The 57671-nt window shown below is 44.5% G+C and carries 44 protein-coding genes (1 of these 44 running past the window's edge); 24 read left to right on the top strand and 20 right to left on the bottom strand.

What is annotated here, in order from left to right; genetic code table 11:
* Positions 1–1051, bottom strand: the 5' portion of a protein-coding gene (yiaY, locus tag OCT63_RS11885) for an L-threonine dehydrogenase (RefSeq protein WP_060469541.1). The gene continues 98 nt to the left of window position 1, outside the view; only the first 1051 of its 1149 coding nucleotides appear in the window; it begins with the start codon at positions 1049–1051; its stop codon lies off the left edge, out of view.
* Positions 1052–1676: 625 nt separating this feature from the next.
* Here yiaY and yjjG point away from each other — a divergent pair.
* Positions 1677–2351 carry a pyrimidine 5'-nucleotidase gene (gene yjjG / locus OCT63_RS11880; protein ID WP_060469542.1) on the top strand — a complete coding sequence of 225 codons (675 nt, stop codon included), beginning with the start codon at positions 1677–1679 and terminating at the stop codon, positions 2349–2351.
* Between the two features lie 174 nt (positions 2352–2525).
* A complete protein-coding gene (yddG, locus tag OCT63_RS11875; protein ID WP_161674028.1) occupies positions 2526–3455 on the top strand; it encodes an aromatic amino acid DMT transporter YddG in 930 nt (309 codons plus the stop codon).
* A 51-nt stretch (positions 3456–3506) separates the two neighbouring features.
* Here the strand turns inward: yddG and OCT63_RS11870 are convergent, their stop codons facing one another.
* The gene (locus OCT63_RS11870; RefSeq protein WP_161674025.1) at positions 3507–4403 is read right to left on the bottom strand and encodes a cation diffusion facilitator family transporter; all 897 of its coding nucleotides are present in this window, start codon (positions 4401–4403) and stop codon (positions 3507–3509) included.
* 348 nt (positions 4404–4751) lie between these two features.
* On the opposite strand from OCT63_RS11870, the gene OCT63_RS11865 reads away from it, so the two are divergent.
* Positions 4752–5102: a hypothetical protein gene (locus OCT63_RS11865; protein WP_017058537.1), complete on the top strand. Its 351-nt coding sequence runs from the start codon at positions 4752–4754 to the stop codon at positions 5100–5102.
* 60 nt (positions 5103–5162) lie between these two features.
* Here OCT63_RS11865 and OCT63_RS11860 read toward each other — a convergent pair whose 3' ends face one another.
* Positions 5163–6041, bottom strand: a complete 879-nt coding sequence (locus OCT63_RS11860; protein WP_060469544.1) for a LysR family transcriptional regulator — start codon at positions 6039–6041, stop codon at positions 5163–5165.
* A gap of 161 nt (positions 6042–6202) precedes the next feature.
* On the opposite strand from OCT63_RS11860, the gene OCT63_RS11855 reads away from it, so the two are divergent.
* The 3 genes from OCT63_RS11855 (at position 6203) to OCT63_RS11845 (ending at position 9616) form a co-directional block, all read left to right on the top strand.
* Positions 6203–6802: a class I SAM-dependent DNA methyltransferase gene (locus OCT63_RS11855; protein ID WP_161674023.1), complete on the top strand. Its 600-nt coding sequence runs from the start codon at positions 6203–6205 to the stop codon at positions 6800–6802.
* Positions 6803–7094: 292 nt separating this feature from the next.
* Positions 7095–8660, top strand: a complete 1566-nt coding sequence (locus OCT63_RS11850) for a YjjI family glycine radical enzyme (RefSeq protein WP_161686949.1) — start codon at positions 7095–7097, stop codon at positions 8658–8660.
* A gap of 41 nt (positions 8661–8701) precedes the next feature.
* A complete protein-coding gene (locus OCT63_RS11845; protein ID WP_269983815.1) occupies positions 8702–9616 on the top strand; it encodes a YjjW family glycine radical enzyme activase in 915 nt (304 codons plus the stop codon).
* A gap of 67 nt (positions 9617–9683) precedes the next feature.
* Here the strand turns inward: OCT63_RS11845 and OCT63_RS11840 are convergent, their stop codons facing one another.
* The 5 genes from OCT63_RS11840 to yccS all read right to left on the bottom strand — a co-directional run bounded on the left by OCT63_RS11840 (position 9684) and on the right by yccS (position 15230).
* Positions 9684–10595, bottom strand: coding sequence for a LysR family transcriptional regulator (locus OCT63_RS11840; RefSeq protein ID WP_161686951.1), 912 nt, complete (start codon positions 10593–10595; stop codon positions 9684–9686).
* A gap of 53 nt (positions 10596–10648) precedes the next feature.
* A complete protein-coding gene (locus tag OCT63_RS11835; protein WP_161686953.1) occupies positions 10649–11908 on the bottom strand; it encodes a hydroxymethylglutaryl-CoA reductase in 1260 nt (419 codons plus the stop codon).
* Positions 11909–12091: 183 nt separating this feature from the next.
* Positions 12092–12412: a hypothetical protein gene (locus OCT63_RS11830; protein WP_161686955.1), complete on the bottom strand. Its 321-nt coding sequence runs from the start codon at positions 12410–12412 to the stop codon at positions 12092–12094.
* A gap of 121 nt (positions 12413–12533) precedes the next feature.
* Positions 12534–12719, bottom strand: coding sequence for a hypothetical protein (locus OCT63_RS11825; RefSeq protein WP_161686957.1), 186 nt, complete (start codon positions 12717–12719; stop codon positions 12534–12536).
* A 327-nt stretch (positions 12720–13046) separates the two neighbouring features.
* Positions 13047–15230: a YccS family putative transporter gene (gene yccS, locus OCT63_RS11820; protein WP_269983784.1), complete on the bottom strand. Its 2184-nt coding sequence runs from the start codon at positions 15228–15230 to the stop codon at positions 13047–13049.
* Between the two features lie 177 nt (positions 15231–15407).
* Here yccS and helD point away from each other — a divergent pair, with 177 nt between their 5' ends.
* Together helD and OCT63_RS11810 are read left to right on the top strand one after the other, a co-directional pair.
* Entirely contained in the window at positions 15408–17483 is a 2076-nt protein-coding gene (gene helD / locus OCT63_RS11815) for a DNA helicase IV (protein ID WP_161674011.1), read from the top strand.
* 60 nt (positions 17484–17543) lie between these two features.
* Positions 17544–17894 (top strand): VOC family protein, encoded by a 351-nt coding sequence (locus OCT63_RS11810; RefSeq protein WP_161674009.1) that lies wholly within the window; start codon positions 17544–17546, stop codon positions 17892–17894.
* A 120-nt stretch (positions 17895–18014) separates the two neighbouring features.
* Here the strand turns inward: OCT63_RS11810 and OCT63_RS11805 are convergent, their stop codons facing one another.
* Both OCT63_RS11805 and torT read right to left on the bottom strand, forming a co-directional pair.
* Positions 18015–18470: a methylglyoxal synthase gene (locus tag OCT63_RS11805; RefSeq protein WP_060469554.1), complete on the bottom strand. Its 456-nt coding sequence runs from the start codon at positions 18468–18470 to the stop codon at positions 18015–18017.
* Positions 18471–18531: 61 nt separating this feature from the next.
* Positions 18532–19560: a TMAO reductase system periplasmic protein TorT gene (gene torT / locus OCT63_RS11800; RefSeq protein ID WP_161678451.1), complete on the bottom strand. Its 1029-nt coding sequence runs from the start codon at positions 19558–19560 to the stop codon at positions 18532–18534.
* Between the two features lie 92 nt (positions 19561–19652).
* On the opposite strand from torT, the gene torS reads away from it, so the two are divergent.
* Positions 19653–22685, top strand: coding sequence for a TMAO reductase system sensor histidine kinase/response regulator TorS (gene torS, locus OCT63_RS11795; RefSeq protein ID WP_269983783.1), 3033 nt, complete (start codon positions 19653–19655; stop codon positions 22683–22685).
* Positions 22686–22848: 163 nt separating this feature from the next.
* Here torS and OCT63_RS11790 read toward each other — a convergent pair whose 3' ends face one another.
* Positions 22849–25203, bottom strand: a complete 2355-nt coding sequence (locus tag OCT63_RS11790) for a fatty acid cis/trans isomerase (RefSeq protein ID WP_269983782.1) — start codon at positions 25201–25203, stop codon at positions 22849–22851.
* 193 nt (positions 25204–25396) lie between these two features.
* Complete coding sequence (locus OCT63_RS11785; RefSeq protein ID WP_269983781.1) at positions 25397–26635, bottom strand: L-lactate MFS transporter; 1239 nt, start codon at positions 26633–26635, stop codon at positions 25397–25399.
* A 594-nt stretch (positions 26636–27229) separates the two neighbouring features.
* On the opposite strand from OCT63_RS11785, the gene OCT63_RS11780 reads away from it, so the two are divergent.
* The gene (locus OCT63_RS11780) at positions 27230–27634 is read left to right on the top strand and encodes an NADH:ubiquinone oxidoreductase (protein WP_269983780.1); all 405 of its coding nucleotides are present in this window, start codon (positions 27230–27232) and stop codon (positions 27632–27634) included.
* A gap of 149 nt (positions 27635–27783) precedes the next feature.
* Here OCT63_RS11780 and OCT63_RS11775 read toward each other — a convergent pair whose 3' ends face one another.
* The gene (locus OCT63_RS11775; RefSeq protein ID WP_004730279.1) at positions 27784–28128 is read right to left on the bottom strand and encodes a YajD family HNH nuclease; all 345 of its coding nucleotides are present in this window, start codon (positions 28126–28128) and stop codon (positions 27784–27786) included.
* Between the two features lie 286 nt (positions 28129–28414).
* Between OCT63_RS11775 and yghU the strand changes: the two genes are divergently transcribed.
* The 9 genes from yghU to OCT63_RS11730 all read left to right on the top strand — a co-directional run bounded on the left by yghU (position 28415) and on the right by OCT63_RS11730 (position 39568).
* Positions 28415–29272 carry a glutathione-dependent disulfide-bond oxidoreductase gene (yghU, locus tag OCT63_RS11770; protein WP_161673995.1) on the top strand — a complete coding sequence of 286 codons (858 nt, stop codon included), beginning with the start codon at positions 28415–28417 and terminating at the stop codon, positions 29270–29272.
* A 349-nt stretch (positions 29273–29621) separates the two neighbouring features.
* Positions 29622–30758 (top strand): hypothetical protein, encoded by a 1137-nt coding sequence (locus OCT63_RS11765; protein ID WP_269983779.1) that lies wholly within the window; start codon positions 29622–29624, stop codon positions 30756–30758.
* A 16-nt stretch (positions 30759–30774) separates the two neighbouring features.
* Complete coding sequence (locus OCT63_RS11760; protein WP_269983778.1) at positions 30775–31680, top strand: metal ABC transporter solute-binding protein, Zn/Mn family; 906 nt, start codon at positions 30775–30777, stop codon at positions 31678–31680.
* A 2-nt stretch (positions 31681–31682) separates the two neighbouring features.
* Positions 31683–32480: a metal ABC transporter permease gene (locus OCT63_RS11755; RefSeq protein WP_269983814.1), complete on the top strand. Its 798-nt coding sequence runs from the start codon at positions 31683–31685 to the stop codon at positions 32478–32480.
* Positions 32481–32636: 156 nt separating this feature from the next.
* Positions 32637–32960, top strand: coding sequence for a DOPA 4,5-dioxygenase family protein (locus tag OCT63_RS11750; RefSeq protein WP_269983777.1), 324 nt, complete (start codon positions 32637–32639; stop codon positions 32958–32960).
* A 369-nt stretch (positions 32961–33329) separates the two neighbouring features.
* Positions 33330–34217, top strand: a complete 888-nt coding sequence (locus tag OCT63_RS11745) for an ABC transporter six-transmembrane domain-containing protein (protein ID WP_269983776.1) — start codon at positions 33330–33332, stop codon at positions 34215–34217.
* The gene (locus tag OCT63_RS11740; protein ID WP_269983775.1) at positions 34207–35382 is read left to right on the top strand and encodes an efflux RND transporter periplasmic adaptor subunit; all 1176 of its coding nucleotides are present in this window, start codon (positions 34207–34209) and stop codon (positions 35380–35382) included. Before OCT63_RS11745 ends, OCT63_RS11740 begins: the two co-directional genes overlap by 11 nt.
* Positions 35379–38558: an efflux RND transporter permease subunit gene (locus OCT63_RS11735; protein WP_269983774.1), complete on the top strand. Its 3180-nt coding sequence runs from the start codon at positions 35379–35381 to the stop codon at positions 38556–38558. The genes OCT63_RS11740 and OCT63_RS11735 overlap by 4 nt, the downstream gene beginning before the upstream one ends.
* Complete coding sequence (locus OCT63_RS11730) at positions 38555–39568, top strand: helix-turn-helix transcriptional regulator (RefSeq protein ID WP_046223939.1); 1014 nt, start codon at positions 38555–38557, stop codon at positions 39566–39568. Before OCT63_RS11735 ends, OCT63_RS11730 begins: the two co-directional genes overlap by 4 nt.
* A gap of 142 nt (positions 39569–39710) precedes the next feature.
* Here OCT63_RS11730 and fruA read toward each other — a convergent pair whose 3' ends face one another.
* Genes fruA through fruB form a run of 3 tightly spaced genes read right to left on the bottom strand, consistent with a single transcriptional unit; the run spans position 39711 to position 43598 of the window.
* A complete protein-coding gene (gene fruA / locus OCT63_RS11725; protein WP_146450151.1) occupies positions 39711–41462 on the bottom strand; it encodes a PTS fructose transporter subunit IIBC in 1752 nt (583 codons plus the stop codon).
* 15 nt (positions 41463–41477) lie between these two features.
* Complete coding sequence (gene pfkB, locus OCT63_RS11720) at positions 41478–42455, bottom strand: 1-phosphofructokinase (protein ID WP_269983773.1); 978 nt, start codon at positions 42453–42455, stop codon at positions 41478–41480.
* Positions 42456–42464: 9 nt separating this feature from the next.
* Positions 42465–43598 (bottom strand): fused PTS fructose transporter subunit IIA/HPr protein, encoded by a 1134-nt coding sequence (fruB, locus tag OCT63_RS11715; RefSeq protein ID WP_046223936.1) that lies wholly within the window; start codon positions 43596–43598, stop codon positions 42465–42467.
* A gap of 375 nt (positions 43599–43973) precedes the next feature.
* Between fruB and cra the strand changes: the two genes are divergently transcribed.
* Positions 43974–44978 carry a catabolite repressor/activator gene (gene cra / locus OCT63_RS11710; RefSeq protein WP_017058510.1) on the top strand — a complete coding sequence of 335 codons (1005 nt, stop codon included), beginning with the start codon at positions 43974–43976 and terminating at the stop codon, positions 44976–44978.
* 86 nt (positions 44979–45064) lie between these two features.
* Here the strand turns inward: cra and OCT63_RS11705 are convergent, their stop codons facing one another.
* The 4 genes from OCT63_RS11705 to nirB all read right to left on the bottom strand — a co-directional run bounded on the left by OCT63_RS11705 (position 45065) and on the right by nirB (position 51711).
* Complete coding sequence (locus OCT63_RS11705; protein ID WP_269983772.1) at positions 45065–46855, bottom strand: bifunctional protein-serine/threonine kinase/phosphatase; 1791 nt, start codon at positions 46853–46855, stop codon at positions 45065–45067.
* A gap of 167 nt (positions 46856–47022) precedes the next feature.
* A complete protein-coding gene (locus OCT63_RS11700) occupies positions 47023–48492 on the bottom strand; it encodes a NarK family nitrate/nitrite MFS transporter (protein WP_102518059.1) in 1470 nt (489 codons plus the stop codon).
* A 151-nt stretch (positions 48493–48643) separates the two neighbouring features.
* The gene (gene nirD / locus OCT63_RS11695) at positions 48644–48988 is read right to left on the bottom strand and encodes a nitrite reductase small subunit NirD (protein ID WP_017096320.1); all 345 of its coding nucleotides are present in this window, start codon (positions 48986–48988) and stop codon (positions 48644–48646) included.
* A gap of 140 nt (positions 48989–49128) precedes the next feature.
* On the bottom strand, positions 49129–51711 hold the full coding sequence (gene nirB, locus OCT63_RS11690) for a nitrite reductase large subunit NirB (protein ID WP_269983771.1): 2583 nt from the start codon (positions 51709–51711) through the stop codon (positions 49129–49131).
* A gap of 487 nt (positions 51712–52198) precedes the next feature.
* Between nirB and OCT63_RS11685 the strand changes: the two genes are divergently transcribed.
* From OCT63_RS11685 to OCT63_RS11665, 4 genes are all read left to right on the top strand, one after another.
* Positions 52199–54754, top strand: a complete 2556-nt coding sequence (locus tag OCT63_RS11685; protein WP_161688539.1) for a molybdopterin oxidoreductase family protein — start codon at positions 52199–52201, stop codon at positions 54752–54754.
* Between the two features lie 437 nt (positions 54755–55191).
* A complete protein-coding gene (locus tag OCT63_RS11680) occupies positions 55192–55449 on the top strand; it encodes a type II toxin-antitoxin system Phd/YefM family antitoxin (RefSeq protein WP_269983770.1) in 258 nt (85 codons plus the stop codon).
* Complete coding sequence (locus tag OCT63_RS11675) at positions 55437–55739, top strand: type II toxin-antitoxin system RelE/ParE family toxin (RefSeq protein ID WP_261889232.1); 303 nt, start codon at positions 55437–55439, stop codon at positions 55737–55739. Before OCT63_RS11680 ends, OCT63_RS11675 begins: the two co-directional genes overlap by 13 nt.
* Positions 55740–56452: 713 nt before the next feature.
* On the top strand, positions 56453–56926 hold the full coding sequence (locus OCT63_RS11665; RefSeq protein WP_161675326.1) for a hypothetical protein: 474 nt from the start codon (positions 56453–56455) through the stop codon (positions 56924–56926).
* The last annotated feature ends 745 nt before the right edge of the window (positions 56927–57671 follow it).

Here is a 57671-nt window from a genome sequence, read left to right as displayed (position 1 = left end):
TTGGAATATCTTCTAGTTTGGCGCCTAACTGTGCGATGCCTGTTGGGATATTTACATCATTCGCTAATTGAACAATTGCGTTAATTGCTGCGTCTGCGCCTTGCTCCGGTGACATCCCCTCAACATTTACGCCCATTGCTTTCGCAACGTCACGTAGACGCTCTGGACAAACTTGCGCGTTGTAGCGTTGAACGTGTGGAAGCAAGATAGCGTTACATACACCGTGTGGAAGGTCATAGAACCCACCCAGTTGATGCGCCATTGCGTGAACATAACCAAGAGAAGCGTTGTTGAATGCCATTCCTGCCATAAACTGTGCGTAAGCCATTTGCTCACGAGCTTCAATGTCTTCGCCGTGCGTTACGGCTGTTCTTAGGTTCGCTTGCACAAGCTCAATAGCTTTAATGGCTACTGCGTCTGTGATTGGCGTTGCTGCGATAGAAACGTAGGCTTCGATTGCGTGTGTTAACGCGTCCATACCTGTTGCAGCCGTTAGTGATGCAGGTTTAGCAAGCATCAGTTCAGGATCGTTTACAGAGATAAGCGGCGTTGTGTGCTTATCTACGATAGCCATCTTAATGTGACGCTCTTCATCAGTGATGATGCAGAAACGTGTCATTTCAGATGCAGTACCCGCTGTGGTATTGATAGCAATTAATGGCATCATTGGTTTTTCAGACTGATCAACACCTTCGTAATCTGAGATTTTGCCACCATTAGATGCGACAAGAGCAATACCTTTTGCGCAATCATGAGGAGAACCACCTCCTAGAGAAACAACAAAGTCACAATCATTATCTGTAAGTAGCTCAAGGCCGTCATTAACGTTAGTAATGGTTGGGTTTGGCTGGGTGCCATCGAAGACAACAGCGTCAACGCTACGTTGGCTAAGAAGGTCTTGTACCTGCTTTACCACGCCAATTTGGTTAAGAATCTTATCCGTAACGATCAGACCTTTTTTGAAGCCTTGAGACTGAATGCTATCAGCAGCATCTTTCAAACAGCCGGTACCCATGAAGTTTATTGTAGGGATGTAAAACGCGCTAGACATTGGGAAACTCCGTTAATTATAGTTTTTGATTTGTTCTATGTTGTTGGTAATATTAGGAAAACCTTCGATCCTAGATAAGCTTTAACCCAAACTACCACTTTGTGATTATGTATTAAGTTTGATGCATATGACAATCGTTTTTATGGTTTTATGTGAGTTTACTATCAGCAGAAAAAACCAAATTAAGAAGAATATGTTGAGGTGATGGTCAATTGAGTGGCTAACAAATGAGTATTATTAGTTTGACTCGTCTGCTTTAGAAGATGCCAAACTCGTTTTACATTGGTTTGAACTGCTCTCATGTTCTGTTTCTGAATTTTCATTTTTATTCGGTTCTTCATCGTAGTGTTTGACCACAAAAGGAGTAAGTATTACGGATGATGGCAAGAAGTGCTTCATAGTACCTCCCGGTACTTAAATGGATTTTTATTGTATGGTATTGGTTTAATATGTGGCAGAATTTGCGATATATCATGACTTGCGACTTGTTTTCTATAAATTATTAGATTTATATACAGGCTCACAAAATTGAGAGTAAAGTGATGACCCGCCCTTTGAGGCAACGATAAAAACAACGACAAAACAGCGCATGCACTGCTCAACAGCGCGAGTAAGAGGACATAAAATGAAGTACGATTGGATATTCTTTGATGCGGATGAAACCTTGTTTCATTTTGATGCTTTTCAAGGGATGAAGTTGATGTTTTCCCGTTTTGGTGTTGACTTTAGCGAACAGGATTATTCATTTTATCAAGAGGTTAATTTACCATTATGGGTAGATTACCAAGATGGTCGTATCACGGCAGCTCAACTGAAGCATGCGCGTTTTGAAAGCTGGGCGGCAAAGTTAGAGACAACAACGGCAGCATTAAACAGTGCATTTTTAGCCGCAATGGCGGACATTTGTTCTCTGCTTCCTGGTGCCAAAGAGTTGATGGAGTCGTTAAAAGGCAAAGTGAATATGGGCATCATCACTAATGGCTTCACAGAGCTACAATCGATCCGTTTAGAGCGAACAGGAATGACAGGCTATTTTGACCATGTGATCATTTCTGAAGAAGTCGGTGTCGCAAAACCAGACGCCGAAATTTTTGAATATGCACATAAGCTGATCGGATTGCCATCGAAGCAACGGGTATTGATGGTAGGGGACAATCCGCACTCTGATATATTGGGAGGCTTGGATTTTGGTATTGAGACTTGTTGGCTGAATAGCCAAGAGAAAGCGACACCTGCGGGGATTAACCCTCACTATCAGGTTCGATCTCTGGCTGACCTACAAGATCTTCTACTGGCATAATCGCCTGCTAGTTTTGACTTTATAAGTTAATTATCGACAACCGAGTACCAGCATGTGCTCGGTTGATTTTTCTACTGGTTTATCATCTAGCTTAAAACATAGATTGCAGCGTTGAAGCACAGTCGGCCTGATGCTTGGCACTGAAGACCAAGACAATGAATATAAGGAAGAGGCGTGCTGAAATCTCATCGCCATAGCTGCTACGGTATTACTGCCATTTTACTTTGGAGCTGCTTAATTGCACTGTCTCGTAGCGTTTCAGAACAACTGGGGCCCATTGGTGGCGCAGCCAGTCTTTATACGGTGAGCTCACTGTTGTTGGTTTGTGTTATGGGGCTACCTAAGCCGTCGCGCTTCTCTAAGTCATACTTGTTGATCGGCGGTGCTTTATTTGTTTGCTACGAGATTTTCTTGGCTTTGGCTTTGGGAATGGCAAACAATCGACATCAAGCCTTAGAAATGGCGGTGATCAATTATCTCTGGCCAGCACTGACAGTGTTGTTTGCGGTATTGTTGAGCGATAAAAAGATCAACTGGTTAGTTTATCCAAGTATCTTCTTGGCATTTTTTGGCGTGGCTTGGAGCATCAGTGGCGAGCAGGGGCTTTCTGTCGACCAAATAGCGGCTAATATTGCGACGAATCCTAAAACCTATTCGATGGCATTTTTCGGAGCAATTATTTGGGCTGTGTATTGCAATTACACCCAACGGGTTGCTAAAGGCCAAAATGCGATTGTGTTTTTCTTTATCGCTACCGCGGTCACCCTGTGGATTAAATATGCACTGAGTGATGAAACCGGCATGGTAATGACAACGAGTGCGGCGATTGACTTAGTGCTTGCTGGGGCTTGTATGGGAGCAGGTTACGCACTTTGGAATACAGCAATATTAGGTGGCAATATGATGTTTCTGGCGACCATGTCGTATTTTACGCCAATCTTCTCTACCTTACTGTCTTCCGTGATTCTCGGTTTGTCATTGAGCATCACGTTTTGGCAGGGCGTGTGTATGGTGACGATTGGTTCGCTCGCTTGCTGGTGGGTAACTAGAGAAAAGCCGACATCAAAGGTGTCGGCTTCTAAAGAGGTTCAATCTTCCCCTTAATCTGATGTTATCTTGTCGCGTGAGGTTTTTCCTCATTTGTTAGGTAAAAGCTTAACTCGCGACATTGAGGTTCAATTGAAGCTCATAAGGCATCTTAGATAAGCGTCGCTTAAGTTGGCGGCGCGTTCGTTCAATATCATTGAACGCAATTGCTTGTTGGTCGTTGGTATGAATATCAACGTTAATTCTGAGTTCTGGGCCAACTTTAGTCACCCCCATCAGTTCTAAATTTTGATCCGCTTCTTTGTTTACCTCGACAACATTCTTATCCACCGCGTCACAAATGTCTTTGGTTGCCGACATCATTAGAAGTTCACGCATTGCTTCGCGCAACATGTCAAATGGGACTTTGATGAAGTAGAAAGACATAATCAACATCATCACTGGGTCAGCATAAACCGCATATGCTGATAGTGGAGAAAAAGTCACTAGCCAAGCAACTACGAACCCCGCGGTCACTGCCACACTCAATAACGTATCCATTTGCCATTGTTTTGACTCGGCTTGAATCAGGCCTGAAGAGATACTTTTGCTCTTATTGGCGATGTACCACCAAGCGTAACCACAACCTAATACGTTGATAATACCGAACAGAGTTGCGATAGAAGTATCAACTTCACGGCCGCCAGTCATAAGGGCACCAATCGCAGAGTAAAGTGAGTAACCAACCACAAGCAGAATGACTAGGGCTTTTATCGCAATAACAATCGGTTCTATGATAGCTCGACCAAACGGGAACTCTCTATCTGAAGGGCGATTAATGTATTTTGAAGCAGCTAGTGACAATAAAGTTAACAGTAAGCTGATAAGAGAATAGACACCGTCAAATACTATGACCAGAGAGCCAACGATAAGACCCAACACCAATCCGCCAATAGCGAAGCCTGATGCTAAAAGGGCTGAGAACAATAGTACTCGATTTTCGTTTTGGCTTTTCCTGTCGCACATAAAATTTTCCAGATGTTTTTAATAGCCTCATTGTTCTGATATTGAGCTAACTTTACAAACCTTATATAGTGAAGTTGGCCGTTTTGATCTAACATTTAACTATAAAGCATTAAAATTCAAATAGTTAATATTAGTTTATGGTGCCAATTATATTGACATTGAGTGTTTGTTGATGATTCAGAACAACTGAAATGAGAGAATTTATGATTAATAAAACATATCGTTGGCAAATGTTGTATAGCTCTAGAAAATTAAGCGATACTCCAATAAAGGCTCAGGGTTAGAGCGCGATCAATAAATTGTTCAAGCTTTAACGAAATGGTATGAATTTCAAAGGAATGGGTAAATATGAAGTTTGACAATCTCAGCGATAGTGAATTATGGGGCATTGCTAAACCAATTATGGATAACCTGATGGAGGGCTCAACAAAAATTGATCATGCACAGCACAGCCGAGACTTTACGCAGAGGATGAAGGATATTGTTACGCCTGAATATCTGGAAAAGGTGTGTCGCTATTATCAGCACAGCAACGGATTTTTTGCTGAACGTGAGCCAGTTGCGCTATTCAGACGATCTGATTCAATCGCCTTTGTTTGGAAGCAAGCGTATACCATTGCTAAAGGCGAGTTTGTCGCTGAAATGGTACTGGTTGAAGAAGATGGACGTTACATGGTTGATCACGTTATGGTTTTCTAAGGAGAGGGCGTGTTAGCTGTCGTATAATTTTACGTATTGATATAGAAAAAACCGGGTAGTCTAGAAATCAAATAGATAATCACTTATTTGATCCGCTAACCAACTCATACCTGGATGCTCAGCCATTCCCGCAGCTGTAAACATACAGTAATCTTCTTGCGTTAGTCCGTAAGTATGCTTAATAACAGCCAACTCTTGTTCACGAAGTAAGTGGCGAATCAATGGTTCAGGCAATACGCCCCAAGCGTTTTCACGTAGAATAGTATCCAACATAAAGTCGAAGCTAGAAAAGCCGATGTGGCGACGCGAGAAGGGCTCAAGCTCTGGGTTATCTTTTTCATTGAGATAAACCATCGTTACTTGCATCGAATTTCTCAACACTTCATCAGATACACGTCGCATCACACTCAGATCGTGTCCTTTTTTACATACAGACATCATTCTAATCTTACCAAGTGGGTTGTAGATTATTCTTGGATCATCAACACGCTCGTAATCGACACCAAACGCGAAATCGACTTGCTGGGTTTCGACTAGGTTGGCTAAGTCACCACTCGATGCAAGAACGAAGTTGAATGAGGTGGAAGGATACTTCTTGTTGAGTGCATGAGATAAGTCCTGCCACATTTCGTCGGGTAATGAATCGTCGCGAGCGATCCATATCTCCGCATTGAATTCACCTGATACATAGAGACAAGTCTGCTTAATGCGAGCTACCGTCACCAACATGCCTTCGCAATCTTTATAGATGGCTTTGCCTGCTTCAGAAAGCTCAACGTGGTTTCCGCTGCGCACAAACAGTTCTATATCTAACTCTTTCTCTAAGGCTTTAATCGACATGCTGAGTTTAGTTCGGTTGCATTCTAACTGACGTGCAGCTTCAGAGACGGATCCTAAATCAGCAACAGAACAAAAGGCTTGGACTTGAGAAAGGTTCATTTCATTTCCATATTGAGCGGGAGTAGGCACATATTATCTGAATATTGTGCTGACTATCTTAGAAATAGTCCATCTTTGCATGATAACTCTATGACGAATTGGCTAATTTGGTTTATTCTGTGCGTGTTCCGAACCTACAAGAAGTAAAGATGGAGGCCATGATGGCGAAACAATGGGACGAGTACGCACCTGACTGGGATAACGATCCCGCAACTGTAGTATTCGCACAGTCCGTATTTGACCAGTTAACACAGCTCGTTGATTTGAACGGAACCCGTGTCCTTGATTTTGGTTGTGGTACAGGACTACTCAGCCAAAAAATATCTCCTTTTGCAAAAGAGGTCATCGCGCTTGATATCTCTGAAGGGATGATCGAAGAGCTAGATAAAAAAGAGCTAACCAATGTTGAAGCCGTTGTCGATATTCTATCGCGCGGGCTTGCGGCGCAGCATCCAGCCTTCAGAAATCAATTTGATGTAGTGGTAGCGTCTTCGGTATGTGGTTTTATTCCGAATTTACAAGACACGGTCAGTTTGATTTATACGTTGCTCGAAAACGATGGCATTTTTGTTCACTGGGATTGGCACCTTGAAAACGACGATGAAGATTATGGCATCAGTCTAGAGCGTTCAAAAAATGTTCTAGGTGCTGCTGGTTTCTCTGTTGTTGAAGTATCAACACCGTTCTCAATTGACACTCCGCAAGGACCTTTAAAGGTATTGATGGGGGTTGGTCGTAAACAAGTGCTCCCTCACCTTTAACAGATACTGTCGCTCGTCTCTTTCTCTATAGCGTGAACTATAAATAATAAACTCACATTAACGGTCCCATGACCAGTTATGTGGGTTTTTTTGTTTTTACCCGTTTGTGTTTCAAGATAAATGACTAGACTAGTACTTACAGAACTCTGTTATTTATTCGTTTAGCTTTCATTATTTGCTATTCAGTAATACCGAATTTCCATTTTGGAAATATAGTCTTTCATACCTTTCATTAGTGGAAACTCAAAACATAGGTGTAGAATAAACCCATAGTAAAATAGAGGGTTTAATCATGAGCCACCAATCTGCGTCATCTACTTCTTCACCACTTTCAGAGCAACAACAACGCTTTAGCAATATCATTTCAGATGCCAACCTGTCTCCAAAACAGAAGTCGCACTATCTTGCCTTAGCAGCTGAAGCGAGCCTACCGTATATGCCGGTAAGCAATGAAGTAGAGCAAGCCTTACAAGAAGGTGTGCTATGTGACATGTTTGAAGGTCACGCCCCATTTAAGCCGCGCTATGTACTTCCAGACTACTCTAAATACTTACATCAAGGCTCAAAGTATTTAGAGCTTAGCGCGGCAACTAATTTCGACGAAGCATTGAACATGCTGACCATCCTTTATCATCACGTTCCATCAGTGACTTCCATCCCGGTTTACTTAGGTCAACTGGACGATGTATTGATGCCTTTCGTTGGCGACTTAACGGAAGAGCAGGTTTATCAAAAGCTTAAGCTATTCTGGATCATGCTGGATCGCACACTGCCAGATGCCTTTATGCATGTGAATATCGGCCCGACAGACAACATTATTTGCCGTACGATTTTGCGTGTAGACGCTGAACTGAAGCAGATCGCACCAAACTTAACCTTTATGTACGACCCTGCTGTGACACCTGATGATCTACTTCGTCATGCGGCAAGCAATATCTGTGAGTGCAGTAAACCACATATCGCAAACTATCCAGCGCATGCCGAGGCTTACGGCGACAAGCGTTTTGGTATTGTGAGCTGCTATAACTCTTTGCCTTTAGCGGGTGGTTCAAACACCTTGGTGCGTATGAACCTAAGGCAAGTGGCGTTGAAGTCTGAGGACAGTGCAGATTTCTTACAACAAGTATTGCCGAATTACAGTGGCATCATGGTTGAATTGATGAACGCTCGTAGCCGCTTCTTGCATGAAGAGTCTCACTTTTTTAACGGCTTCCTGACCAAAGAAGGCCTTATTGAAGAAGATCGCTTTGCGCCAATGTTTGGTATTTACGGCATGGCGGAAGCGGTTAACATCTTGATGGAGAAAGAGAGCCAAGCAGGGCGCTATGGTCACGATGAACAGGCGAATCAACTCGGTTACAGTATCTCTGAAAAGCTGGCTGAGATCGTCGAAAGCTCTGAAGTGAAATATGGGCTGGAAGGTAAGGCACTGTTGCACGCTCAAGGCGGTATCAGCTTAGATGAAGATGTAACACCAGGTGTGCGTATTCCTTATGGTACAGAGCCAGATCCTGTCGCTTATGTTCGTGCTACAGCAGATCACCACAAGTTTTACACCTCGGGTATCAGTGACATTCTGACCATCGACGAAACAGTGAAATCTAACCCTGAAGCGATGTTCAACCTGTGTAAAGGCGCGATTCAAGCGGGCTACCGTGAATTCACCGCTAACGTGGCATCAAATGACTTGGTTCGTGTGACGGGTTACATGATTAAGCTTTCAGACATTGCTAAATATGACGAGCAAGGCTCTCGCACTAACACGACTTTCTTAGGCGCTGAAGCTGCGAAGAACACGGGTATCTTAGAGCGTAAACCACGCGTGGCGAGCTTAGAGATGTCGCCGATGTACGAATAGAACTTTAATCTAACTATATCCATAACCAAACAATATCAATGATGAAAATTTCTGATCTAACAACTCAAATGGCTAGGGTTAATAACAATAAGACAGAAAAACAAGCGAAGGTCAGCCGTGTGCTGACCTTTTCTTGTGTTGATGGGCCGGGAAATCGTCTAGTACTGTTTCTACAAGGCTGTAATTTTGATTGTATTACTTGTCATAACCCACATACCATCAATCACTGTAACCATTGTGGGGACTGTGTCAGCGGGTGTCCAAGCGGTGCACTAAGCGTTGTTGATGGCAAAGTGAAGTGGGATCTGTCTGCCTGTACCAATTGCGATCAGTGCATTGATATCTGTAATCATAAATCGAGTCCGAAAATTACCTCGATGACGGTCTCGGAGGTACTTGAACTCGTTAGGCACAATCAATTTTTCTTGAGTGGTATTACCGTTTCGGGCGGTGAAGCGACCATACAACTGCCGTTTATTATCGAATTGTTTCAAGTAATCAAAAGCGATTCGCAGTTGGCACACTTAACGTGTTTTATTGATAGTAATGGTTCGCTGCCACAACAAGGGTGGGACAAAGTGTTGCCTTTCCTTGATGGCGCGATGATTGACTTAAAGTCATGGCAATCGGAAACCCATCTATGGTTAGTTGGCAGAGGGAATCATAGGGTGTTTGAAACCATTAACTACCTTGCAGATAAAGGAAAACTACACGAAGTTAGGTTGCTGCATATTCCCAATAAAAGTGATCTCGATATTGAGGTAGAGCAGGTCGGTTATTACTTAAAAGGCTTGCCAAGTGATGTTCGTATTCGATTGAATGCCTTTCAACATCATGGCGTAATTGGTGAAGCATTAGAGTGGTCTAAATGTACAGAGCAACAAATGCAGAGCTTTCACGACAAGCTCTACGCTATCGTTCAAAGGCCGATGCAAACACCTGAGGTTTATACCTAATCTTTTATCAACATCGAGTCTTTTATAAACACTAGTCTCGTTAGTTAAATCGGCTTCTAGCACAATCCTAGGCTTCTAAGAATAAGTCACACAGCCATTTGATCGCTTGGTCATTCATGTTTGGCTTATTCCATACTAGGCTGTACGCCACTTTACCGTAATCGAAAGGAAGTGGCTTACTCACTAAACCTTGTGCTTGTTTTGCATGCTCAGCCCATTGTTTTGAACAGGTGAACAAGAAAGGCGTGTGATGACAAAGTACGGCTGCAGCACCAAAGTCCGCTACCGATATCGCCATTTTTCGCGGCTGGTGGCATTGAACTAGGTTTTGTTCAAAGTAAGGCTGAGACAGTTCGTTATCTAGGATCCCAATATGTTTATGGTTTAAGTAATCTTCAACAGTCAGTTCTTGTCGGGCAAGTGGATGGTGTGCGCCCATTAAGCAAACCATTTCATCTTGAAGTATGGTTTTCCAGACTAATTCTTTGTTGTTTGTCGGAGGTTGAGAAATGTCATGGGGCAGTAGAACCAAATTAATCTTGCCACTTAATAATGCGTCGAAGCCGAGTTGTTGTTTTGAATAGATAGTTAGCTTGGCTTTGGGGGCGAGTTCCGTCGTTATTCTGCTTATCTTCGAGGCGAACACCTCAAAGGTACTTTCACGCATCGAAAGTGAAAAGTTGCCTTGGTAATCTTGCGGGACAAAGCTTTTTTGATGAAGTAAGCCGTTCATACTGGCTAGAATTGCATGTACAGTAGGAGCTATTTTCAGTGCAAATGGTGTCGGAATCAACTTGGTGCCATCTCTATAGAATAGCTCATCATTTAAGATGTCACGCAGTTGAGAAAGGTTTTTACTCACACTTGAAGGGCTCACACAAAGCTGCTCAGACGTTTGAGTAACACTATGAGTGTCCAGCATAATATGAAGTGCAGTGAGGTGCTTAAGGTTCACTCTCGATAAATGTAAGTAATCCATTCACAACTCACTCAATACTTGGACAGTTTAGGTTTTAAGGTTTGTAACCGAAATTAGCGTGCTAACTTGTGATGAGCTCGCGAGAAATGACCTGCACAGAAGGCACCGACAATAGAAAGTTCTCCTGCTAAACACAGCACCGCGCAAACTTCTGCTAACGCTTGTGACTTTCCGTTACCATGTAACCCTAATAGATCTAAACAAGCTTTTTGACTAGGAAGGCTTGTACCGCCACCAACCGTACCCAGCATCAAGTTCGGCAGCGTAACACTAGCGTAAAGTCCGCCTTCTTTATTTAGCTCCATACGCGTCATACCAATCGCAGATTCAGCAACACACGCCGCGTCTTGGCCACAAGCGATATAAAGTGCAGCCAGTGCATTGGCATAATGGGCATTAATACCAATCGTACCACTCAAAGCGCCACCTACCGTAGTCATTTGGCCAAATTGGACCATCTTCTCTGGTGTGGTGTGTAGATACTTTGCGATAACCTCAGCAGGAATATTGATTTCAGCTGTTACCTTTTTACCACGAACGCTGCGTAAGGTTTGGGTATTGGCTTTCTTATCACCCGACAAGTTACCATCAAGGAAAGCATGATCGGGTTTAACCGGCGTGTTTTCTATGATGTACTCAAATACTGCATTAGTGGCAATTGTCACCATGTTCTGACCAGATGCATCTCCAGTTAGGAATTCAAACACCAAGTAAACATGGTTGCCTTCGATGTTGATATTGATGTCGGTAAGTCTGCCATGTGAAGTGGTGGCTTCTGCCAAGGCTTTAAACTGTTCATATTGAGTAACAGCCCAAGCAACAAACTGTCCCGCTTCAACTAACCCTCGGAATGCAAAACCAGGGGTACGTGTTACACCTTCATTGAGCAGCATTGCACTTGCGCCACCACAAGCGGTGATCAGCTTTGAACCACGGTTGTAAGACGCAACAAGTGCAGCTTCCGTCGTTGCAAGCGGTACCAAATAATCGCCCTCAGCAAACAGACCATTCACTCTTAGTGGGCCAGATATACCGACAGGTACTTTCACTGTTCCAATAAAGTGCTCGATGTTTTTTTCATAAGCTTGAATCTGACTTTCAGTATGAGTATCGAGCAGCTCTTGTTGTGATTCTGCGTTATTAAGGGCCGCCCAGCGACGTGTAAGGTTTTTTTTTGTCAGATAGGGGCTCGGTGTCAGCTTGTTTACTGGCTTTTCAAAGTGAGGTTGAAGCTTTTTTTCTAATTCGTCTGCGGAGATGTCGCCTCCTAAAATAGAAACATAGTCACGGCGATGCAGATTTAGTTTTGGCATAAATAGTATGAAGTGAAGTTTGTGCAGCAAATTGGTTTGCGCTGATTCTACCGAGTAATAAGCCAGAAACAAGCGTCAGATATAATGAGTTACAGTTTGTGTGCTTATCGTGTCAAAAAGCTTCAAAAGTCGTTGAATCAAACTGGTTTAGAGCATCAAAAATGTACGAAATGTAAGTGTAGTTTAGATATGGATGTCGAGAAGACTGCCGATAGCTTCGTTTTGACGATCAACGACACTCGCACCAACACGGTTATAATTGGCACTTTGGGTCAGCTTTAGTAAGGGATCACTCGAGGGCGAAACGGGTTCTGGTTCTTTGTCTTTAAACGAAGTGTATTGCTCAGGCTCTACTTGGTTAAAGCTGAGGTCACTGCTTTTGAAAGCATCATCGGAGTTTGGAGAGTTTTTGGAGGCTTGGTTGAGCTCGATAGCGGCTTCTTCAGCCATTTTGGTTGACTGCTGAATAATGGCGTAACCAGATTGAATACCAGATATCGACATAGCAGAACCTTTAATTGACGTATCGGTTAAGTCTAGGTGGACTATATTTTGAGCGCAATGGTTAAGGAATGATATTTATAGTGAAACGGTATACTTAAGCTAAAATAGTGACGTCTGTCTATTAACTGAACAGGTCGTTTAGTACATTTAGCTCTTCATCGGTAAGAAGAGTTTGCTTTTCCGTTTCAAGATTACCATCGATCTCCCCTTGCAGCGCCTTTAATTGCTGCGGGTTAAGATACTGTATCTGTTGTTTGAACGCTTCAAATTGTTGTGTATTCATAACGTGACCTTGCTTCAAATCCATATGCTCAGTTGAGCATAGACTACTGATTCAGGAAATCAAACAAGATTAAGTGAATATTATTTGAAGTTTGCAATTTCCTAAAACTAAGACAACTATAAATCTATTTGGTCGTTTTTTGTCCGGAAAGTGTTAGGCAAAGTTATAGTTTAGTCAGTTAAAGTCAAAAAATTATTTATAATGTAAAAGCGATTCAGCCCTTTCACAATAAGGGTAGGAAAGTTGTTGCTCTACCTATTTTGGGGGTTGGTAGAGCAATGTATAACTATACGTAATGATTAAAACTTGAGCGGTTGGTGCTATCTGTCTATTTTTACAGCACTTTGTTCATCAAGAAGTTTCCTTGTTGATGTACTTATTAATGTTGACTTTAAATGCAAACTTGGTCGCTAAAGTATGCAGTTCCGGAAGCATTCGATAAATTAAATGCAGCTGTTGTAGAACCATTCTAACAGACCCCTCATCTTCTTCTCGCCATTCACTCAAGCGCTTATCAAGTTCAGGATCATAGGTATTTTTGATTTCACATTGCTCATGGTAGGAATAGAGCTGGTCATTCAGAGCGTCGAGGTGATCATGTATGACACGATGTGCATCCAACACAAGTTTATGTGTGGATTCGTCATCAATACGAGTTCTATGAGCACCTAATGCAGAAATATAGCTCAACAGAGCGTGATTGAGGGTCAGAAATCGAAAGCTATCGTCTTCAGAAGTACGATATTTATCAGGCTCAGCTAACATACTGCTAATGACCAGAGTTAGATTCGCGTCGTTATTGTGTGCACTGCGACGAGCGATACGATAATTCAAAGTGTCTTTTTTTCCGACGCGGTATTGGCCAATGATTTGGTCTAAGTAATTTTTATTGGAATCGAGAGCATCGGCCATGACCTTGTGCAGTCGCTTTGATTGCCAGTCTGGCAACACGTAGACCACTGCGAGCACGGCTAGGGCACACCCAATAAACGTATCCGCTAGCCTTGGCAGCACCACGGCATAGCCTTCGCCGAGCTGATTAAAGCAGAATAATACCAGTAATGTGATGAAGCTTGTTGCGAAGCCGTAATTGTTGATGCGAAACGCAAAGAACATAACACCACTGATAACAATGAATACTAACTGGCTTTCTTGAGAAGGGAAGAAGGTCAGTAGTGGGACGCCTATCAACAAGCCAGCCACAGTTCCGATCACGCGGGCCGTCAGTTTTTTTCGTGTGGCACTGTAGTTTGGTTGGCACACAAACAGTGTAGTAAGTAAGATCCAATAACCACGTTCAATATCAAAGCCTTGGATGATGCCATAACCGAGCGTTAGAGTGATTGCCAACCGGATTGCGTGACGAAACAACATGGAATCTTTGTGTAGGTTGGCTCTGATTTTTTGCCACATTGCGGTTAATGTGTGTGGATTCGTATCGTCCAAGACTCCTTCCTCTAACTTTTCGGCGTCTGGATTGCTGATATTCGACAGTTGTTTTTCAACGGTTGCTAGGTTATCGAATAAGTAACCTAGTTGGTTTAGCAGTGGTTTCCATTCTGTCTTGTTCTGTTGGTGTAAATGATTGAGTGAAGACATCAGCTCATCAAGTGCCAGTACAGACTTATTGCCATGTTGGTACACAGCCCCAACCTTGAGTGAACTTGCCACTTCTTTGCATGCGGTTGCTTGTGACTCTAGTAGATACTTAAAGCGGAACAACACATCAGATCGTTCGAAATGTTTCGCGAGTTCTTGATAGCGATAGTGGGTGGAACTCACACGCTCATGAATGTCTTGCGCGATAAAATAAGTATTTAAGAACCGGTCACTCGGGCCATCAATGTGTCCACGCTTTGAACGGTTAAGCAACGTTGCTTTACACATGTTGAGTGCATTAACGGTACTGGCATTCAGCTTGGCCTCGATAATGCGGTGTGGCTGAGGGATGAGGTCATAAACAGGGTAAAATAGCTCTGCTTTAGAGTCCATGTAGGTTCCAATTTGATCAAATACCGTTGCAAGGTTTTGCTGTACCGGTTGCATTGGCCATATAATTTGCCAAATCATAGACATAAAGTAATACCAAGCTGCCCCCGTTAATAGCAGCAGTGGTTGAAACCATAGGTTAGTGCTTTCGTGGGCGCCAAGCATTGCATAGATGGCTATCAACAAAGAGCCAAATGCGATACTTGCGTATTTCGGTCCAATAGCGCCCAGCATAATGAACGAGAATGTTGATGCGAAAAGCCCTAATGCGAACAACCAAGGTGTGTCGAAGAGTAGCTCAATGGAAAAGGCGGCGATTGCAAAACAGATAAACGTAAGAGTGAGCGCCTTTAAGCGGCCCGTAAAGCTGTCGTCACTTTCAGCTAGTGCAGCAGCAATAACCCCTAAAATTAAAGGCGTGATGAGTGTGTTTAGTTCATAATACCAAGCAGGAATAACAACACCCAGTAGAGTGATAAGAATTAACACGCTGTAATTGATGGTTTTATTCGCCCAATAGAGGCGTAATTTGACAGAGAAGTCCACAGTCGCTCACTTAATACACTAAAACCATAATCCTAACAGAAATCAAGCACAAGAATTTGATACTTATCCATAATTGTCCCTAGGTGGTCATGAAAACGTCGATAAGATGTGAGACATTATTAATTCTCTTTGCATCATGATATAAATTCAACATTCCCAATTAAAGAGCACGCTCCAATGCAGCTAAGCGCTAACAAGACTGCACAGTTTTTTATTCAAAATGAATATCATCAAGTTGAACTTGATGGTCCACGCCTATTGCTATCTTCAGTAGGCAGTGAAGAACGTATCCCGTTTACTATTTGGAGTGGCAAGGTCGCGATAAAGCGTGGGTTGTTTTGGGGATCATTGCAGTTCTTTGCGAATCAGCAAGATGGCCAACAGCGCAGTTGGCTAGTACAAGGCCTACCTTGGGAGCAGTGTCGTCAATTTGCACGTGTATCGGTTGCCGCGTATCAGAAGTGGCATAATACACAGTGTGAGCAACTTGCTGAACACGTCCCTCAATGGGAAGCAGAACTGACACGCCTTGAGCAACTTCCTGCTTTTCTTCCGCACTCAAAAGTTAACACTTGGGTCGACATGGTTAAATCGGATTTACAAAGTATGACCATGACGCTAGAGGAAGCCGCTCAACGTATGCCGCACCGCATCGCTCGCATGCAGCCATGGTTGTCTGAAACGGAGAGCAAGCAAGCTGATAGAAACCAGCAATGGATAGAGACAGAAAGGAAAAATTGGGAAGTGCTGTTTGCTCAGTGTGAGTCATCTCCTCTGAACTTATCGCAGCAATACGCCGTATTAATGAACGATGATCATAACCTGATTCTAGCGGGCGCTGGCTCGGGTAAAACCAGTGTTCTAACCGCTCGTGTTGCTTATCTATTGCAAAGCCACCAAGCTCAAGCTGAAGAACTTCTATTGCTTGCATTTGGGCGTGAAGCCGCTGATGAGATGAAACAGCGACTCGCCAGCAAGATTGGATTATCAGCGGAGAAGGTGCAAGTTAGTACTTTCCACCAATTAGGTTTAAAGATCCTAAATGAAGTTGAAACTGAACGTGTCGTTATTTCTCCGCTGGCATTAGACGACAATCAACGCCAAGCATGGTGTATTGATTGGTTGAAAAAGCACTGGATGACCCCCACTAACTTCAAGCGTTGGCAAAAGCACCTGTCTAAATGGCCAATTGCTTATCTTACTGGTGATGATGAGCTTGGCAGTCATGTATCTAATCTTAAATTGATTGCTTGGTTAGAAAAACAACTTGAGCAGCTTAACGCGTCGGGCTTATCGAAGAAAGAAGTACAGCAACAGCTCATCGACCACCGAGATTATACGCGCTTAAATAGTGAACTCTCATTGTGTTGGCCATGTGTTACCGCGTGGCAGAAAGCACTAAAAGAAGAGAATCATATCGATTTCTCGACCATGATCAGCCGTGCGACTCAATACGTCGAAAAGGGTAAGTTTATCTCGCCTTGGAAGTTCATCATGATCGATGAATACCAAGATATCTCACCCGATCGTCTTGCTTTGGTTGAAGCGCTGTGTAATCAGTCGAAGGCTCAACACCAAGCGTCTATTTTTGCTGTGGGCGATGACTGGCAGTCGATCTACCAGTTTGCGGGGGCCGATGTTGATTTAACAACGGGCTTTAAGGATCGCTTTGAAAGCTCGACTATTCATCACCTAGATACCACTTACCGATTTAACAATCAGCTCGGTGCGGTTGCCAATCGCTTTGTACAAGAAAATCCGATTCAATTGCCGAAAGAATTGAATAGCTTTAAGCAACAGAAGCAGAAAGCGGTGTACAGCGCGCCAAGTAAAGAAGTTGAGAAGATCCTTGACCAATTGAACCGTCAATCTAAAGGTAAAACCAAAAAATCAGTGATGCTGCTTGGTCGTAACCACTATCACAAACCAGAGTTGTTAGATGATTGGAAAAAGATCTATACCTCGATCGATCTTCACTTTATGACCTGTCATGCTAGTAAAGGTAAAGAAGCAGACTTTGTGATTATTCTTTGTGTTGATGAAGGGCAGTTTCCGGCGAAAAAGAAACAACTGCATATTGATGGCGCGTTGACTGAGTCATCCGATGTGTTTCCTTATGCCGAAGAGAGACGCCTATTTTACGTGGCAATGACGCGTGCTAAAGAGAAGGTATGGATTACGCATAGCGGTGATGGTTCTGGCTTCGTGCAAGAGCTTCACGGTTCTGATTACCCTGTGATACGCAAAAAGTAATATACCCTGTCGTTATCGTCTAAAATTAGATCTCAAAACCTGAATATAGAAGGATGCGATATGGAACATGGATCGATCAACTACATTGAATTTGCTGCACGAGATATGGCCGAAACTAAGGCATTTTTCAGTGCTGTGTTTGGCTGGAGTTTTGAAGATTATGGCCCAGAGTATTCTGCTTTCGAAGGTAAAGGTTTAATGGGTGGCTTCTATTTGGCAAATCTGGCTTCTGATGCTGAAAGTGGCGCGGCTCTGATGGTTTTTTATAGCCAAGATCTCGAGCAAACCGAGCGTGACGTGATTGATGCTGGCGGGCAGATAAACCGTGAGATTTTTAGCTTTCCTGGCGGACGTCGTTTCCATTTTAAAGAACCGAGTGGTAACGAAATGGCAGTGTGGAGTGACCAATAGTCAGCTCCAGATCCTAAATTTCGGACAAATATAAAGCCTGCAATTTTAAGCAGGCTTTCTTGTATTTGATTTCCTATTCGCTGGTCTAGCAAGCAGCTAACTCAACAAACAAACTCAGTATCAAGTACGCTCAGCGAGATACGCTTCGTAATCTGGGATCTCAATGATCACTTCTTCTTCAAGCAATGAAGAATTAAATAGGAAGTTAGCGGTAGCACGGTTGGTTGCAACAGGAATGTTCCATACACTTGCAATACGAAGTAGTGCTTTCACATCTGGATCGTGTGGTACTGCATTGAGTGGATCCCAGAAGAAAATCAGCATATCGATCTTTCCTTCTGAAATAAGCGCACCAAGCTGTTGGTCGCCGCCCATTGGGCCGCTGATCATACTTTTGATTGCTAGGCCTGTTTCTTTGCTGAGTAGAGAACCCGTAGTACCCGTCGCATATAGAAAATGGCTTTGCAGCTTTTCTTTGTTTTCCTTAACCCATCTTAGTAGCTCTGGTTTGAAGTGGTCATGAGCAACCAAAGCGATATTCTTATGCGTTGGCATAGTACGTGTTGTTTTTTGCATGAATGTTCCCTAATTATTGGTCGTATTTTTATTGTTATTGAGTGCTTAACTCAATATAACACTATGGATTCACACTGAATACTGGTCGAAACTCAGAAGGTGACAATGAATCGGCAATAATTTGATCTTTTAATGTGGCAGGAGTGAGGGCTTCAATAACTGGGGCACTGTGTTTCTCATAAGGTTGCCCTCTCAAGTAATTAATGGCTTGCTTGAGTGACAAGCGACCTTGTTCGACCATTTTATCCGTAGGTGCAAAAAGGACTTTATTGCGCAGTAAACCGCGGTAGATACCGTGACTTAAATAGCTCGAAATCAAACCTATTTCATTTGTTTTTCCTGCTGCTCTGAGCTCACTGATCGCCGCTTCGATAGCAACCGCACTTCCGACAATATATTGAATATTAGGCTGCTCAATGACTTGCTGGACAAGGTTTCGTTGTAGTTCTTTATCGTTATCAGCCCAATAGCTGATCGCGATTTCGACATCGCTCGACTTGATCGCATCATAAAAGCCGAGAGCAACTGGCTTGGTGCCTCCGCTAGATTGAGGGCCAAGTAACAGGGCGATGGGGGTTTTGCCAGAACCTTTAGGATGTGACTTCGCTAAATAATCCCCAACTTGAAAGCCCATCTGATACCAATCAACGCCCACTGTACCTTTCAATATCTTCTGTTGAATTTTATTGACGGTAAGTTCATTGACCGTCGCAAAAACGGGCGTTGAGCCGACCCAATCGGTCAGGTTATCGTGGTAAGCGTCAGGTGAAACCGTTCCTAAAACTATGGCATCGGCCCCCCATTGAGTGCAAAGCACCAGTTGTGAAGCTTGTTTAGTTACGTTGGGGTAACCGCCTGCTTCCAAAACTTTTAGCTCGACTTGCTGTTTTTCTGCTTCCGAGACCATACCGTAGTTAACGGACAACCAATAAGAGTCTTTCAGGTGCGGATAAATGGCACAAACTTTCTCTTTTTTGGTTGCAGCAGTAGCCGATTCTATCGGGCTTGGAAGCTTGCTAGCACTAGTGTTACTGCTCATTACAGCAAACAAAGCTAGGAGAAGTTTTGAAGCGAAAGGTTTAAATAGCATGGATTGCCGTTTTATTGGTCTTAGATAAGAAACACTGCAAAATATAGCGTATTCTGCAGGGGTAGAGAAGAACGTTTTAAGGTTTAGATTTTATGTTATTAGCTTCAGCAAGTATTGGACGCAAGCTACTAGCCTCATTTTTAGTGATGGCGATGCTCGTTCTTTTGTCTGCATTGATCGGTGTTTCTGGATTTAGCTTTGTAGCAAAAACAGAGAGAAACGTCGTTGACTCGGCACTGCCTGCGATGATTGAAGCTCGTCAGGTTTCCGGATTGAGTAATCGCATCATTTCGTCTGTACAAACACTTTCCAATGCAAGAAATGAAGCAGAGAGAAAAAAAGCCGGCACTGTTTTGTTCGATCAGCTCGAAGCGCTATTACAACATATCAAAGAACTAGGGGTTGACAGTTTTGACTCCGAACTGCTTGATGAACTTGAAAACAATGTTCAAAGTGTTATCAATACATTGGCTGAGCTTGGTGTCTCTGTAAAGCGTAAGCTTTGGCTCGCCAAAGAACTGTCGTCTCGTGTTGAAGAGATGCGTTTACTCGCTGAAGAGCTTGAGCAATTGACTCGTACTCAAGTTTTAAATACGGCCACGATTGCTGTAGCTAATGTCACACACATCTACGATCTGCTAGAAACCGAAGAGATAGATAAAGCCTACCAAGCACTTGATGCACTGGTTGAGGTTGATCTCGATTTATCTGAACGATTGCATGAATTGCACCTGCTAGCCTTTAAAATGCTTAATCAAATTGAAGAAACTCAAACCGTTACCAATATCGAGCGTATTCACCAGATAAAAGCTGAATTCGAATCTAATCTGAGAGTTATGGCACGCCGTGTTAAAGCGGTAGAGGATCCTACTCGTTCTGCGCAGATGGCCCAACTATTGGATGAACTGCAGCGACGACAAGTGGTGTTTGATATCGCTCTAGAGAGGTATGAGAACAACAAACAATCCGAACTCTTAATGCAGAATACTTTGCAGTTATTTGCTCAATTAAATACCACCGTCAATCAACTTATTGATGATTCAAATCGGAGTACAAAGAAAGCGGTCGATGAACTGACATCCACTCTGAGTTTGGCTCAATGGTCGCTCTCGGTTATCTCCATAATAGGTCTGGTTATCGTGGTTTTCATTGTGTGGCGTGTTGTTTATATTTCAGTAGTTAAACGTCTTACCGAGTATTCCTCTGCATTAATGTCGATCGCACAAGGGCGTTTAAACATTGATATCTCGGTAAAAGGTAATGATGAACTCGCTCATATGGGGGAAGCCATTATTACCGCCAGAAATACGGCTCAAGCGTTGCAAGTGGTTGCTGTGGGCGAAGCCAAAGCGAAACGAGAACTTGAAGAGCATAAAGAGCATCTTGAAGAGTTAATCACTGAACGCACATATCAATTACAACAAACTAACGAAAAACTGAATGTCGAAGTAAGTAACCACGCCAAAGCTCGTCACGCTGCTGAGCAAGCGAGCCGTGCAAAGTCAGTTTTCCTCGCGACCATGAGTCACGAAATCAGAACGCCAATGAATGGGGTGTTAGGTACAGCGAGATTGCTTAAAGACACGGGCCTAAATCCTTTACAGTCTGGTTATGCTGATATCATCAACCGCAGTGGTAAGAACCTGTTAGCGATTTTAAACGATGTACTTGATTATTCGAAAATTGAAGCGGGTCATCTAGAGATTCGAGTTGCTTCCTTCGACCTCCATCAGATGGTTCAAGATACTTATCAGTTGATGGAAGGGAGAGCCGGTGAGAAGAAACTCGAATTTAACTACCATATTGAGAGTGGTGTTCAACGTTATTGGCGTGGTGATGTTACTCGAATGAGTCAGGTATTGAATAACTTGGTTGGTAATGCCATCAAGTTTACAAACACAGGTGCCGTGGATATTTTTATCAGTCTAGATGTCGAAGATGAAAACCGGGTGATGTTTGAGGTGTCGGATACAGGTACCGGAATTCGAGCAAGCGAACAGAAGTATTTGTTTGATGCGTTTAGCCAAACGGATAGTGGGCGTAATAAAACGGGTGGTACGGGTTTAGGTTTAGCAATTAGTAAAAGCATTGTGTTAGCGATGAACGGCGACATTGGTGTTCATTCCGAAGAGGGGGAGGGCTGCCAATTTTGGTTCTCTGTTCCGCTTCAAATGGGTGAAGAAGTCGAAGCAAAAGTCACGGCAGTTGAATCCTGTATTCGTGCCAAAGTACTCTTGGTCGAAGATAATCCGGTGAACTGCATTGTTGCAGAAGGTTTCTTACACAACCTTGGTCATGAAGTCGTTATTGCGACGACAGGCAAAGAAGCCCTATCTATCTTTTCCGAACAAGCATTTGATATTGCATTGGTTGATATTAATTTACCGGACTGCGACGGCGTAGAGTTAATACAGCAGTTAAAAGCCATCTATGATGAGCAGCTATCTCATTCACTGTATGCGAATATTGTGCATACCCCGTCGATGATTGCTGTTTCTGCTCACGTTTTCAATGAAGAAGTGGAAAGTTACTTGGCATCGGGTTTTGATGGCTTCTTACCTAAGCCTTTGGAAAAAGAAGAGCTTTCACAACTGATTGTCGATCAACTTGACGGCAAATCTTTGTTGCTTCCGCAACCCGATCCTGGCGACACAATGTGTAAAGATACTAACAGGCTGAACGACCCCGACGGACAATCCCAAAAGCATGGTCAGCGTTCACCTCAGATAGCCAGCATGATATCTGATTTAACCACCGAAACGAATTCTCAAGTTCCAGAGGGAGGAAGTGCGTCAGTGGAGCTTATTAATAGCAAAGTAATAGAAGGTGACTTGTCTATTTTAGGTTTGGAAAAGATGAAGCAGATCGTTGCGTTATTTGAAGAGAGTAGCCAGCAGATCTTGCGTGAGTTTGTTCAAGCAAGTGACGCTAGTAACGGGCAAGAAGTAAAATTACTTGCTCATAAGTTAAAAGGTTCTGCAGGTAGCTTGGGCTTATCCGCGCTATTGCATTTATGTCAGAGTATTGAAGCGAGTGACGATCCATTGCAGCAATACCGAGAGAGCTGTGAGTCTTTGGCTAAATTGGCGAAAGACTCTCTATTGGCGCTCAAGCTTCATGTTTGATTTAACGCTTGAGTCGTTAATCGTGAGTCGCTAAAAATGACAAGAAAGTCCTTTGAAAGACGGTTCGTCGCTTATTAACGGCTTTAAAGCACCGCAGAGAAAACAAATATTAAAGTTCAAATGAGGGCGGATGTACATTCGCGTAATCAGCCCTGGATATCGACTATCTATTTTCGAAACGGTTGTAATCGAGGAGACCGAACTCAATAGGCTGATCTTTTTGATACCAACGATGTACACGGTCACTGAACGGCCAAAATTCCGGAGAGCTGCGTCGTACTGCAAACTTATCAAGTAACGCTACGTAGTCTTCTTCTGTGTTCAAGTTTTGTAGTGTTTTAACCAGGTTCGGAATCTCGTTCTCTGTTAATGATAGGTAAGCTTCGGGGTAGCTGCCCAACACACCACGGACGAGCGTTAAGTCATCATTGGCGTAATCACGGTTACTTTCTTCATCAAAAAGGCTCGAAATGTTGCTGTGAGCGTTGTTATGAATCATGGTGAACAACTGGTCCTCGCCGTTTTTGCCTTTAATCATAATCATCACTAGTTGTGGTACATGACGTAAGCCTTCGCCCCGAATCAAACTCACTTGATTAAGCAGAGCCTCGTTTTTCTTACCAAACCCAGTCTCAACAATATCAAATCGATTATCGAGTACAGGTGCCAGTTTATCTTTGAGCATGTGCAGCAGTTCACGCTTCGGATCGTCGGTTTTGTAAATCACGCTAGTTGGCTGCTCAAAAGGAGCAATATTACGCTGCAAAAAGTCACTTAATTGTACACTTTGATTTTGGTACCAGCTTGAATGTTCTATATGTCGGAAGTCTTTAGGCAGAAGGGTTAAGAAGTTGCTCTCACCCTCAAGGCGTAAGAAATCCATAAACATACGAGTAATCAGTTGGTGGCCAAAGTTACCATACACATCAAAGCCTGCTACAAGAAGGTAGTGAATTCGTTCTAAAAGAGCATAGTCAAGAACCCATGCCGTTTTCGGTTGAGGGCCAACCAAGCCTTGGACAACAGAGGCGCTATCAAAGTGTCTAAAGATGGTTAGAGCGGCATTGCGGTTAATACCATTACCGTCCCATATGATGCCAGTATCTAGGTTGACGCCACTTGCAAACCATTGGTTAGTGAAATCGGATTTAGCATTGAGGTATCGTGCTTGTTGCTTTGAATAGCGTACCCAATTAGTCGCCGGGACGGTATTGCTTTTTAATTCGCTCGGTAGCTTTAAGTTTTTCTTTTGACTGGCATAGAAGGCGTTGATTTCCGGTAAATCGGCTTTATCTGGGTCAATGAAGAATACCCAAAAACGGTCGTTAATGACATTCAGTGCGAGCTGACCGCGGCACACCGGTCCTTTGATAAAGGCCATGATGGTGTTTTGTGCGTTATCCAACATGAAGTGGAAACGTGAGTTTACCGGTATCGCTTCGAAAGAAGTCATAGGGTTGGCTGCCACATCTATGTCATAGCTAGGAAGTTGTTTGACTTGGTAATCAGCATCTACAAACCACGTATTCCATTTTTGTAGGCGCTCTTTATTTAGCGCGAATGGCATGTGCGTCTTGTCAACAATCGTGCCTTGCTCTGGAATTAATCGGTAGTAGACCCGGGCGACTTTTGGATCGTCGTAAGGGCGACGAGTCGTAATGCGCTGGACTGCTTCGCCTGGTGGTGTTGCGGAACGAACGATTGAGAAGAAACGTATTGGTTGCCCTAAATCAGAAAAATAGACGTGCGATAAAAACAGATGCTCGTAGATGTAACGTGCGGAGACCTGGCTCTTGTTCGAGCTTTTATTCAGGAAGCTTTCATAGACGTTAACAAGCCTTTTCTCGGCATCGTTTAGCGGAATATGCTCGTTCATCAATGCCCCGTTTTCTAACCAGCTCATTAATGTCGCATACTCCGTCTTGTCGAGGTTTGGCATGCCATAAGGCATCCCCCAAGTCGGGTAGTCTTTTTCATATTGAGCATACTCTTCGATGGTTGGACACCGTTGGTCACGATTGGTTGAAAAGTCGAAACCTTCCAATTGCTTTTGGTCTGGAAGCGGATGGTTCTCTTTTTGAATCAGCATTCGAGATATAAGACCAGCATCTAGGTTAGCCGTTGAATTCTGCATACGTTCGTTAAGCACCGGGTGGAAATCAGCATCACGCCACTCTTGTGTGGTTAACGCGTCTTCAAACAAACGAGTTGGGGCTGAGGCGGTTAAGCGAGTACCTTGGTAGACAAGTGCCTTACTTGCGCCACGATCGATACCTTCCACCGAAGACATTTTGAGTTGGCAAGGTGCGTCGTAGCACGCATGACACACCACACATCGGTTATTAATGATGGGCTTTACTTCGTCAATGAAGTGCTGTGCTTGAGCAGAAAGAATAGGAGCTTGGCGATTACGTACTTGCTGTTCACCAAATAGCTCATCGAAGTTTAAACCCGCGTACACGGCACAACCTGAGAAGACGCTTACAAAAGCTAAAATGAAGATTTTTTTCAAATTCATAGGTATTTAAATATTAGGAATTTTTCCAATTATATCGAAAAGGCTTATGTTCTAACAATGTTATGGACAAAGTGGTTAATAGGGTTAATCAGTAGGGGATAGATGAGGAACCGGGTTCGATTGTCGTTTGATACAAAAAGAGCCTAACCTTCCGGTTAAGCTCTTCAGTAACAAATTCAATCTTTTCTGACGATTAAGCTTGAGATGCTTTTAGTTCAGAAACTTTAGCTTCAGAGATTGGCTTAGTGATGATTGCTAGAACAATACACACGACCATCATAGCAGCAGAGATTGTGTAAGCTAGGCCGTAACCTTCGCCATTTGTCATTGAGTAACCAACAACCGTTGCGCCGATAGCGCCACCGATACCCCATGCCGTGTAAAGCACGCCGTAGTTAGTACCGTAGTTTTTCAGGCCGTAGAACTCAGCAGTAAGTGTTGGGAATACTGCTAGAAGCGTACCGTAACCAACAGCTGCGATAGCCGTACCAATGATTAGCGTGAATTCAGAGTTGAACGTAGCGAATAGAGCCATGTTCGCGCCTTGAAGGATGAACGCTAGAAGTAGAGTACGTACGCCACCGATTTTATCTGCAAGCATACCCGCAGCAACACGGCCGCCTGAGTTGAATACAGCAAGGATAGACGCTAAGTAAACGGCGTTTGGTAGGTTCGCTTGAACGCTAGCAATCGTAGTGATGTTACCGATGATCATAAGACCAACAGAAGCAGCAAATGCGTACATGATCCATAGAGAGTAGAACTGAGGAGTCTTCAGCATTACTTTCCACGTTAGGTCTTCAGTCTTCTTAACCGATTTAGGAGCTTGGCCTGCTTTTACTTTAGGCTCAGCTGGCGTGTAATCCGCAGGTGGGTTGTTGATCGTTGCTGCTAGAGGTACTGCAATTGCGAGTACACCAACACCAAGAATCATAAAGCTTGTTTGGATACCCATGCTGTCGATTAGCGCAGAAGTTACTGGCGCTAAGTAAATAGCCGCAAGACCGAAGCCTGCTGCGATTAGACCGTTAACCATACCTTTCTTAGAAGAGTGGAACCACTTCATTGCAGATGGAGAAAGACAGGCGTAACCGAAGCCGATACCAGCACCTGTCATCACACCAAACGTTAGGTTTAGCATCATAGGCGTTGTAGCGAAACCAGAAGCAATCATGCCTAAGCCTGTAAGTGCTGTACCTAGAATAAGGATCTTACGTGGCCCCATGCGGTCTTGTAGGATGCCTGCGATAAGAAGACAAACAGAGAATGTGATAGTTGCAATAGCGTAAGGTGAAGACGCTTCAGCAGCACTCCAACCAGCTTCAGTCACTAGCGCCTTGTTAAATACACTCCAAGCATACAGGATGCCAAGACAAAGGTTGATACAGAAGCCTGCTAGCAGGATACGTGTTGCTTTATCAATCTTGCTCATTTTTATTCTCAGTTTTGTCATCAATCATGTGGAGAGTCACTTAACTAACGACGGGTTATTGTGGTTATTTCTTCAAAATTAGTTTGCGTTTTTCAACAGGTGACGCAAAAGAGCGCGGATTATAACCAATAAAAATGTGATTGGAATCTATTTTTCTGTTTTTGGTCAATTAAGCTTTCTTTGTTAACAGGGTGTTTTTTGTTGGTTTTTAAATTGTTTTCAACACCTTTCTATTTTGTTTTTTTAGCGCCGTCATCTTATTATTTTTGGGATTATTGAGTCATGGTTTCTGAGTAGCCGCGTATTTCGTGCGGATATTACAGATTTTCGAATTATTTTAAATTTTTTATAAAGTTAATATTGTGTAACAAAATAAATCAAAATAGCGCTTTGTTCATATGAGACAAGGGGTAACGGAATCCAATTAAATACAAATTGTTAACCACTTGTTAAGAGTGGTTGTTGTGTGTACTTTTGCTTACATTTTGTTCGATTTAAGGGGTTGTGTTGTCGAGAGAAAGTGAGAAAATAACACACAAACAAAGATTCCAAATTTGAAAGGATGCGTTTCCAACTTATGGCGAGGCGAATATTATGAAACTGTTTTTAATTCTATTGATGTCAATTTCTGGTGGTTTGGCGGCAGCTGACCATATTCACTCTTTCTTGTTTGGCTTCTATATTGCTGCATTAGCGGTGGGTAGTTGCTATTGGCTTGCATTTCGCAGCACGCGTTTCCCGCAGTTAGCTCTAGTGCTATTAATGTGTGGCTTCTTCGCGAAAATCGCTGTGACGGTTATCGGTGTTTCTTGGGGTATCTCGAATGACATCATTCAATCGCCGTTCATTTTCTCATTGTCATACCTATTCTTCTTAGTGGTTGTGTCTTACGTTTGGTTTGCATACCGCGATAAGTTGACGCTAAAAAAACGCGCTAAGTTGACGCTAAAAAAACGCGCTAAGCAGATAGAAGAGTCTCGTAAGCAAGCGGCAGCATAATTCTATTTGATTCTTAAAAAGCTTTCTTCGGAAGGCTTTTTTGATCTTGCCTCGCTGAATTTGTAGGGCAGATAAAAGCAACCCCAGTATGGCGACAGACTGGGGTTTTTTGTTATTCGAGCGACTCGTTTTTACAAGGAAGGAAGCGCTTACTTCTTCATCAACTTCGCTAGATCGGCGAAAGGGTTATGTGTCGCTGATTGGTGGTCATCTAAACGAGCTTTGGCATCAACGCCGTAACGGTCATGATCTGTGTACTTTGAGTGTTCATGATCGTGGCAATAAAGACAAAGAAGCTCCCAGTTACTGCCGTCTTCAGGGTTGTTTGTATGGTCGTGATCGACGTGGTGAACGGTCAGCTCTCTCAAGTTCGAGTAAACGAATTCTCGTGCACATTTACCACAAACCCATGGGTACAGTTTTAGTGCTTTTTCGCGGTAGCCTTTCTCTTGGCGAGCGTACGCTGCACTCGAGCCTGTGTAATCAGAAGACATTGCCAAATCCTTATCAATTGTAATCTCCCGATTTTATCACAGCTTTCTTGAACGGGTAGGACTGTCGTTGCTAAATGATGCTCTAGATTGACCAACATTAAATGAGGTTCGAAACAAGATTCGAATAGGTGCTTACCTTTTACATGAATCCTCTCGGTAAACGGGTTATGTCTTTCTGGAATAAGCCATGCTTAACAGTTTGAAAATAAATCGTATTCAGGGGTTTTAACCAAGGACATGTGACCTAATATCAGTTTGTGAGACCCTATATTAATAAGGAAATATCATGTCACAACAATACACACCGCCAAAAGTTTGGGTTAACGATACTGCTGGTGGTAATAAGTGGGCAAACATTAACAGCCCTGAATCTGGCGCTCGATTTGATAAAGAGCTTCCTGTTGGTGACCATGCTTTGCAACTGTATTCTCTTGGCACACCTAACGGCCAGAAAGTCACTATCATGCTAGAAGAGCTGTTGGCGGCGGGTGTTAAAGAAGCTGAATATGATGCGTACTTGATCAATATTGGTGAGTCGGATCAGTTCTCATCTGGCTTTGTTGGTGTCAACCCAAACTCTAAAATACCAGCGCTTGTCGACAAGTCTGGCGATGAAGATGTCAATGTCTTTGAATCGGCATCTATCTTGATGCATCTGGCTGAAAAATTTGGTCACTTCTTACCGAAAGAAGGAGCGGCAAGAACGCAAACCTTTAACTGGTTATTCTGGGCACAAGGCTCGGCACCTTTCCTTGGTGGTGGTTTTGGTCACTTCTACGCTTACGCTGATGAAAAGCAAGAGTACCCAATTAACCGTTTTGCGATGGAAGCAAAGCGCCAGCTAGACGTGTTAGACAAACAGTTAGCAAATAACACTTTTGTTGCGGGCGAAGAGCTGACTATTGCAGATATCGCGATTTGGCCTTGGTACGGCAACTTAGTGCTTGGCAAAATTTATGACGCAGCAGAGTTCTTACAAGTGGAGTCTTACACCAATGTTGTTCGTTGGGCGAAGCAACTTGAAGCTCGTGAAGGTTTTCAGCGCGGCCGAGTGGTTAACCGTTCATTTGGCGAAGAGTGGGAGCAAGTACCAGAGCGCCATTCTGCTGAAGATATTGATCGTGTTTTAAAACTACGCCCGTAGTGACTTTAAAGAGATAATCTATCTCATATAATGAGAGTTTGTTTTAACTGCTAATGTTAACGCAAACTCTAGTATCTAAATTTCATCTCATACCTTCGTTTCTTTCTGCACCAGTCTTCCGAACAAAAGCGTTACCACGTGCTTCCAAATTTTTAATTCGTACTACTTATTACAGAATGTTATTTAAAGTATTGATTACTAAATCCTTTGTCCTTTTTCTATTCGGCGCGCCAACTCTCTATTAGTTGGTTGTTTCATATTTTGTTACATTTTACTGGTTAAATTGTTATTGATACGTTATAACATAACAATTGTTAATTGACCGATGTACTTTAAAAAGGAAGAAGTTGTGAATAAAAAATTGGTTTCTCTAGCGGTTGGAAGCTTGCTCGTTTCCTCTGCTTTTGCTGACACATTGTCGAACCCTCAAATTGGCGTGGTTCTTGACGGTTATTATCAAGATGGACAGAGAAACAACTCGGAACGAGCGGAAGGGTTCGGTCTTGGTCATACAGAACTGAACATGTCGGCAAATATTGACGATAAGTTTTACGGTTCTTTAACCACAGTAATTGAAAGTCATGATGATGAGACAGAGTTACTGATCGAAGAGGCGTTTATTGAAACATTGACCATGCCTTACGGTTTAAGTATTCGAGGCGGTCGCTTCCTATCCGACTTTGGTTACATGAATAACCAACACATGCATACCGATAGTTTCGTTGAGCGTCCTGCTGTTTACCGTACATTCTTAGGTTCCCATTATTACGATGATGGTGTTCGTGCGAACATCGTGCTTCCTACCGATCTGTATGTAAAGTTTGGTGTTGAAGCCCTAAGTGGCAGCAAGATATCTTCCGTTGATGATGGAGCTGACGTGGGTGTTTACACTACAACTCTTAAGCTGGGTGACGATTTTTCAGAATCTTCAAGCTGGCAGTTTGGTCTGAGCTATTTACGTAACGAAAACGGAAAAGTTCGTGAATTTGAAGATCACGATCATGATCACGGGCATGACCATGATCATAGTCACGGCGCAGCGGTAACAGGTTCAAACTTATATGGTGCGGACTTTGTTTGGAAATGGGCGCCAAGTGGTAACTACAAATACCAAAATTTCACGCTTGCAGCTGAGTATATGCTGTTAGATGGCATTGTCGATGACAAATACAAAAATGACGCGGAATCACCAGATACACTAGCTGGCTACTATGTATCGGGTGTCTACCGATTCAGTCCTAGTTGGTCTGCAGGCCTGCGTTACGGTGAAGCGGAAAGCTACGATGGTCATGCACACGGAGACCACATGCACTTTACTGCAATGAACGACAAAGAAGCGGACGTAATGCTTGCTTGGGACTCGTCTCATTTTGGTACAGTTAGAGCACAATACTCTCGCGTTGAAAATAAAAGCAAAGAGACTGATGATGTCTTCACTTTGCAGTACGTAATGACCTTTGGAGCACATGGTGCTCATGCTTTCTAGGAATTTACTCCTAACAATGGCAACAGGTGTTGCCGTTGTATCCTCATCAATAATGGTATCTTCGCCTGCGATGGCGTTGAACATATTTGTCTGTGAGCCAGAGTGGAAGGCACTGATACATAGCCACGCACCTGATGCTAATATCTACTCGGCCACCACCGCGAAGCAAGATCCTCACTATGTTCAGGCAAGGCCATCACTTATTGCCAAAATTCGTCAAGCTGATTTAGCGATGTGTTCAGGGTCTGAATTAGAAGTAGGCTGGTTGCCAATGTTGCAGGTACGTAGTGGTAACCCTGCAGTTCAAGATAGCGCGCCAACCATGTTATACGCGAGCGATATGGTTGATATGCTTGATACCCATGACCACGTAGATCGAAGCATGGGCGATATCCACGCTCATGGGAACCCACATGTCCAGTTTGCTGCTGAGTATATGATTCCTATCTCAAGAGAAGTCACCAAGCGATTACAATGGGTTGATCCTGAAAATGCACATATTTACATGCGAAATGGCATGAAGTTTCGTGCCAGCTGGCGTAATAAATTGGCGGAGTGGGAAACTAAAGCTGAGCCGTTACAAGGTAAAAAAGTGGTCGGTTATCATGCTACATATCGTTACCTCTTTGACTGGTTAAATATGGCGCAAATTGCTGACTTAGAACCTAAACCGGGAATATCACCGACTACGTCGCATTTACAGTCATTGACTAAATTGGATCCAGCTTCGTTTGATGCGATTGTGTATTCATCACATCAAGATCCACGTTCTGCTAATTGGCTTGACCAGCAAATCAATAAGCCTACGTTACAGCTACCATTGACGGTTTCTGAAGGACAAAGCTTAGATGAGATGTACGATCAAGTGATTGATGAGTTGTTGGATACCTTGGTCGATTCAGATACGTCTGAGAGATCGTGATGTTGATGGAATATAGCTGGCTGGCACCTGCGGTATTGTGTGGATTAATTGCATTAGTCGGCAACATTGTGCTTGGGGAGCAAGTCCTCAAGCGCCAGATCATCTTTATTGATCTTGCTGTTGCACAAGTGGCTGCTCTTGGTGCTGCTTTGAGTCAGTATTGGTTGAGCCAACATACGCTGCTTCGCGGCTCTTGGTTTGCAGAGATGATTGGCCCGTGGGTCATGTCATTGTTGCTGTGCGGATTAATTGCGTTAATGGAAAAGCGTTACAAACAACACCTAGAACCAATGATAGGAAGTTTGTTTGTGGTGTCTGCTTCGTTGGCTATTTTATTGGTTAGCAAAGATCCTCATGGTGCCGATTTTATTCAAGGCATTCTCAACGGGCAGCTGTTGTGGTCTACCTGGGACGATGTTTGGCCATTGGTAATAATTACCGCTGCCATGTTGGTGTTGATTAGCGTAAAACCGGAATTTATGCAGGGGAGTGGCTTTTATCTGATATTCGCTATTTTGATGCCAATAACCGTAAAGCTGACGGGGATCTACCTAGAATTCGCTTTGTTGGTTATCCCTGCATTGTGTGCAGCAGCATTAAAAGGATACCGTTTTTTCATCGCGAGTATTGGGATTGGCACGACTGGTATTTTGTCGGGCTTAGCTATGTCGGCTTATTATGATTTGCCGAGTGGTGCCAGTATTGTCATCACGCTGTTTTTGTCGGGGTTGATATTCAATAGTGTGTCACAGCTAGTTCGACATCAGCATGCAGTTAGATCGAGCAAGCTTGTTAACTAGGGGAGTTTTAATTTGAAGGTAAGGCATAGAACGTTAAACCTAGGCATGGCCCCTTTATTTTTTAGAATCGATGGCGCGGGCAAATTATATTATCTTTAGCTATTGAAGGCGGTTTAGGTATAAAATCGCGATATCATAATTCTAAAGGATGGTGCCATGTACCACGGTCACGTTTATTTCCCTCTGCGATTTGCAGAGCAAGCTGAGACACTACGTCAGAAAATTATTACAGAGCGTAAGGATGTATTAGAGGTTTTTCCGCTAATCCAGCGTTTGGTTGGCCCGCATAAAATGCCGATGTTTGAGGTCCATTTTGTTAATAAAGAATCTGGATTTGTTGAGTGGCTTGAGCAAGCACGAGGAGATATGTCAGTGCTGATTCACCCAGTAACGGGGGGCGAAGAGACCTTAGATCATACCGTTCGTGCTACGTGGCTTGGTCGCGAGTTAGGTGTGTTTGAAGAAGCGCTAACCAGTTAATTCAATTTTTCGCCCGACAATACGTAACGAATAAACGTACTGTCGGGTGTGCCGGTACACCTCTCGTTTTGCTCATCGACTTCTTATTGAAATGTTAGTTTCACCAGCTATTCCCCTGTAATAAAACGCCACAACTGTAGCGCCTAGTGCATTAATGTGTTGATTAGTCTCACCATCAAATAGCGATACATATCTCGATAGTTACCACTGTCCACACTAACGTTTCTTATGAGTGACAATAAGGGACCTTTGGTAAATAAAAGATAACCGTGGTTAATTGTAAGCTACCTACCTAACACAGCAATTTGGGACACTTTTTCCCATGCCGAATTGGTAATACTGACGCCATATTCATTTATGGGCTCAATAATGCTATTCAAACATCCCATCTCTCTACTGACGATTATTCGGCTTAACCCATTAAAGGTTGCCGCGACTTGGTTAATGGTTCTGGCTGAAAACGTGATGCTTATTCTGTTGCCACTGTTTATTGGTTACGCTATCGACGGCGTATTAAACCAAAGCTTCCAGCCTTTGATGATGCTGGCCGCGATCCTTTTTGTACTGGTGATCATCAGTGTCGTTCGTCGTTTTTACGATACCCGTGTATATGGTGCGATTCGTGTAAAACTGGCGAATATCGTGGAGCGCAACCTCCGCGGTTTATCTGTATCAACCAAAGATGCTCGACTCACCATGTCGCGTGAGCTGGTTGATTTCTTAGAAGACGATTTACCTGCTTTGATGACCGCTGTAGTTCAGCTTGTTGCGACTGTGGTTATTCTCTCTACATTCCACTTTTCATTGGCGCTTTGCATGTTGTTTGCTGGGCTGTCGATGCTCGCAATTTATGGCGTGTTCCACCGAACCTTTACTCGGCTTAACGGTCAGTTTAACGACCAAGTAGAGCAGCAGGTTCAATTGTTGAGCGGCGTTCGGTTGTCTGCGCTTCGTTGGCACTTTGTGCGACTTAAACAGTGTGAAATCAAGCTCTCAGACACCGAGGCCATTGTCTACGGACTGATCTTTATCGTGTTGTTTGGCGCGGTCATCGGCAATTTATGGATGGTGAGTCAGCTTATCGAGCCGACTGCTGGTCAAGTGTTCTCCATCGTCACTTATTCACTGGAGTTTGTTGAAACCGCAGTGATGCTACCAATCACGCTACAAACCCTTTCTCGTCTTACTGAAATTAGTCAACGACTCAATCATACCTCCGTCCAACAGGCTACCAAGGAGATGCCTTATGAAATTTAAAAAGCCACTTTCGGTATTAGTCGGTTGTGCGGCTATCTTTGTTGCCTTGATTGTTGTCGATGAATTAGAACCAGAGGCGGCAGAGCCTGTGAGAAAACAAGCGGTACTGGCGCCAGTTTCAGTGTTAGAGGTGACACCCTTAAAGCACGAATCGACGTTAACGGTACTCGGCTTAACCGCTGCTCGTTGGCCGATTCAGCTTAAAGCGTCCAGTAGCGCACAGTTGAAATGGCTAGATGAAAGCGTTGAACCGGGGGATTTGGTTAACAAAGGCGATGTGTTAGCAAGGTTAGATACTAGCGCAGTTGATGCTAATTTGGCTCAGGCGTTGAGCTCATTGAAACAAGCGGAATTGGAGTTGAAGCAGGTTAAGCATGAGCAAACGGTCGCGTTAAAAATGCTGAACCCGAAAACGAGTTCGTCTTTTGCTCGTAGAGAGCCTCAAATGCTTGCTGCAAAAGCTAACCTGCAACAAACCAAACAAGCTTACGTAAGTGCGAAGAAGCTAGTGGAAGAGTCAGTGATCACCGCGCCTTTTGATGCGGTAGTCATGAAGCGCCACATTAGCCCGAGAGAGTGGGTAGAGGCGGGGCAAGTGACCTTTGAATTGGCTTCCAGTGATTCGATTGATATTGAGTTGCCTATCTCTGAAATGCATTGGCAACAAGTCCAAGCCGCTCTGAGTGAGCCAAGTATCATGGTGGTGAACCGCTCTGGGAATCAATGGCCCGCGAAGGTGCGCTATGTGTCGCCGCAAGTTGATTCGGTCACTCGTCAAAGACAAGTCGTGCTTTCGGTTGAGGCGCCTTATCAAAGCAAGCCAAGACTGTTTCCAAATCAACAGGTTCAAGCGGTGGTTAATCTGGGGCTGAAGGATAACGTAGTCAGCGTGCCTTTAAGTGCGATGACGCGAGACGGGTATGTATGGACGTTAGACGTTGATAATCGTTTACGAAAAGAGTCGGTAATGCTTATAGGACAAGGCAGCCAAGAGCTTGATATTCGTTTTAATAACCAAAGTGATAAGGCTCGTCGCGTGGTGCAATATCCGCTTTCTTCAATGCTTATCGGTAAACAAGTCGCGCCTAGATTCAATGACATTCATTCTGAAGCATTGCTCGCCGGCCAATCTGATGCAGCACAGATGAAGGAATCAAGCCAATGAGTTGGATGACAAAATGGTTTATTAATAACCCAGTCGCCGCCAATTTGTTGATGATGGCGATTGTTATTAGTGGTGTGCTGGCGTTTGGGCAATTGCGTGTCGAGTCGTTTCCACAAATCGCTCCCTCTTCCATCAGTATCAGCGTTACTTACCCTGGCGGTACGGCGCAACAGATCGATGAGAGTGTTACCCAGCGAATCGAAGAATCGATCAGCGGCATTGCAGGCATCAAACAGATCACCAGTCAGTCGAGTGCCGGCGTGTCTCAGGTCGTGGTTCGTAAAACCAGCAGCACAGACTTAGATAAGTTGTTGGATGACATTCGTAATCAAGTTAACGCAATCAACGGCTTCCCTGTGCAAGCAGAAAGACCGCAAGTGGTGCGTAATGAATTTACCAATTTAGCCGCGTTTGTGGTGGTGTCTGGGCCAAGAACTGATGACGAACTGCAACCCATTGCCAAGCAACTTGAACAAGCACTGAAGAAGAATCCGCGTATCTCGAAGGTATCAAATTGGGGAACTCGCACATCTCAACTGGTTATCGAGCCTGATCCTGACCAACTTAAAGCGTTAGGGCTGAGCTTGGAAGATCTCGCAAGTTTAGTTGAGCAGCGTTCACTTGAGTCTCGCAGCGGTGAGCTAATTAGTGACAAAGGCCGAATGGTGATTCGTGGTGACGGTTACGCCGATGATTTGCAGAAGCTGAACCAACTTGTTGTGATTTCAGGAAGCAACGGAAAAATACTGCTGGGTGATATCGCCAAGTTAAGTCGTGGTTACCAATACAGTGGTTCTATCGTGCGTAACAATGGCTCTAACGCCATCGCATTATTGGTTAGCACGAGCCAGACCGACAACCTGCTTAAAGTCAGTGAAGCGATCAGTGAAACACTGGATGCACAACGCGCGATTTTGCCGTCGGATATTGAGTTGAATACCATGGCCGACATGGCACCTTACATTGAAGAGCAACTCTTGCGTCTAAGTGAGAACGCATGGCAAGGCTTGTTAATAGTTCTGATTTTGCTTGGCGTATTCCTTGAAATTAGGCTCGCGTTTTGGGTCGCAATGGGGATTCCGATTGCGCTGACTGGAACGCTAGCCGCAATGCAGTGGTTTAACTACAGCATCAACGACATCACCCTGTTTGGCTTTATCTTGGTGCTCGGTGTGCTGGTGGACGATGCAGTTGTTGTCGGGGAAGCGATACATGAAAAACGGACGGGTAACGTCGGCTATTCTCCTAATACCAATGGTTTCTCAAATATAAACGGCTCCTCAAATCTAAACGGAAAGACAGCCGCTTGGCAGGGCGTGCACTCCGTGTCAGTGGCAACTGTATTCGGTGTGCTGACAACCATCGCAGCGTTTTCTCCAATGTTATGGATTAACAATGAGTTAGCCAAGGTGCTTGCGGGGTTTTCTGCAGTAGTGATCTTCGCTTTGATCTTCTCACTTATCGAGAGCAAATTTATTCTGCCGTCACACTTGGCACAGCTTTCAGTGAAAAAGCCATCAACAAGTATCTTTGCCAAGGTGCAGAATGCTGCTCAAGGCGGGTTGCAGTGGTTCAATCTCAATATCTATAAGCCGATATTGGAGTTTGCTCTTGGCTACAAAGTGGCGTCTTTGCTTGGGTTTGTGGCGGTTATTTCACTGGCTTATGGCATGTGGTCGAATGGTGCGATTCGCAGTGCGTTGTTCCCTGAAATTCCGGGGCGCTACATCACTGCGGTTATTGAACTGGAAGATGGCGCGCCGTTGCCACTGCAGCGCCAAGCTTTGTTGCAAGTAGAGCAAGCGATGACACAAGTAGAAAAAGGCTTGATGGACGATTACCCATTACAAGAAAAGCCTGTTGTGAACCTGCTCGCTTGGTCTGATGGTTATGGTGAAATTGAAGTCACTGCCGAGCTCACCAATGAATCTTTAAGCTTATTGCCGGGTAACTTACTGCTGAAGCGATGGCGAGAAAGCACTGGGCAAATCGAAGGCGCTTACTCGGTTAAATTCAGCGCAGCTGAGGAGCCTGCTGGTGGCACATTCTTAACGATCTCTTCCAATGAACGTGAGCTTGCATCAAGAGTAAGCGAGCAGTTAGCCAATACATTAGCGTCGTTGAAAGGCGTTTCGGATGTTTACGACGATGGTCAGGACGGTTTACCGCAAGTTCACTTGGTGTTAAATCAATATGGGCAACAGCTTGGGTTAACTCAAGCCACGCTAGCTCAACTCGCAGGAGAAGCGTTTGGCGAAAGAGAAGTGCATCGTCTGTTGGAAAACGGGCAAGAAACTAAGGTGCTGCTGCAATATCCAAGGGATGAGCGTAGAACCTTAGCTCAGTTGGAAGAAGCCATTATTATGTTGCCGAATGGTGGTAGTGTGATGATTGGCGATATTGCTGAGTTCCGCCACAAGCAAGAGCCGCAAGTGGTTTACCGCCGTGACCGAGAGCAAGTCATCAACCTGTATTGGAAGCAGAACCGTGACCTACAATCCCCAGAGAAAACACGTGAGCAACTCGAAGATACAATTGAATCTTTGCACTTACAGTTTCCAAGCGTGACCATCAAAGCGGGCGGCGAGTTTGAAGAAATCGGTGAGGTGTCAAACGGCTTCAAATCAGCGATGATACTAACGCTCATCATGATCTACATTTTGTTGGCGGTGCCATTGAAGTCTTATTGGCAACCAATGATCATCATGGCGGTAATACCATTCGGATTCGCAGGCGCGATTTTTGGTCATTACTTGATGGATTTGCCAATCAGCATTCTTTCAATGTTCGGTATGATGGCCATGACGGGGATTGTGATTAATGACTCGCTGGTGCTGATCACGCGTTTTAATGTTGAATATCGCCAAGGCGTGCCGTTACAGAAAGCGTTAGTAATCGCAGGTACTAGCCGTTTGAGAGCGATTTTCTTAACCACGATTACCACTGTGTGTGGGTTGTTGCCTTTGTTAAGCGAAACTGCGGAACAAGCACAATACTTAAAGCCTGCGGCGGTGTCGTTAGTGTTTGGTGAGTTGTTTGCCACAGCGGTAACGCTGATTTTGATTCCCGTACTGCTTGGTTTGTTTTGCCGTAAGCCACCTTTACTTGAAAATTTAATTGAAAAAGAACCGGGCGAACAAGATTTATCAGAAGAACTCACTTTGGGGCGATCGTGATTGATTTTATAAAGGACAAAGACGATAGTGAAGTCAAGCTATCCGAGATCAGACCCAATGTACCTGAGAACAAAGACCGTATGAAGCAAGAGAACAAACCTGATTATCAATTGGTGCCTGGTTTCAAACTCGTGCCAGAGATTGCATTGATTGAATCTTTGCCAGAACATCTTCAAAAACGCTTTTCACATGCGCTTAATTTGATGCATGAAGAGTGGGGTGAGCGACGTACTTGGGAGGAGATAGCAACCGAGAGTGCGATTTCTCCCTATCACTTTCATCGGCAGTTTACTGAGCTGTTCAACGAAACGCCGGGCCAATATTTAGGTCGAGTTCGGCTGCAAGTCGCGGTCAGTTTGTTGCTCAATGATGAGCCGTGGAGCGTTATTGAAATTGCTCAGTATTGCGGGTTTTCATCGTCACAGTCGTTAGGTAAGGCGCTCAAGCGTGAACTTGGCGTCACGGCGAAGCACATTCGAGAAATGGGCTATAACGCGACACCTAAAGAAACGGCAGATTTCATTCAGAAATTGGCCCATCCGGGCGTGCAGTCTTCAATGGAAGAAGAACTGGTTAAGTCGATGCCTACCGAATTGGCTTGGTATCCAGAGCGTGGCATGCAGAAGCTTAAACTAGACGATCCTGACTGGGACACTGTGTTTGAGATGTATGGTCAGAAGTCGACTCAGTTGATGGGCACCACACCGATTAAACAAATGAGAAATAAGTGGGACGACATCGACGTTGAAATTGGAAACTGGCAAGTCGCTAAAGACCGTTACGATAAGATCATTCCAGAAGGCTACTACTTGTGTAGCGATGTTTATCTGGTTTCGGATGTGGCGTATAGCACGGCCTTAGAAGCTCTGTTTAAGGCGGTTGAGCAACAAGGTTTGAAGTTAGATGTGCAAGGTTATTTGGTAGAGATGATTCGTCAGATCGACACGGATGATGTCGAAGGTGTGACGTTTGCATTCCAGTTACCTGTGTTAGCGACCTCAGAAAAGTAACTCCAGAGCGAGCGTTTCTAGATAGTTCCAATAAAAAGGCTCCTCAAATGAGGAGCTTTTGTTTTAAGGAGCCGTTTTACCAAGAAACCGGTTATCAAGAGCCTCTGGTTATCGGGTTGAACCGTTAACCAGAGTAGGGGGATTAAGCCTCTGCAGTTGCCTTAGAGTCGCTCATCTTTTTAAGAGCTGCGTAACCAAAGCCTGTTACTGCTGTACCCGCTGCAATCGCCACTAGGTACATAAGAACTGGAGAGATAGCACCAGGAATCAGTAGTACGAACAAGCCGCCGTGTGGAGCCATTAGCTGAGCACCAAACATCATTGAAAGAGCGCCAGTTAGTGCACCACCTGCCATACAAGCTGGGATAACACGCATTGGGTCTTTCGCTGCGAATGGAATCGCACCTTCAGAGATGAAGCATAGGCCAAGAACGAATGATGCTTTACCCGCTTCACGTTCGCCCGCTTCAAACTTGTCTTTCACTAGGAAAGTCGCAAGGCCCATACCTAGAGCTGGAACCATACCTGCTGCCATGATTGCTGCCATTGGTGCGTAAGTTTGCGAAGCCAGTAGGCCAACACCGAATGTGTAAGCTGCTTTGTTTACTGGACCACCAAGGTCGAAACACATCATTGCGCCTAGAATCACACCCAGAAGAATCGCGTTAGAAGTTCCCATGTTGTTTAGGAAAGTGGTCATTGCGCTCATCACGCCAGAAACAGGGCCACCCACGATGTAAACCATCACAAGACCAGTGAATAAACTCGCGATAAACGGAATGATCAGGATTGGCTTGAGGGCTTCCATGGACTGTGGAAGTTGAACCTTGTCGGCAATGAATTTCGCTGCGTAACCGGCAATGAAACCTGCTGCGATACCACCTAGGAAACCTGCGCCCGTTGAGCTAGCCAACATACCGCCGATTAGACCTGGAGCCAGACCCGGACGGTCAGCAATTGAGAATGCAATGAAACCAGCGAGAACAGGAATCATCAGTGCGAATGCTGAACCACCACCGATAGTCATCAGTGCTGCTGCTAGTGTGCCTTCTTCTTTAAACGCTTCGATACCGAATACGAAAGAAAGAGCGATGATCAAACCACCCGCAACAACTACAGGAAGCATGTGCGATACACCTGTCATTAGGTGCTTGTACACGCCTTTCTTCTCGTCAGCAGGCGCTGAATTTGAAGATGCTGTATGTTGGTATGGTTTAGCTTCTGCGAACGCTTTTTCCATTTCTTGCTTTGTTTTCTTCAAAGCAGGACTTGTTGTTGTTTTGTATAGCGCTTTGCCGTTAAAACGATCCAGTGGAACATCAATGTCGGCTGCGATGATAACCAGATCAGCGTCGGCGATTTCTTGGTCTGTCAGTTGGTTTTTCGCACCTACAGAGCCGCGAGTTTCCACTTTGATTTGGTGACCTAGGCGTTTGCCTTCGGCTTCAAGCGCTTCAGCGGCCATAAAGGTATGTGCAACACCCGTTGGGCAAGCGGTAATCGCTACGATCTTTTTGCTGCCTGTTGTAGAGGTGTTTGCTGAAGTACCAGCCACTTCAACAGTGCTTTCAACTTGAGAAGCGTCTAATATTGTTGATTCTGCTACCGCTTTCTCTAGGAATGCTTTTGCATCTGCAGTGCATTCAGAGATGGCCGCTTGGTACACTTTCTTGCCAACAAAGCGCGCTTTATCAATGTTGGTGTTAGCTGCGATAACCACAACCTCGCTGCTGTCGATAGTGTCTTGCGATACGGTTGAATCAGGTAGCACGCTTGATTGACATTCAATAGCGGCGTTCCAACCCAGTGCCTTTGTCGCTTGCTCTAACAAGCCTGCGGCGATGATGCTGTTTGCTACGCCACTAGGGCAAGCTGTGATAATGGTAATATTCATAATAAACCTTTTGTCCTATTTGCTTGTGTCTAACTGGCTAGTTGGAGCACTAAGCGCCTGTAATTGGATATTTTGTAGTACTGAATCCAGCTCTTGTTGGCTGGTGATGCCCACGCCTACCTGTGAAACTGCTAAAGCAGATAGGGCGGTTGCGAATTTAATAAGTTCTGGTTTTGGCATCTGTTGCATGTGACCCCAACATAGGCCTGCAACCAATGTGTCACCTGCGCCTACCGTGCTGACTACTTGCATGCGCGGTGGTTGAGCATGTAACCATTCACCTTGGTTTAGCCACATCACGCCTTCAGCGCCAAGTGACACCACGATGTTCTCAATGCCTTTTTCACTTAGGGCTTGGCCCGCGTGTTGGCATTGGTCGCGTGTGGTGAGTTCAGCGTTGAACAGCTGAGACAATTCTTCGTCGTTTGGCTTAATCAACCAAGGTTGTGCATTGATACCGGCTTTGAGTGCCTCACGGCTGCTGTCGAACAACACCTTTTTACCTAGGTCACGCAAGCGTTGTACCCAAGAAGCGCAAAGCTCTGGCGATACACCTTGTGGCAAGCTGCCTGCAATGACGAAGTAATCGTGCGTTTCAGCAAGCTCTAACAAGGTTTCTTCAAACGCTTTAATCGCGTCAGCGTCAACAGGTACACCTGGGAAGTTGATGTCGCTTACTTGGCCTGAATTCTCAACCAGTTTTACGTTGATACGAGTCGCGCCGTCGACACGGATGAAGCGATCCGTTGCGCCTATCTGTTCAAACAGTTGGCAGAACGCTTCTTCGTTATTGCGACCAAGGAAGCCAGTCACGGTCACTTTTGCGCCAAGCTCTGAAAGTACTTTTGCTACGTTAACGCCTTTGCCAGCAGCATGCAGAGAACCTTTGTTTACTAAGCTTACTGAGCCCACGTTCAGTGCGTCGATAGCACCTGTTAGGTCTAGAGCAGGGTTAAGCGTTACGGTAACGGCTTTGATTTGTTTATCAGACATATCGATTCCTTAACCTTCGCCAAGGCCTGAAGCGATAGCTTTGCCAATCGATTCAAGTGCTTGTGCTGCGTCTTCACCTTCAGCAACAAACTGAAGCTGGTGGCCGTGTTTGACGCCAAGTGCGATGACTTTCATCAAGCTTTTCGCGTTCACTTCTTTTCCGTCGCCATCTAGGTTTGAAACGCGGATAGTTGATTCGAATTTCTTCGCTTCAGCCACTAGCATTGCACCCGGACGAGCGTGCAGACCGTGTGCGTTTTTGATTTTGAATACTGCGCAGTTGTCATCGTCTTGAGAAGCTGTAGAAACCGCTTCACCTTTTAGAAGGCCAATTACTTGCGCTGCGTCAGCGGTTAACAGTTGTTGCTGTTTACCTTCGAAAACCATCTTGCTTAGGTTTGCTAGAATCGATTGGTGTGCGCTGTTGCAAGCTGCAAATGCCACCAATGCTTTCACTGGTGTGCCTTCGAATTCACAATGGTTCGCTGTTGAAACGAAAGATACGCCAGTGCGAGTTACGCCTTTATCGCTGCCCAACAACCACAGGCCTTGGCCTAGGTGAGTCGGTGTTTTTGTTACTAGGTCAGCAACGAATGCGTTGTCTGTGCAACCTGTGTTCTTAAGTAGCCCGCCTGCAACAGCAGACATTTGAATCATGTCGCTTGCAGGGAACAGTAGTTGAACCAAAGAAGCGTCTAGGTCGGCTTCTAGCTGAACTTCGCCGTTAAGTAGGGCGATGATTTCGTCTTCTGATTTCGCTTGCTTTAATTTCTCTTCAACACCGTCAGCCGCTAGAACTTTGGTCAGTTGCTTAAGAATGCCTAAGTGCTCGTCAGATTTAGCTGCAATACCAATCGCAACGTAAACACGGTTGCCGTCTGCCCAATCAATACCTTCAGGGAAGTGGTGTACCGCAACGCCTGTCTCTTTCACTAGGCCACGAGTATCCGTCGTTCCGTGAGGAATCGCGATGCCGTTACCTAGGAACGTAGAGTTCTGGTTTTCACGGTTCAGCATTCCTTCAACGTAGCCAGAGTCAACTAAGCCTTTCGCGGTCAGGTCGCCAGCAATGTTTTGGATTGCTTTGAATTTGTCTTCGGCAGATTGGCCTAGAGTGATGTCAGATTTTGATAATTTAAGCATGGTGCCTCTTTAGCGTATCGCTTGAGAATTTGTGTATCGCTACGATTCAGTCTAGAACAATATTTTCTCGTTGCTTTGCTCTTTGTTCGACGTTGGCTGAATCGATTCAGCATTCAGTGTAAAAAAATTCAGCAAAGCCGATTTTGGTTTTCAAAATAGTTTTGCTGCGTGTCGTAATTTCAGTTTCGTTAATAACGAGAAGTTGAATCACAACAAATGACGCTTAATCCATACAAAAGGATGATTGAAGTCACTTTTCAGATTTTGCTGAATCCTTTCAGCTTTCATACTGAATCGATTCAGCCTATAATTCAACTAATCCGAGGATCAGATCATTGGTTATATGATCCTACGCACAAAATACAGGTCACCCATATGACACTTGATGAAATTGCTAAATTGGCTGGAGTATCGAAAACCACGGCCAGTTATGTGATCAACGGCAAGGCGCAGAAATACAGAATCAGCGAGAAGACTCAGCAGAAAGTCATGGCGGTTGTGGAAGAGTTCAACTACCGTCCAGACCATGCAGCGTCGTCGTTGCGTGCTGGTAATAGCCGTTCATTTGGTTTGATTATTCCGGATTTGGAAAACAGCAGTTACGCGCGTTTAGCAAAACTGATAGAGCAGAACTCACGTAAAGTGGGCTACCAGATTTTGATTGGTTGTTCTGATGATGACGCTGAAACCGAACGTAAAGTTGCGGAAGCCTTGGTGAGTCGTCGTATCGATGCTTTGCTGGTTGCGAGTTCCATGCCAGACGCCAATGAGTTCTACTTAAAGTTGCAAAACTCAGGAACGCCTGTGATCGCAATTGACCGTCCGTTAGATGACGAGCACTTTGCTTGCGTACTCAGTGAAGATTTTGAAGCTGCGTTTGAACTGACGCATTCGATTCTCGATGACAGTATTGATAGTGTTGGTTTGATAGGTGCATTGCCAGATCTAAACATATCACGTGAACGCCAGTTGGGTTTCGAAGCGGCAAACAAAGCGTATGGTCAACAAATCGGACTGTCAGAAGACAAACCTACCGTTGTGGGTTACGGCGCGCATTTTGACAGAGAATCTGGGCGTGAGATTTTTGAGGGTTGGATTGCCAAAGGCACGGTGCCCGATGCAATTGTTACCATGTCTTACACCTTGTTAGAAGGTGTGCTGGATGTGATGGTCGAAAAGCCAGAACTGGTTAATCAAGTGAAGTTGGCGACCTTTGGTGATAACCGACTGCTCGACTTCTTGCCTTTCAAAGTCCACTCACTGCCCCAGCAGTTTGAAGTGATTGCCGATAGTGCCTTTGCTTTGGCGTTAAATGCATCGGCTAAGCGTTACCAAGCGGGTATTGAACTCGTACCAAGAAGCTTAGTGAAACGAGGCTAGCTCGAGCTTTTCGGTTAGCTAGAAGCCTCGCGTTTAGCTCGAACTTGGGTTTTTAATCCGCACTTGGTTTTAACTCGAACCTGTAATTAACTAGAACTCAGCAATAAGCCCATTTCTACAATGGCAACAATGCCGAGCAACAAAGCCAACACTTTCCAAAACTGGATCGGGTTTCGGTTTATCAAAGGTTGCTTGGCTTTGCTTTTGACCAAGCTTTGGTTTGGTGTGTAAAGGTCTGCCACAAAATCTCCCAACACTTGATGACGTTCGCTTGGCGATTCCGAGCAGGCTTTCTGTAACACCAAATCCACCCAGCTTGGTAAGTCAGCTCGTTTCTGGGTGATGGGTTGGTATTTCCACTGATGATGACGAGATTGCTTAAGCGATTGTGCGGTCATTTCAGAGTAGGGCAATTCACCGGTTAGCATCTCATAGCCGATCACAGCGATAGAGAACAGATCAGAGCTGGTGGTCGCGCTGTTGTGCTTGATGGTCTCGGGTGCAATGTAATTGACCGCACCTAATGGAGTGTCGTCTTTGTCTGCGAGCTCTCCCTCTTCAAGTCCTCTGACTAATACAGCGCCAAGGTCGATGATTTTTATCTCACCATCATGTTGAAGCATAATGTTCTCGGGCTTTAAGTCTCGGTGCACCATGTCTGCGCGTTGTAATACTCGAATACCTTGTGTGATCTTTTCTAGTATGTCGCGTACTTCATTGAGTGACGGTTTTGGATTGTCGTACATCCATTGTCTTAGCGTGACCCCCTCAACCAATTCGCAAATTTGATATAGGAATTGAGAATGCTCTGGCGTTGGGTAGACCTTCATGACTTTCTTGTTATTCAGCAAGATGCCCGCCCACTGTTCGTTGAAGAAAGCCCTTAGCTGAGCTGGGTCGTCATGGTATTGAACCGAAGGCACTTTGAGTACGAATTCAGTTTGTGTCTCTTTCTGCATCACGCGATACACATGGCTTCGAGTGCCTGCATACAACACCTCAAGTACCATAAAGTTGTCGATACTTTGCCCGAGCTTTAACGCGGGTGGGATGGCTCGTTTAGCCAGTTTTTCATGGAACTCAATGAGCGAAGGTTTAGGTAGATGGCTGACTTGCACAATCAAACAGCTCACGTTGTCTGAGCTATTGTGGCTTAAAGCAGTGTTACAGATGGTTTGTGCAGCGTATTCGAAATCCGCTCCAGGCTTATCGATGTGTTCATTGAATGTGTTGGGGGAGACAAATTCATGCACACCATCCGAAGTGAGGATAAAGCAGTCGTTTTTCTTGATAGGCAGGGTTTGATAGTCAACGTTGAGTTGGTTGTCCATGCCTAAGGCGCGTGTTAAGTAATGCTTCTGCCCCATATTTTTACGGGTGTGGTCGCGGGTCAGTTGTCGTAATTCTCCATCTCTTAGTAAGTAAATGCGACTGTCGCCAACGTGGAATATATGCGCGGTGTTCGATTTGAGTATCACGCTGCTGAACGTCGAAACGAGAGCATTGTGGTTAACTTGTTGTGCGGGATGAATATTAGAAACAGACGTGTTGAAGAGCCAAGAATTGAGGGACGTTAAGACTTTCTGTGCTGAGCGCTGAATGCTCCAGCTATTTGGCGTGGCGTAATAGTCGTCGATAAACTGCATCACGCTGGTGTGGCTGGCTTTCTGGCCGTGTTCACTGCAACTGGCACCGTCGGCTATGCAGGCAACACTGCCTTTTAGCTCTTGCTCTGTGCGAGTTTTCGGGTGTTTTACAATGATGGCGTCTTGGTTTTCATCACGTATGCCTTTATTCGAATAACCACCAAACTTGAGTGTGAGCTGGTTGTTTGACTCCGGCGTGACGACTTGCCCTTGGCTGAATGAAATTGTCATAAGTGGTCTTCTTCTTAACTGGCTGTCTTCTCATTTGCTTGAGAGCACATCTGAGGAAGAACAAAAGCCCTAGTGAACCTAGAGCCTTTGAACGCAGCACCGAAGTGGTGAAACACACCTTGGTACCACTCCCGATTCAATAATATCAATGCTTCATCGTACTGAGACTAGTTTGAAACATTGATAAGAGTGACACTGCCGTCGTCGTTTACTTCGGCAATTTGACCGTTAGGCTCTTCCATGAACAGTAGAGTAACGAAGCCTAGTACCGCTGTTCCTGCAATCACTAAGAAGAACGTTTGGTAGCTCACAAATGACAACACAGTTAGGTAAACCACCGCACCCACGTTACCGTAAGCACCAGTCATACCTGCAATTTGACCTGTCATACGACGTTTAATCAGAGGTACTGTTGCAAACACCGCACCTTCACCGGCTTGTACGAAGAAAGAACACGCCATTGCAGCAACAACCGCTAGCCATACTGGCCATGTACTGTCTACTTGACCCATTGCAAAGTAACCCACAGCAAGGCCAATCGTCAGAATAAGCAGTGTTGGTTTACGACCGAATTTGTCTGAAATCCAACCGCCACCTGGGCGAGACATTAGGTTCATAAAGGCATAAGCTGATGCAACCATACCCGCAAGAACCGGCGTTAATTCAAAGGTTTCAGAGAAGAACAATGGCAACATAGAAACTACAGCCAGTTCAGAACCAAATGTCGCGAAATACAACACGTTCAACACAGCAACTTGCTTGAATTTGTATCTGTGAATCTCTGGCACTTCTTCTTTAAATACGTTCTTATTTACCTTCCAAACTTGCGACACTTCGTACACGTAAAGTGCGGCTAAACCTGCGTAAACCGAGTTAACCGCCATGTCAGACAACATGTTGATGTTGCTTGGTGATAGCTTCCATGTCAGTAGCGCTAAAGCGGCATACATCGGGATCTTCATAATGAGTAGGAAGAAAAAGTCACCCTTTGATGTCACTTCCATTGCCGTTACTTGAGCAGGTTTGAAGTAAGTCGAACCTTTTGGTGTATCCGTTACATTTTTGTAGAAGATAAACGAGAAAGCTAAGCTCATAAGGCCAGTAATACCGACCGCATAACGCCAGCCATCTTCACCACCAAATGCTAGAGCGAGAGTTGGAAGTGTAAATGCTGCCGCTGCTGAACCGAAGTTACCCCAGCCGCCGTAAATACCTTCGGCCGTACCCAGTTCATTGTGTGGGAACCACTCAGACACAAGACGAATACCGACCACGAAGCCTGCACCGATGAAGCCTAATAGGAAACGAGCAATCGCCGCTTGAATGAAAGAGTCTGCCATAGCAAACATAAAACAAGGGATTGAACAGACCGCGAGTAGCGAAGAGTAGACCAACCTAGGGCCGTATCGGTCGGTTAACATACCAATCGCGACACGCGCCGGAATGGTCAATGCAACGTTGAGAATAAGGAGTGTTTTTATTTCCTCAGTTGAAAGGCCAAGCGAGGTTTTCACCATTTGCAGTAGTGGGGCAAAGTTGAACCACACGACAAAGGTGATAAAAAAGGCCATCCAACTTAGGTGTAAGGTTTTCATCTTACCCGTAAATGAAAGCAGCGAAAATTTTGTGTTATCCATGGTTTAAATCCTTTAAATCCTTTAAATCTGGAAGATTCCCCGGCTTTAGCTTGTGCGTTACTTCCGAAATTCGAACGCATTAATGTGGCTAAACCCTGTGCCGAAATTGCTTACGCTGATAAAGCGTTTACATGATGATGTCGGCGTTTAGTTAACTGGCAATAGCAAGCGGTGCGAGAACCTGAACCTGTTCTCCTTGCTTGCGAACTTCAAATTTCACGAGCTTGAGTTCAGGTTGTTCAAGGCACGTGCCAGTTTCTAAGTGGTAATGCTGCTTGTATAAGGGCGAGGCTACGTAAGGCTCACCGCTTAATGAACCAATGATACCACGTGACATCACATTCGCCTTGCCAACAGGATCGTAATTAGAGAGCCCATAAAGCGTGTCACTACGCTTGCAGTAAAAAATAGCCACTTGGTTATCGTCTACTTTGGCACAAATACCACCGTTTGGGGTTAGGTCGCGGGTGCTGCATACGGTTGTCCAATTTTCCATGACTTTCTCCTAGTCAAAACATAAAACTAATAATCAATTCAATTAGGGTGATAGCCGACAGCAGTTTTTCTTGGGCTGCGCCACTGTCGACTATCGATATTGGGTTTAGTTGTTACTGATTCACTCACCAGCAATTCAGCTTACGAAACTTCCGTGACTTTGATTTGGTCAGCCTTAGTTCGTTTTTCATCACGTTGTGAATCAGCAGAAGAGCTCAAACTGGGCTTTGGAAAGCGTTGCTCTCGTTCTTTGATGAATGACAGGCTAGTGTCCATTTCTTCGCTGTTGATGTAGTGCTGGAAACGCTTCATCTTTTCAGGGTTTTCTATGGTGGTTTTCCATTCACACTGGTATTTTTCGATGTTGAGGGCGATATCGGCTTCAAGTTCTTCAGCAACATTGAGCTTGTCTTCAATCACGACTTGTTTGAGGTATTCAATGCCGCCTTCAAGGTTTTCCATCCATACCGATGTGCGCTGTAGGCGATCTGCGGTACGTGTGTAGAACATCAGAATGCGGTCGATGTATTGCAGTAGGGTGGTTTCATCAAGGTCGGTAGCGAAAAGGTCACCATGGCGAGGGCGCATACCGCCGTTACCACAGATGTAGAGGTTCCAGCCTTTGTCGGTAGCGATAATGCCAAAGTCTTTCGATTGCGCTTCTGCACATTCACGAGTACAGCCAGAAACCGCAAATTTGATCTTGTGGGGTGAGCGTAAGCCTTTGTAGCGGTTCTCAAGTCGAATCGCTAAACCAACACTGTCGTCGACACCGTATCGACACCAAGTGCTACCGACACACGATTTCACGGTACGTACCGATTTGCCGTAGGCATGGCCAGTTTCAAAACCAGCATCGATCAGCTTTTTCCAGATGATTGGCAGTTCGTTAAGTTGCGCACCAAACAAATCGACACGTTGGCCACCGGTGATCTTGGTGTATAGATCGAACTCTTTTGCGACTTCGCCTAAAACGATTAACTTATCGGGTGTGATTTCTCCGCCAGCAATGCGCGGAACCACAGAGTAGGTGCCGTCTTTTTGCATGTTGCCGAGGTAGATGTCATTGGTGTCTTGCAGTTCGATGTGTTGATCTTCGAGGATGTAATCGTTCCAGTAAGAAGCCAAAATTGAACCGACTGCTGGCTTACACACGGTACAGCCCAATCCGTTTCCGTGAGAATCTAACAATTCATCAAAGGTCTTAATCTTGTTGACTCGAATGATGTCGGTAAGCTCTTGGCGAGAATAGGCAAAGTGCTCACAGATATCGTTAGAGACTTCGACACCCAAGTTACTCAGTTCACTGTCTAAAACTTGTTTAGCAAGCGCAGAACAACCACCACAACCTGTTGAAGCATTGGTTGTTTCTTTCAGTGCCGCCATGGTGGTGCAGCCAGCAGATACGGCGTCCTTGATATCGCCTTTGGTCACATCAAAACATGAACAAATCATGGCGCTATCAGGCAGAGCTTCAACACCCATTGCTGAACCAGAATCATCCGCGACATTAGGTAGAATCAGTACTGATGGGTTTTCAGGAAGAGGCATGTCATTTTGCTTGATTTGCAGTAGCGAACCGTAAGCTTCGGCGTCACCCACCAATACTGCACCAACAATCTTTTTACCATCAGCTGAGATGATAAGGCGCTTGTAAACTTGTTCGATTTCATCGTTATAGGTATACGATTGAGCGCCTTCCGTTTGGCCGTGTACTTCGCCAATACTGGCCACATCAACGCCCAGTAATTTGAGCTTGGTGCTCATGTCGGCACCAGTAAATGAAGCGTCGCTCGTTCCGTCCGATAAGATATGCGCAGCCGCGATTTTCGCCATTGAATAGCCAGGGGCGACTAAGCCGAAGATCTTGTTGTCCCATAGCGCACATTCACCAATCGCATACACGTTGTCGATGTTGGTTTGGCAGTGATCGTTAATCACGATGCCGCCACGTTCACCAATGGCGATATCAGAGCCGCGAGCTAGGGCATCTTGAGGACGAATACCCGCAGAGAACACGATCATATCGGTCTCTAAATGGGTGCCGTCTGCAAAGTTCATTCTGTAGCGAGCTTTCTCTCCCGCGACTATCTCAGAGGTTGCCTTCTTGGTGTGAACTTGAACGCCAAGGTCTTCGATTTTTCTGCGTAAAAGCGCACCGCCACCGTCATCTAATTGCACGGCCATCAGGCGAGGTGCAAATTCCACTACATGGGTTTCTAAGCCAAGGTTTTTGACTGCGTTTGCGGCTTCTAAGCCAAGCAGGCCACCACCAATCACCACGCCCGATTTGCTGCCTTTACTTGAGAGCTCAATGGCGTCTAAATCTTCGATGGTGCGATAAACGTGACAGTGTTCTTGGTCGTTACCGGGAATAGGGGGAACAAAAGGGAATGAACCGGTCGCCAGAATCAAAGTGTCATAACTCTCGGTATGTCCCGATTCAGTCACAACGCACTTATTTTCAGTATCCAGTTGAGCGACCTTCGCGTTGAGAAGGTAATTGACGCCATTGCTTTGGTAATACTCTTCGCTGGTTAATGCCAAGTCATCAGCATTTCCGCGCTTAAAGTAAGCAGTCAGCTGAACTCGGTCGTAGGCCAACCTTGGCTCTTCACTGAAAGTCATGACATCAAACTTATCACTGTCTGACTGCAGGATGTTGTCGATAAATTTGTGTCCAACCATACCGTTACCAACGACGACGATCTTCTTCTTACTCATAATCCATTCCTTATTCTCGGCGTCACCATCACTAGCATCTAATTTCTAGTCGTTAGCAGATGAATACCGGGTTGAGATTCCACTCAATTCATAATTATCAAGAAAAACAAAAATGTTTTTTCTAAGTCTTGGTTTCTAGTGGAGCAAGGAGGGTGCCAGATTACATATCATCAAATTAAATAAAATTTAACTTTTATTTTTCAATGAATTAAAAACATGGGGCGGCACGTGCTTACCCCTAAAGTGGTATGTAATTATTTTGTTAAATTTATATAAATGAGCATTTGTGGTGCAACTTTCAGCAAGATGGTGCAAAAGTTGAGTTTTAGGTTGGCTTAACTTCGATTTAATTTGCTATTGATATGTGAATTAAAAATAAGATTATGTTTTTATTGATTATTTTTTCTGATAATAATCTGGTGATTAAGTGGCGTGTTATTTGCTTTATTTGATTACATACAATTATGGATAATTGAGTGAGAAACGGATGACCGATTCAAACAGTGGCTGGATAAAATCTACATGTGCTTATTGTGGTGTTGGCTGCGGAATAGAAGCGAGGCCGACTTCATTAGGTAAACTTGAAGTGCGCGGTGATAAAGAACACCCGTCGAATTATGGAAAGTTATGTACTAAAGGTATTGCTCTAGGTGAAACCGTAACACCTTTAGGTCGTCTTACTCAGCCGACTCATATTCAGAATCAACAAAAACACGAACTCGTATGGGATGACGCCACTCAATTGGTCGCTGATAGGTTTAACCAAGCCATTGAAGAGTTTGGTCCTGATTCAGTTGCGTTCTATGTCTCTGGCCAACTGTTAACAGAAGACTATTACGTTGCTAATAAGCTGATGAAAGGTTTTATTGGCAGCGGCAACATCGACAGTAACTCAAGGCTTTGCATGGCTTCTAGCGTTGTTGGGCACAAGCGTGCATTTGGTAGCGACACGGTTCCTATTTGTTATGAAGATTTAGAGCAAACCGACTTGGTCGTGATTACTGGCTCAAACTTAGCATGGTGTCATCCGGTTCTTTTCCAAAGGTTAAGAGCGGCTAAGCAAGCGAATCCCAAACTGCAAGTGATCGTCATAGATCCTCGTTATACCGACACATGTGAAATAGCCGATCAACATTTAGCGATTGAATCGGGCTCTGACGTGGCCTTGTTTAACGGGTTACTTTCATACTTAGCAGGAAATGATGCGCTTGATGAAGCCTATATAAGCAAACATACAGAAGGCTTCCAACAAGCGATCGAGTCAGCAAAGAAGTATGTTTACCACTCTGATTCAAACATCAATTCAGAGCAAAGCGTCAGCCAACTGACCGGGTTAACGGAACAAGAGATTGAGTGTTTCTATCGTGCGTTCGCTTCTAGACAAAAAGTCGTCACTATCTATTCTCAGGGCGTGAATCAGTCGAGCCAAGGCTGCGATAAAGTGAATTCCATCATCAATTGCCATTTGGCGACCGGAAAGATTGGTAAAGTCGGCATGGGGCCTTTCTCTGTGACAGGGCAACCCAACGCAATGGGCGGTCGCGAAGTTGGTGGTTTAGCGAATACGCTAGCGGCACACTTTGAGTTTGGGGATGAGGAATCACACCAAACGGTGAGTGACTTTTGGCAAACCGATAACTTAGCAACCAAACCCGGTTTGAAAGCGGTTGATCTGTTTGATGGTATGTTGGATGGCAAGATCAAAGCGGTATGGATTATGGCGACCAACCCAGTCGTTAGCCTTCCAGACAGTGCTAAAGTCAAAGCCGCGCTAGAACAATGCCCATTTGTTGTCGTGTCCGATTGCATTGCCGACACTGAAACCACTCGCTTGGCTGATGTAGTGCTGCCCGCGCAAGGGTGGAGTGAAAAGTCGGGCACCGTGACCAATTCAGAGCGCCGTATATCAAGGCAGCGCCGCATATTACCAAGCCCAGGCGAAGCCAACCCCGATTGGTGGATGATTAAAGAAGTGGCGCAGAAAATGGGTCATCAACATGCCTTTGATTATCGTCATGAAGGGCAAATCTTTGAAGAGTATTGCCAGATGACCAGCCTTGATAATGCAAACGGCAAACTGCGAGACTTGTGTTTGATTGGCTTAACAAACTTAGACGACAAAGGTTACAGCGAACTTAAACCTCAACAGTGGCCAGTATTGAAGCTGCAACAAGACATCGTGAACCAACGAATGTTTACTAATGGCGAGTTTTTTACCGCCTCTGGGAAAGCGCAGTTTGTTGCCGTTGAACACTCGCAGCCTTTAACGACCACTTCTCCAGATTACCCATTGATCATGAACAGCGGTCGAGTGCGCGACCAATGGCACACCATGAGCCGAACGGGGCTTGCTTCATCGCTTGGTGAGCATACGCCAGAGCCATTTTTAGCCATTCACCCTGAAACCGCCAAAAAGTTCGGCTTTGCAACCAGTACCAATCAAACCAACCAAGTGGTTAAGGTCAAGAGTGCCCAAGGTGAATCTCAAGCACGCTTGGTGTTAACGCAAGAGATGCGCAAAGAGCAGGTGTTTATGCCAATCCACTGGAACGGCACCACAGCCAAAAACAGTAAGCCATGCGACCTTATCTTACCCAATACCGATTCCAACTCAGGACAGCCAGAATTCAAGCACACACCCGTGATGATTGAACCATGTGACTATCGCAGTGAAGCGGTACTGATCAGTGACAGTGTGGTGGACTGTGATGAGTTTGATTATTGGGTAAGGCAGAAAGTGGAGGGCGGTTTTCTGTATCGCATCTCATCATCTAAGAACCCAATGGAGTTGGTGATTCAGCTTGCTAATACCCTCGATGCCTTGCCAGAACCTAACGCAGAAGCGATCAAATCACTCCATTACCACGGCAACAAATCATTCAAAAACTACGGCTCTGCCAAGTTGGGTCAGTCTGGCGTAAAGCAAGCCTTCGTAGTGAACAGCAAGCTCGATCATCAAAGTATCGATTGGCTGGTGGAATGCCTAACCCGAGAAGCCGATGAAGAGTTCGAAGCCGAGTTTTTGAGTACCATGGCGAAGTAGAAGACACCTTCGTAATATAGAGCAATAACCCAAGGGTCTATATATTGCGGCTACTCGCCCAAGTTAGAGACTATCTCTAAGCCAATCATATTTATAGCGTAATGCCGACAATCATGTTGGCATTATTTTGGGTACATGACACCCAAGGTGTGGTCGTTCATTGCCATACAGCGACCTAGTCATTCGTTTTCTGCATTTTTCTGATGTTTTATAGATAAAATCTGTATTTAGTCACATCTATTGTGCGAGTTAATCAGTAAGGTACTGTTATTAAATAGTTTATTAGACTCGACCTGATCTGGCTAGATTACTAGACAGAATTGTTTCAGGGACAAAATGTAGAATTTTTCTGTCTAATAACTGTTAGCCGTCATGGAGCTTGCTATACGTAAAGTGATAGAATAGTATCACTATAGTATTCCTTTGGAGTTGCTCTCATGAAAGTCGAATTAGTTACATCACTCAAGCGTCAAGCAACTAAGATCCTAGCCGATCTGCACGACACTAAAGAACCAGTATTAATTACCGAGCACGGTAAACCATCTGCATATTTGATCGATGTTGATGATTACGAGTTTATGCAAAACCGTTTGTCAATTCTTGAGGGTATTGCGCGAGGCGAACGCGCACTAGCTGATGGCAAAGTGGTTAGTCACGAAGCAGCCAAGGACAAAATGTCAAAATGGCTGAAATAATCTGGACTGAGCCAGCGTTATCCGACCTCAATGATATCGCTGAATATATCGCACTTGAAAATGTCGTTTCAGCAAAGCAATTGGTTCAAACGATTTTCTCTAAAGTTGAGCGTCTAGAGAGTTTTCCGGAATCAGGGCGTATTCCACCTGAATTAGAACATTTAAGTTACCGTGAGGTTGTTGTTAATCCATGTCGTGTATTCTATAAACAAGACGCAGACAAAGTATTTATTCTGTTTGTTATGCGTGCCGAAAGAGATTTGCGTAAGTTCCTGTTGAGTAAACAATAACCTTTGAGAATGAGCGGCTAACAAACGCTTTAAGACGGATTCGCAACGCGTGGCATTTTTACCATGCGTTGATTTAAGTGATTAAGGTGGTGTGCGGAAACATCGGTATTGCGTTGCTCACCACTTAAGCGGGCGTTAGTTTGCAAAGGGCAGAAAAGCGTTTGTGGTCTAAGATCCTAGTCTGGTTTTTATGCTTTACACCTGTTCCTTTTCCAATCTCACGAACTTTCCGGTGGCACTGTGTTGGAAGCGTTTGAGGTGCGTTAGTCACTTACTGGTTCTAACATTGTTGCTAATTCGTTAGTGCGTTTTCTTTGTTTTGGGGACTAATTTCGTTAACAGATGGCTTGATCATATTTGGTTGTCAGGTTGGTCGAACGAATCCTTTGCCAGTTAAGGTGCTTCAAACCGTGGTTGTTTGTCGTATGTCGCTTCTTAGCCAAGTGTGTTTTGTTGGTTGAGTTTAAATTCTGAGCTGTCCGTTTTCTTTTGTGTTCAAAGCCAGTAGTTTCATAACTAATTCAGCACCTTGGCGCTAAACTTTGGCTTCATAGCGGTGGCAAACTAACAAAGCGCTTAAGGCAGATTCGCAACGCGTGGCATTTTTACTATGCGTTGATTTATGTGTTTAAGGTGTTATGCGGTGGCTTCGTATTGCGTTGCTCACTACTTAGCTTAGCGTTATGTTTCTACGAGTTCAAAGGATCTGAACAGTGAAAAAATATTTAGAACCTACGGCAACGGAATCTTTAGTTCGGGTTTTAGTGCCTGTATTTGGAGTGTTTGTTGCTTTCTATTTGCTGATGCTGGGAAGCGAAGTTTTAGCTTTAATTTCATTAGTTGTCAGTATTTTTGTTTTTTGGAAGTCAAAGCGAAATTTATTGTTGAAAGATACTAGGTATCCATCGAACGAGATTAACTATAAAAATTGTAAAAAAGCCGCAGTTATTCATGGTTGGGGAACAGCCAGTGATATTGAAATGGTTCGGTTAGAATTTGAGACAGCAGCATCTCTGGGTAGTTGGGGTGAGCTCATTACAATACTGTTCACGTCTTCAGGAATCTATATTAACAGTCGTCCATCACCAACTAAGCGCCCATCGATAGTTACTCTAGGCAAAAACAAACTAAATGAACAAAAGGTTGTAGATATGTTGGAGGGTAGCTCCTTTACATCCGATACATAACAAAGCGTTAAAGCCAGATTCGCAACGCGTGGCATTTTTGGTTTTAATCAGCTTTAGTGTTTACGGCACAATGGTTTAGGTTCAGTGGTGATGTTGCTCACTACTTAACGTGGCGTTATGTTTTAATGGAATTTCAATGACTTAAATTCCTTTGAGTCGTTCTTTGCCCCTTTGGCTATTCGTTGGGAGTAGACTCAGCAAATCACCATTATCGCTCAGTTCTTAAATCTCTCAGCCCGTAAAACATGCCAAGGTTCGTGGGTTGCTTCATTCGAGTTTTCGGGTGGCTTGGTCGTATTGTTTCTCTGGCTCAAAGTCGCTTTGGGCGTATTTCCCAATTAGCCAATAACCTTGGCAGTTGCCTCGGCAAATCGCCATTGTTCTGCGCTGCTTTTGCTAAGAAAGGGTGCTTGTTGAAAGAGTACCGAGTTGCCTCATTAGCAGGGAAGTGGACTTACTCGTCTTGGGTTTGGAGCATCTGCCGGTCAAGTGGGTTCTAGCTTGTGACTTAGTTCAGAAATCTAAGTCTGCATTTCAGTTCTTTGCCAAGTAAATCAACGAATTGTGCTAAAACATAACAAAGCATTTAAGACGGATTCTCAACGCTTGGCAATTTCAGTTTAGGTCAGCTTCAGTGCTAAATGTGGCAAGGTTTAAGCTTGGGTGGTCGCGTTGTTCACCACTTAATGCGGCGTTAGTTTGCAAAGGGCAGAAAAGCGTTTGTGGTCTAAAAACCCTGTTCTGT

It is taken from the genome of Vibrio sp. RW, assembly GCF_027587105.1.
Taxonomy (GTDB): Bacteria; Pseudomonadota; Gammaproteobacteria; order Enterobacterales; family Vibrionaceae; genus Vibrio; species Vibrio toranzoniae.
Note: the sequence above shows the minus strand (reverse complement) of the source record. Positions and strands in the feature narration are given on the sequence as shown.

Excerpts from the sequence above, each read along its gene's own strand:
- yjjG (WP_060469542.1), top strand. The coding sequence starts at position 1,677 with ATGAAGTACGATTGGATATTCTTTGATGCGGATGAAACCTTGTTTCAT.
- OCT63_RS11870 (WP_161674025.1), bottom strand. The coding sequence starts at position 4,403 with ATGTGCGACAGGAAAAGCCAAAACGAAAATCGAGTACTATTGTTCTCA.
- OCT63_RS11865 (WP_017058537.1), top strand. The coding sequence starts at position 4,752 with ATGAAGTTTGACAATCTCAGCGATAGTGAATTATGGGGCATTGCTAAA.
- OCT63_RS11860 (WP_060469544.1), bottom strand. The coding sequence starts at position 6,041 with ATGAACCTTTCTCAAGTCCAAGCCTTTTGTTCTGTTGCTGATTTAGGA.
- OCT63_RS11855 (WP_161674023.1), top strand. The coding sequence starts at position 6,203 with ATGGCGAAACAATGGGACGAGTACGCACCTGACTGGGATAACGATCCC.
- OCT63_RS11850 (WP_161686949.1), top strand. The coding sequence starts at position 7,095 with ATGAGCCACCAATCTGCGTCATCTACTTCTTCACCACTTTCAGAGCAA.
- OCT63_RS11845 (WP_269983815.1), top strand. The coding sequence starts at position 8,702 with ATGAAAATTTCTGATCTAACAACTCAAATGGCTAGGGTTAATAACAAT.
- OCT63_RS11840 (WP_161686951.1), bottom strand. The coding sequence starts at position 10,595 with ATGGATTACTTACATTTATCGAGAGTGAACCTTAAGCACCTCACTGCA.
- OCT63_RS11835 (WP_161686953.1), bottom strand. The coding sequence starts at position 11,908 with ATGCCAAAACTAAATCTGCATCGCCGTGACTATGTTTCTATTTTAGGA.
- OCT63_RS11830 (WP_161686955.1), bottom strand. The coding sequence starts at position 12,412 with ATGTCGATATCTGGTATTCAATCTGGTTACGCCATTATTCAGCAGTCA.
- OCT63_RS11825 (WP_161686957.1), bottom strand. The coding sequence starts at position 12,719 with ATGGATTTGAAGCAAGGTCACGTTATGAATACACAACAATTTGAAGCG.
- helD (WP_161674011.1), top strand. The coding sequence starts at position 15,408 with ATGCAGCTAAGCGCTAACAAGACTGCACAGTTTTTTATTCAAAATGAA.
- OCT63_RS11810 (WP_161674009.1), top strand. The coding sequence starts at position 17,544 with ATGGAACATGGATCGATCAACTACATTGAATTTGCTGCACGAGATATG.
- OCT63_RS11805 (WP_060469554.1), bottom strand. The coding sequence starts at position 18,470 with ATGCAAAAAACAACACGTACTATGCCAACGCATAAGAATATCGCTTTG.
- torT (WP_161678451.1), bottom strand. The coding sequence starts at position 19,560 with ATGCTATTTAAACCTTTCGCTTCAAAACTTCTCCTAGCTTTGTTTGCT.
- torS (WP_269983783.1), top strand. The coding sequence starts at position 19,653 with ATGTTATTAGCTTCAGCAAGTATTGGACGCAAGCTACTAGCCTCATTT.
- OCT63_RS11790 (WP_269983782.1), bottom strand. The coding sequence starts at position 25,203 with ATGAATTTGAAAAAAATCTTCATTTTAGCTTTTGTAAGCGTCTTCTCA.
- OCT63_RS11785 (WP_269983781.1), bottom strand. The coding sequence starts at position 26,635 with ATGAGCAAGATTGATAAAGCAACACGTATCCTGCTAGCAGGCTTCTGT.
- OCT63_RS11780 (WP_269983780.1), top strand. The coding sequence starts at position 27,230 with ATGAAACTGTTTTTAATTCTATTGATGTCAATTTCTGGTGGTTTGGCG.
- OCT63_RS11775 (WP_004730279.1), bottom strand. The coding sequence starts at position 28,128 with ATGTCTTCTGATTACACAGGCTCGAGTGCAGCGTACGCTCGCCAAGAG.
- yghU (WP_161673995.1), top strand. The coding sequence starts at position 28,415 with ATGTCACAACAATACACACCGCCAAAAGTTTGGGTTAACGATACTGCT.
- OCT63_RS11760 (WP_269983778.1), top strand. The coding sequence starts at position 30,775 with ATGGCAACAGGTGTTGCCGTTGTATCCTCATCAATAATGGTATCTTCG.
- OCT63_RS11750 (WP_269983777.1), top strand. The coding sequence starts at position 32,637 with ATGTACCACGGTCACGTTTATTTCCCTCTGCGATTTGCAGAGCAAGCT.
- OCT63_RS11745 (WP_269983776.1), top strand. The coding sequence starts at position 33,330 with ATGCTATTCAAACATCCCATCTCTCTACTGACGATTATTCGGCTTAAC.
- OCT63_RS11740 (WP_269983775.1), top strand. The coding sequence starts at position 34,207 with ATGAAATTTAAAAAGCCACTTTCGGTATTAGTCGGTTGTGCGGCTATC.
- OCT63_RS11735 (WP_269983774.1), top strand. The coding sequence starts at position 35,379 with ATGAGTTGGATGACAAAATGGTTTATTAATAACCCAGTCGCCGCCAAT.
- fruA (WP_146450151.1), bottom strand. The coding sequence starts at position 41,462 with ATGAATATTACCATTATCACAGCTTGCCCTAGTGGCGTAGCAAACAGC.
- pfkB (WP_269983773.1), bottom strand. The coding sequence starts at position 42,455 with ATGTCTGATAAACAAATCAAAGCCGTTACCGTAACGCTTAACCCTGCT.
- fruB (WP_046223936.1), bottom strand. The coding sequence starts at position 43,598 with ATGCTTAAATTATCAAAATCTGACATCACTCTAGGCCAATCTGCCGAA.
- cra (WP_017058510.1), top strand. The coding sequence starts at position 43,974 with ATGACACTTGATGAAATTGCTAAATTGGCTGGAGTATCGAAAACCACG.
- OCT63_RS11705 (WP_269983772.1), bottom strand. The coding sequence starts at position 46,855 with ATGACAATTTCATTCAGCCAAGGGCAAGTCGTCACGCCGGAGTCAAAC.
- OCT63_RS11700 (WP_102518059.1), bottom strand. The coding sequence starts at position 48,492 with ATGGATAACACAAAATTTTCGCTGCTTTCATTTACGGGTAAGATGAAA.
- nirD (WP_017096320.1), bottom strand. The coding sequence starts at position 48,988 with ATGGAAAATTGGACAACCGTATGCAGCACCCGCGACCTAACCCCAAAC.
- nirB (WP_269983771.1), bottom strand. The coding sequence starts at position 51,711 with ATGAGTAAGAAGAAGATCGTCGTCGTTGGTAACGGTATGGTTGGACAC.
- OCT63_RS11685 (WP_161688539.1), top strand. The coding sequence starts at position 52,199 with ATGACCGATTCAAACAGTGGCTGGATAAAATCTACATGTGCTTATTGT.
- OCT63_RS11680 (WP_269983770.1), top strand. The coding sequence starts at position 55,192 with ATGAAAGTCGAATTAGTTACATCACTCAAGCGTCAAGCAACTAAGATC.
- OCT63_RS11675 (WP_261889232.1), top strand. The coding sequence starts at position 55,437 with ATGGCTGAAATAATCTGGACTGAGCCAGCGTTATCCGACCTCAATGAT.